The sequence below is a fragment of the Rubripirellula amarantea genome (genome assembly GCF_007859865.1).
Taxonomy (GTDB): Bacteria; Planctomycetota; Planctomycetia; order Pirellulales; family Pirellulaceae; genus Rubripirellula; species Rubripirellula amarantea.
This window is the reverse complement of record NZ_SJPI01000003.1, coordinates 1-57,671: the sequence shown is the minus strand read 5'-3', so window position 1 is coordinate 57,671 and position 57,671 is coordinate 1. Positions and strand designations below refer to the sequence as shown.

The 57,671-nt window shown below is 53.7% G+C and carries 12 protein-coding genes (1 of these 12 running past the window's edge); 3 read left to right on the top strand and 9 right to left on the bottom strand.

Going from position 1 to position 57,671, the window contains the following annotated elements; translation table 11 throughout:
- From Pla22_RS20265 to Pla22_RS20250, 4 genes are all read right to left on the bottom strand, one after another.
- Nucleotides 1-185: the 5' portion of a hypothetical protein gene (locus tag Pla22_RS20265; protein WP_146516655.1), read on the bottom strand. Its footprint begins 82 nt before the window's first position; only the first 185 of its 267 coding nucleotides appear in the window; its start codon is at nucleotides 183-185; the stop codon falls past the left edge of the window.
- Nucleotides 186-199: 14 nt separating this feature from the next.
- Nucleotides 200-2,080: a GntP family permease gene (locus Pla22_RS20260; protein ID WP_146516654.1), complete on the bottom strand. Its 1,881-nt coding sequence runs from the start codon at nucleotides 2,078-2,080 to the stop codon at nucleotides 200-202.
- A 48-nt stretch (nucleotides 2,081-2,128) separates the two neighbouring features.
- Nucleotides 2,129-2,437, bottom strand: coding sequence for a DUF952 domain-containing protein (locus Pla22_RS20255; protein WP_146516653.1), 309 nt, complete (start codon nucleotides 2,435-2,437; stop codon nucleotides 2,129-2,131).
- Nucleotides 2,438-2,537: 100 nt separating this feature from the next.
- Nucleotides 2,538-4,391 carry an alkaline phosphatase D family protein gene (locus Pla22_RS20250; protein WP_146516652.1) on the bottom strand — a complete coding sequence of 618 codons (1,854 nt, stop codon included), beginning with the start codon at nucleotides 4,389-4,391 and terminating at the stop codon, nucleotides 2,538-2,540.
- A gap of 562 nt (nucleotides 4,392-4,953) precedes the next feature.
- Between Pla22_RS20250 and Pla22_RS20245 the strand changes: the two genes are divergently transcribed.
- Together Pla22_RS20245 and Pla22_RS20240 are read left to right on the top strand one after the other, a co-directional pair.
- Nucleotides 4,954-22,830, top strand: coding sequence for a tandem-95 repeat protein (locus Pla22_RS20245; RefSeq protein ID WP_165440770.1), 17,877 nt, complete (start codon nucleotides 4,954-4,956; stop codon nucleotides 22,828-22,830).
- 112 nt (nucleotides 22,831-22,942) lie between these two features.
- Nucleotides 22,943-44,494 (top strand): tandem-95 repeat protein, encoded by a 21,552-nt coding sequence (locus Pla22_RS20240; RefSeq protein ID WP_146516650.1) that lies wholly within the window; start codon nucleotides 22,943-22,945, stop codon nucleotides 44,492-44,494.
- A gap of 117 nt (nucleotides 44,495-44,611) precedes the next feature.
- Here Pla22_RS20240 and Pla22_RS20235 read toward each other — a convergent pair whose 3' ends face one another.
- From Pla22_RS20235 to Pla22_RS20215, 5 genes are read right to left on the bottom strand one after another with little or no spacing between them, the layout of a single operon-like run.
- The gene (locus tag Pla22_RS20235) at nucleotides 44,612-46,780 is read right to left on the bottom strand and encodes an HlyD family efflux transporter periplasmic adaptor subunit (RefSeq protein WP_165440769.1); all 2,169 of its coding nucleotides are present in this window, start codon (nucleotides 46,778-46,780) and stop codon (nucleotides 44,612-44,614) included.
- Between the two features lie 2 nt (nucleotides 46,781-46,782).
- Entirely contained in the window at nucleotides 46,783-48,225 is a 1,443-nt protein-coding gene (locus tag Pla22_RS20230; protein WP_146516648.1) for an efflux RND transporter periplasmic adaptor subunit, read from the bottom strand.
- Nucleotides 48,226-48,262: 37 nt separating this feature from the next.
- The gene (locus Pla22_RS20225; protein WP_165440768.1) at nucleotides 48,263-49,144 is read right to left on the bottom strand and encodes an efflux RND transporter periplasmic adaptor subunit; all 882 of its coding nucleotides are present in this window, start codon (nucleotides 49,142-49,144) and stop codon (nucleotides 48,263-48,265) included.
- A 43-nt stretch (nucleotides 49,145-49,187) separates the two neighbouring features.
- Nucleotides 49,188-51,170 carry a preprotein translocase subunit SecA gene (locus Pla22_RS20220; RefSeq protein ID WP_146516646.1) on the bottom strand — a complete coding sequence of 661 codons (1,983 nt, stop codon included), beginning with the start codon at nucleotides 51,168-51,170 and terminating at the stop codon, nucleotides 49,188-49,190.
- Entirely contained in the window at nucleotides 51,167-53,179 is a 2,013-nt protein-coding gene (locus Pla22_RS20215; protein ID WP_242632204.1) for a TolC family protein, read from the bottom strand. Before Pla22_RS20215 ends, Pla22_RS20220 begins: the two co-directional genes overlap by 4 nt.
- 478 nt (nucleotides 53,180-53,657) lie before the next feature.
- Between Pla22_RS20215 and Pla22_RS20210 the strand changes: the two genes are divergently transcribed.
- Nucleotides 53,658-57,671 (top strand): DUF4347 domain-containing protein (locus tag Pla22_RS20210; RefSeq protein ID WP_165440767.1); only part of this gene is annotated, 4,014 nt, incomplete at its 3' end.

Below are 57,671 nucleotides of genomic sequence, written 5' to 3'. Positions count from 1 at the left end.
AAGACCATGAACTGAGTGAATTTCGGATTGCCCGCCCATTCCGGCCCGCTTTGAGCAAGGGCCGACAAGACCGCCATCACCAATGCACCGTTGATGAAAAGCATTAGTGATGTGATCGACGCTGAAACAGCGGCGGACAAGCAGCCAGCCGCTACGGTGCTCTTTTCGTCTGCACTTGCACGCATAAACTTGCCGTCACCTACAGTTTCGAGACGAGGGGCAAGACTTGACTGAAGACAACCACGGCGATCAGTCCCGTCAACGACAGGACGCCAAGCAACGGAGTCCAGCTTCGCAGCGATTCGCTTTCGGTCAATCCGCCCATCTTCGTGAACACCCAAAAACCGCTATCGTTCATCCAGCTTCCCATCAATGAACCGGTGCCAACGGCCGCGGCAACATAGACCATGTTGAAGTCGGGTTTCGCATCGCCAATGATCGCTGACATCATTCCCGCGCCAATAATCATGGCCACGGTGCTGCTTCCTTGAGCGATCTTCAGGACGGCTGCGATGGCCCAGGAGAGGACCAATAGCATGATGCCCGAGCCGCCTTGGCCTGAAAAGAAATCACGAATGAAGGTGCTGATGTCCGTGTCTTGCAACATTCCGCCGAACGCCCCGCCGGCTGCAGTGATCAGGATAATCACGCCGCCACTCATTAACGATTCTTCGACGTCTTCACCGAGGCTTCGCCACGAAAGAGCCCTCGACATCTTGAGCGTCAACATCGCGCAAATCGCGGCAAGCATCAACGCAAAGTTGGCGTTGCTCCAAAGTGAGAGTCGGTCCGACAGGGTTCGTTTGCTCGATGTCCATTCATGTTTAGCAATAAGATCCGGGTGAGCATCTTCAAGTAACGAGCGGTTCATCCGTCGTCGATCGACGGGTTTCATTCGAAGTTGGTTCGCCGAAAGTTTCGACTTTGAAAGCTTCGATAACGGCACTCCTAAAAACGCCTTTTCGTCGTAAATGTTGTTGCCCAGCAACGCAACATTCAGCAGTTCGATGGCTTCGTCGCGGCGTCCCTCGTCGGCGAGTGCCTCGTACAGCCGTGATCGTTCATCGGCTGTCAGGCGGTCGCTTGCCACGAGGCGTCCCAGCGGTGAGGCTGGTGGTGCTGATTCAATTGCACTGGCAAGTGCATCGAAGTCTTCGATGTCGCTAGCGACGATCTGAGCGCGGTCCTCTCGGTCTGCAAGCGTTGTCGCGAGCGTGCCGGCACCGATTAGAACCACCGGAATAAGGACTGGCAGTAACGAAACCCAAAGTGACGGCAATTGGTCTTCGAGTAGGGCTTTGTGTTTGTTTTCACCGGCTCCGAGCGGTCGCATCACCACCGGCATCTTACGGTCGATCACGATCGAGAAGACGAGGCCCACGATGGCGGCGGGGACCGCGACCATCGTGCCCACCAGCATCATCATGCCGATATCCACCCCAAGAATCGCAGCTACTAGCAATGGTCCGGGGGTCGGGGGAACGAGCGTGTGCGTGATCGCACCGCCAGTTGCGATCGCCATCAGATAGCGAAGGTAGTGCTTGTTCGTTCGACGGTACAAACTGCGTGCAAGTGGGACCAGCAAGTAAAACACGGTGTCAAAGAAAACCGGAATCGCCAGCACGAAGCCACTGAACATCAATCCCAGCGACGCTTTCTTTTCCCCGGTGACGTTCACCGCGGATCGCACGATACGGTCCGCTGCGCCACTGTCGAGCATGCACTTGCCAATGATCGCGGCCATCGCAATCACAATTCCGATCCCACCAGCCGAACTGCCAAAGGCGCTAACCACCGCGTTCATGCGTGTCCCGGCATCTTCGTCGTTCACCCAGCCAACGCCAAGGCTCACGATTAAAGCTGAAATAATCAACGCCAAGAAAGCGTTCAGCTTTAGGCCGATGATCATTCCCAGGACTGAAACAATGCCGACGACCAACAACACGACGGGAGTGATCGACATTCCCGATGACGCGGCAGCAATCGAATCAGACGCGTCCTGGCCTAACGATGTGTTATGCACGAACAAGAAAGCGGCAGCGAAAAAGAACAGCAGGCGAATGACGAGCGATAAACGCATCCAGGGCTCCAAGCGACGAGGCGAACAAAAATGCCGAGAGCCAAGAGTCTAGTTGATCTGCGCAGCGCTAACGACTGCGGACATAGGAATCTCACCGTAGACGTGCGGAAATAGTTCGCCGCCTCTTGATTCTTCCCACTTCAACGCATCGCCTAAGCGTTCGCCATCGACGGCAACCCTTATCAAGTCCGTTTGGTTAGCAAAATGAAGCTGCAAAGTTGACGCGTATTGATCAGCCGAAGACAGGTGAATGAACCCATCGGTAAGGTCAATGCCGCAGCCGCGAAACGCACCCTGCTTCTTCGCGGTTTCCCATTCTGTGCGGGGCAAAATCTTGTAGATGAAAGCTGGGTTCATGACAGTTCGAAGGTACGGAAAACGTAGGATGGGGATGCGAGAGAATTGGTAGCGGCGACTGGTCGCTACGAGTTCATCGCAAAGAGTTGATCGCGAAAACTTATTCTCGATCAAGCGAAATTGCCTCGGCATAGGCAAGTTCGCCACTTCGCCCATCGTAATATTGGAAGATGACTTGGGGATGGGGATAGGCAACAAGTCGCTTGCCGCCGAGTTTCTGTGGCATGTTGAAGACGTTGTTGACCTGGACGACGCAAAAATGTGGGTACAGGCGTTCAAGTCGAGGCAAGTCGGCAAGCACATAGCTGCTCCAGCGGATGTCGACCTCGCGAGGGCCAAACTTCCATTTCCCTGTCGCCGGGCGATCGCTTTCGTCAAGCTCGGGGACATGGTTGACGCTGTTGTGCGGTCCGCAGCAGAACTCCCAAATGTTGTCGGTGACCTTCACAGCGAAACTGTTGTGCAGGTCACCCGTCATGACAAAGACTTTCTTGCCCATTTGTGACCATGCGTCGATCAGTTTTTCCCGCTCGTCATAAAAGCCGGTCCAGGCCTCTTCCTTATTTGCCGCGTCGGCTTCAAACCCGCCGGCACCGCTGTGCGGGATCATGAAGGGGACCGATGAAATCACGAAGAAGAAGTCTGCGTCGCTGGCTTTCATGCTGCGCAGCAACCAATCACGCTGAGGCTTCCCTAGCATAGAAACGCCGGCTTTGGCTCGATCGCGGACGTCATGCATATCACGATCGCCTCGCGTATCGATGATAAAGAATTCGCAGTTCGCGACGCGATAACTGCCGTAACTACGACGACCAATAGAGTATGCCACGTTGTCGTCGTTGGACTTCGCTGGCATGTGCAATCGAATGTGATGAGCGTCTAGGACTTCGGCAATGTCGTAAACATACGAGTTGGCGTTGCCATCGTTGTTATCGAAGTTCATGTCGTTGAGGCCTGCCGCGGGCGTGCCCCAGTGGACGTGAAGATTAAGCATTTGATCCAGCGGAAGCTTTGTGAAGTCGGTTTGGGTGTCTTCTAAGACATCGCTACCCGCGACCATTTTGGCTTTGCCGAAATGGACAGGTTGATCGTGCGTCATCGGATTCGCCCAACCCAGGTAGTCAAACCAAGCTTGGGTTCCAATGTCGCGAAAAACCGTTCGGCGATGCCTCTTGCCGGCTTCACCCGCGCCCCAAATATCGTTCACCAGTTCATGGTCATCGAAGGTGAACAAGCTAGGGACGTGCCGATGCCATCGCGATAAAGCCTCGCCGCGATCGAGGTATAGCTTGTAGTTTTCCCACACCCCAACAATCGTGGGCGCGGTTTCGACGATGGTTGGTAGCTTTTCGATTCCCTGGACCAATCGCCAAGCCTCGGCCGGATAATCGCGAAGTTCTTCGTACAGCCAATCACCGTTCATGATGTGGAAATTGACCTTATCAGCCCAATTTTCGTTGAGGTGTTCGTAGGTCGTTGCTCGATGCCCGCCCCCGTGCAGGGGATTCTGGTTGGCACAGGAACCGATCTGAAAACGGAAGTTGAAAAGGCCATCGGGATTGAGAGTCGGATGCACCGATTCGCTTTGACTGGGAAGCGTACGAAAAGATCCAGGCAATCCATGGGGCCGATCGTTGACCTGAATTTGGTAGTAGTACTTCGTATCAGCGACTAGTCCCGACAGGGTCAACGAACCCGTGTTATCGTGCTCAATGGAAGTCCGTGCGGGGTCGCTGAGCCGGTTCAGGCGATTGGGGGCGGTACCGTACTGGACGAAAAATTCGCCCGGATCGGATGTTCGAGCCCAAATTCGAACGCTTTGATCGGTAGCCAAACCAAGCATTGGACCATGGGTGAGCCGGATGGGATCTCGCATCGGCGGTTGGCAAATCGCGGTCGAGCAGGTCAGCAAAGCGAACAGAACAGCGAAGGTTGTTTTTTGGGCGGGCAACATGCGGCCGGGGGTTTGGGGAGTTGGGCAAGGCCGTGCGAGTTTAACAGATCCCAACCCCCGCTTATCGGTGTGCAATTGTTCCTGGGAGCCGTAACCGGGGTTCTTGGGAAGTTGCCTGCAAATTAAGCTGTGACCTCTCTGCGGGGGAACTTTTCGGCACTCTAGCCGTCCAAAGGTCCACGCGCGGGTGCGGAATGTGCCGATCTTGATGCCCCTCTGTTGAGGGTGTTTTTGAGTGAGGTGCGAGGAAGTCGCCGGTATTGCCGGTACGATCGGCAGTGCTGGTCGCCAACGAACCACTCTGTGAAGGAACCCTAGTGTCAATCGTTTGCGGGAATTTGGCCCCTAACTATACTCGGCGACTGTGTTTCACCGGCCCGGGCTGCGCGCTCGGCTTTTGGAACGCGACTCCTCACCCATCGTCCTTATCCCCTTCGTTCGACTAATCAGCGGTCGGATTGAAGATCACTTACACAACCCTTCGCATGGAAAAATTCACGTCGGTTGACTTCCTGGTTTACCGGTCAGCGTTTTCCCCAGCATCCCAACTAAGGTTCGGTCTATGACCTCGCGTAAGCGAAATAATACCTCGGTATCAAACGACGCCGTCTCACAGGACGCCCTGGTTTCAAAACAGAGCATTCCCCCACAGACGCGCCGAACCGAGCGAGAGCGACGTGCTCAACGAAGCGTGAACAAACGCCGTCATTTGCTAGAGACGCTGGAGTCGCGTCAACTTCTTGCGGGGCCCCAGTTGATCGGGATCCAGCCCAACGAAGGTGACCTGATTGTCAATAACTCGGTTCGTGACGTAGCTCCTCGCGCGTTGACGTTCCGGTTTGACCAAGACCAGCAAATTGATGAAGCAACTCTTGGTGGGATTCGGATCACGCGCGCCGGCGACGATGGGTTGCTCGATACCGCAGACGACATCCGGATCGAACCGGGGTTGGTCTCCCTTGGTGATAATGTCACGAACGAAGTTGTGGTCCGTTTTGCGGAACCGCTGCAAAACGATTTGTACAAGGCTGAAGTCTTCGGTTTTGATGATGACGGTTTGGGTGTGACGGGACTTCGCAATCTTGATGGCGAATTCTTCCAGCCAAGCGTCGATGGCAAACGAATCGAAACAACGAAGTTCGAACTGCGTTTGGGAGCGCAGATTGAATCGGTTGTGCCCCAGCCTGTTATTCGAAACGAAGACGGGTCGCTAACTCAAAATCGCAATGAGATCGTCGTTTACTTCAACGAGGATCCGCTGTTTGTCGAGGACGAGGCTGCCGGTGGTGTGATCAGTATTGGTGGTCAGCAAATTACGATCGCTGCTGACTTCGTTGGCCGCTCGTTTGACGATGTTCAAGTGATCTTTACGGCGGCAGGAACCGCTGGCAACGCTACCGCAGCGTTCGACGAAGATGCGCGAACGTTGACGGTTACCTATCCGGTCGGCACGTCGTTCGCCGGAATCGCGTCGGCAATCAGTAACATTGATGATTTCGAAGCGACCGTGACCGGTGGCAGTGCAAGTGCAGTCTTCGTGGCACCTACCGATCCAAATGTTCGGTTTGAGATCACTGGTACCCCGAGCTTGCGTTCGGCTGAAAATCCACGCTTCTATCAATTGTTGCTCACGCAAGATACGGTTCGAACGACCGACGATGCGTTGTACTTTCCCGATAAGGTTGTGTACGACCCAGCCACGTTCACGGCGCGATTGTTCTTCGCCGATGATTTGAATGAACTTGGCACTGATGCCGACGGATTTGCTGGCGTTTCGGCTGCGGGCGGTACGTTCCGATTGCGGATCGGCACGGCGGTCGACGAACGAGTCGACTTGATCCTTCCACCAACGGACGTGGCGGTCAATCCAGTAGCGACGACTGATTTCGGCTACGAAGGGTTGAAGGTGTTCTTCATCGACCGAGGCGTGGGTGAATCCGCTTCGGGTCGTACGGTCAGTTTTGTCGACACCGGCGCCGCGGGACTTTCGGTCTCGTTGGACGCTTCGAACAATGTGGTCTTTAACTTCGGTGGTGATTCGCCGACGGTTAACGACTTGCAGGATATTGTCACTGCGACTCCAGCGGTCCGTGCAGTCATTCGAGTGCGTTGGGAATATGTCGGTCCAGGAATGGGCGGTGACTTGGTCGTGCGCGACAACGTCGTCGGTGCTGCTCCGTTGACGCTCTTTGCGGTAGGCGATTCGCTAAGTACCGCGCTTGACGTAGGTGCATTCCGTGAATCCGGCGGCATTCAAAGTCTGGTGTTTAGCGAAACGATTTCCGCGCTGCCGGTTCGCACCGACGTTGACTTGTATCGTTTCGAAGTTTCGCTTGACGACCGTGACCGTGTGGGCACGCTGACGGCGGAAACGTTTGCCGAACGACTCGATGACGCCAGTTTGCTCGACACGACGTTGACGTTGTTCCAAGAGGTCTCGGCATCAGGGACTTCTAACTTCGGTCGAGGAGTTCCTCTTGCGGTTCGCTTTGACGCGATCGCACCAGGCCAAGCGGGCAACAACGCACGAATCGACTTTGTGTTGACCAATCGCAGTAGCGGTGACAACGAAATTCGGATCCGTCAAGTATTTGATACTCAGGGCAACATCGTTCCCAACGTGATTCAGGTTGATCTGCCACGTGCGAGCGCTAGCGCATCGGTCACGGCAGGTGATCTTGTATCAGCGATCAACAGCAGTCCAATCGCGTCAACTATTTTCCGAGCTAGCATCTCAGCAGGACAGGCTTCCGACAGCATCTTGGAAACCGAACTGTCGCAACGTTCGGTGACTTTGTCCGGTGGTGGCGTCAGCCAACTCGCTCGCAACGATGATTACTTCAGCGAAGATTCCCGTCTGATCGCCAACTTGGCAAATGGCGTTTACTACGTTGGTATCACGGCGTCAGGCAACAATACGTATGACCCGTCCATCAGCGGAACTGGATTTGGCGGCGAATCGACTGGTGAATACGAACTGCATTTGAAGTTCGAGCCTCGAGTCGACGAAGCAAACGCGATTCGCGATTTGGATGACCCGCGAACCGGCGTTCCGGGCACGATCATTGACGGCGATGGCGATGGATCCGCTGGCGGGGTTCATGATTTCTGGTTCCAGACCCGTGCGCTCGACCGAGTCATGGAGTTCACTCAATCGGGGCAAGCGGTCACTCCTGGTCAAACGCTTCAAATCATCAGCGCCAGCGGCATATCGCGGACTTATGAATTCGTTCCGACTGGTGGCACGGCTATTCCTGGGAACATTGCTGTTGCCTACAACCCCGGTACCTCCGGCATCGCAACTCCGGCGGGATCATTGGCTCAATCGCTGCGAAATGCGATTCAGTCTCAACGCACCCAGACCGGCGTTTCCGCTTCGGTGGACGGTACGTCGCTGATGTTCTCGGGTGAACAGCGATTGGTGTTCTCGAACAACTTCCGAGCCGGTGCTGCACTGGGACGCACGATCTTTGTCGATAAGACAGCGTCGCCTAATGCAGACGGATCGTTAGAGTTGCCTTTCAATAACATCAGCAATTCTGCTGTCGCCAATGCCTTTAGCGCGGCCCTTCCTGGTGACATTGTCCGCATCGTGGGCAACGGCGGAGCCGACTTTGATATTACGACTGAAGACGACAACTTCAGCTACCAGATTGGTGTTTCAAATGTCGGCGGATCCACGCTCGAGGACGGCCGCCAAATGGAAGTGCCAGAAGGCGTGACGACGATGATCGACGCCGGTGCTGTGTTCAAGCTCCGTAACGCTCGGATCGGTGTTGGCAGTAGCACGGTTCAAACTAGTCGAAGCGGCGGAGCCTTGCAGGTTCTCGGTACGCCTCGCTTGGTACAGTTGTCGGCACAAGGCGATGTGGTTGACACGACGCTCTTGGGTGACGAAGACACCACGGGACTTGGTTACGAAGATGGAAGCGTCATCTTCACGAGTCTTCGCGATCGGAACGCCGATACACCGGCAGCCGGGAACGGTGCGCAGGCGGCGCCCGGAGATTGGGGCGGTATCGTGTTCCGCCGCGACCTCGATAGTGCCCAAGGTTTGTCGGACCTTGAAGACCAAGGGATCTTTTTGCAGTTGGTTAATCACGCGGAAATTCGCTACGGCGGAAGCAGCAATATCGTGATTGATTCGAACCAAGTGCAGATCAACCCGATCACGATCGATGGACTGCGGCCAACGATCTCGTACAGCGAAATTTACTTCTCGCAAGACGCTGCACTATCGGCGACTCCGGATAGTTTCAAAGAAGAAAGTTATCAATCGCCCGTCTTCCAGCGTGCCGGTGAGTTTACAGCCGATTACGATCGCGTCGGGCCGAATATCTATCGCAACTTGTTGCTCGACAACAGCATCAACGGCATGTTCATCCGTAGTGGCTCTGATGCTGAAGGTAATCCACGCACCCTGACCGTGGCGGGACGTTTTGACGATACCGATGTCGTTCACTACCTGGCCAGCAATCTTATTGTTGAAGGCACGCCCGGTGGCCCCATTGCCGATGGTGTGCGTCCATCGCTCGAGAATGTGTCAGCTCGACAAATCGGTGGCGGAGCCCTGGATGCTTCCACGTCGGCCGGCAATCCGAACTACGAATATCGAATGACTTTTGTGGATTCCAATGGCTTTGAGTCGTTGGCCACCAGCAATGCCGAAACATTCCAGTTCGAGATCATGGACAACAATTCGTCGCTTGAATTGTTTGGCTTGCCAGTTGTTGATTCCAACAGTGACTACCTATCACGCCGGCTATACCGTGCCGAAATACGTGATGCTTCGGGTAACCTCGTACCAGCGGGTAGTCGTCAATATGTCTTGGTCGCTGAGCTTGATGGCTCCACAACGACGTACTTGGATGACGGCGAGCAACTTTCCGGCGTATTGGATTTGACTCGCTCCGGTGTGCGTGGTCGTTTGGACGGCTCGCTTGTGATGGACCCGAACTTGGTCGTCAAGTTGCGAGGCTCACGTATTGAGATCGGTCCGGATGCTCAGCTTTTGGCTGAGGGTGTTCAACGCAATCCAATTATTTTGACTAGCTCACTGGATGACCGATTTGGTGCCGGTGGTACGTTCGATACTAACTTCGACAACGGCACCGCGGCCGGGGCTGCCGTACCAGATCGCGGTGACTGGGCGGGTATTTATGCGGCGCCGGGTGCAAATGTATCGCTGGACTACACCACGATCGCATTTGGTGGTGGATTGAGCTTGCTTGAAGGCAGTTCAACAGTTGGAATAGCTCCGCTCGAATTGCACAACGCAACCGCGCGTGTCACAAATTCGCGATTCGAGTTTAACGATTCCGGTCAAGGTGGCTCCGCTGATCCGACTTTAGGTGGATTGGAAGTCAACGCGCCTTCGATCATCTTTGTTCGCGATAGCCAGCCGATCGTCGTGGGCAATGAGTTCGTCGACAACCGTGGTTCGTTGATCAACATCAACAACGGGTCGTTGACCGCAGATTCCAATACTGACTTTGGTCGTCAGACCGGCAGCAGCGATCAGATCATCGGACTCAACGATAATCGCGGGCCTTTGATTCGGCGCAATGCGTACGATGTGGTTCCGGCTGATGATCCTGATGATCGTCAGGTCAGTGCCATCGAGATTGTCGGTGGTGGCGTGCTGACTCAGTCGCTTGTCTTTGACGATACCGACATCGTTCACGTTGTTAGCGAGTCGTTAGTTGTGGGTAACCAGTCCACTGGTGGCGGCTTGCGTTTGATCAGTCGTGGCGATGAAAGTTTGGTCGTGAAATTGACTGGATCAGGTAACGCGAACAGCCCGACTGACGGTACGGGTATCACGGCGACCGGTTCAGTTAGTAGCGACCCTAATCGCATCGGCGGTAGCGTTCAGATCATTGGTCGTCCCGGTGCACCCGTTGTATTGACTAGTATCGCCGACGATACCGTCGGTGCCGGTCGAAGCATCAATGGCGAACAGTTCACGGATACCAACGGTGACTCTTTTGGATCGCGACCAACGCCCAATGATTGGCGAAGTGTTTTGATCGACCAGTACAGCAACGACCGAAATGTCGACGTTGTGCTTGAACAAGAATTGCCAACGGCAATTGCCCCCGGCGCGAATGCTGAATTTGGAAAGGCGGAAGTGCTCGGCGAGTTGGCCCCAAATCAGTTCTCCAGTGACGACGTCCGCCGTCTTGGCTTCGAAGTTGAAGGTTTTCTGTCGAGTCCCACCGATGTTGATACTTACACATTCAAGGGAACGCCGGGAACTGAGGTTTGGATTGACGTCGATGGAACCTCATTCTCGCTCGATACCGTTATTGAAGTCTTGGATGCTAACGGCAATTTGCTGGCCCGAAGTGATAACTCCGCTGCCGAAGTGGCTGGCATCTCGGAAATTGCGATCTTCGATAGTTCCGTCGCTGGGATCGTAACACCCCTTGCTACAGGTGTGTTTGCGACGGCTACAGATGTAGGTTCGACAAATCCGTTAGACGCTGGGATTCACTTGCGTTTGCCCGGTGTCGTGACCGCAGGTGCACCCGCTTCGACTTACGGTTTCCGTATTCGCAGTGCATCGACTGATCCTAACGATTCCACTGGCGGTTTGACGTTTGGTGCGTACAAAGTTCAAGTCCGATTGCAACAGGAGCAAGAGTCGCCCGGTAGTGTGGTTCGCTATTCGGACATTCGCTACGCAAATAACGGAGTCCATGTTCGAGGATTGCCCGGCTCATCGCCGCTGTTGGGTGAAGCTCAAGAAAACGAATCGGTAGTGGCACCCACCATTCCCGATGACCCATTGTCATTCGAAACGGCTGAGGTCATCTCGGATACGTTGACTCAAAACGGGGCCTTCTACGCAAGTAACGATCAGATTGAACCACAGGGTTATTTCACTGATTCAGAGCAACCTTTTGCCCGTCCACAAAATCTTGGCAACCTAGCGTATAACAAGAACAACGTGATTAGCGTTGGTGGTTCTTTGCAGAACGATTTCTTCGGGGGCGCGTTCAATGACGCCAACGATATTGACTTCTATCAGGTCGATATCAATCCGAACGATTTTGGGTTGACGCAATTCCCTTCGGCAATCTTTGATATCGACTATGCCGATGGATACGCCAATCGACCTGACACCCGTTTGAGCATTTTCTATGATCCAGATGGCGAAGGTAATCCACAGCCCGCTCACTTGGTTTACATCGGTAGCGCGTCAAACGTGGCCGAAGATCAGCCTAGTCCTGGTGCTAGTAACGGCCTGATTGAACAGTTGTCGCGAGGTTCAATGACGACGAATGATCCTTTGATCGGTCCTGTCGCTGTACGAGAAGGCACCTACTACATCGCCGTAACAAGTGAGGGCGTTCTTCCCACTGAGTTGACTGAAGAGATTTTGCTGCGAGTAGAGCCGATCGATTCTCTCGCACGCATTGTTGAGGACCGAGTTGATAACAGTGTTCCTTTGACTGATGTTCAGATCCCTGAGTTGTTCCCAAATGCGGCCATTGCAGCAAGTCAATTTTCTGTCTCCGGACTGCAGGCAAATGAACGAGGTCATGGTGATCCGCGGCTGTTTGCCGAACCAGGGGCATTGATTCCAGAATTTGGCCTTCCGGGTGGGGATATTCCTAGCACGCTTGCTGGTGCACTGGATGTGCGGTCGCTTCCTTTCTCGTTGAGTTACGACGTCAATATTGGTACCCAGGCTGTCACTCAGTTTGGACAAACCGCCGTTCGCCAGAACAGCTCGAACGTGATTCCGCACGTTTCTATCCAAGGATCGCTGAGCTCGCTGTTGGATACAGCGGACGTTTACACCTTCGATATTACTGCGCCAAATACTCGTGTAGTCTTCGATATCGACGATGGATTTGATCCATCGATCGGGCCATACGATACCGACGTCGATACGGTGTTTCAGGGCAACATACTGCCAAGTGTTGATTTGTCGTTTGGGCTTATCAACCTGACGACCAATGTGATCACTACCATCACTGATTCAGCTCCCCAGGACGGCGCGTTCGGTAGCAATTCGGCGAGTGCGAGCGATCCGACATTCGGTGCACTGAGCCCAGATTCCCCCGACCCGTTCTTTGATCAATTGTTCAATCCCGGGCAGTATGCAGTGGTGGTCTACCCTGCTGGTTCGACGCTTGCACTTGATGACACCACTGGTGAGGTAGTCATCACGCCAAACGACGTCGCGGATGACGATGGATATTCGTTCGGCGATTACGAGTTGCACGTATCGATCACTGATGGTGATACTTCGCTGACGGGTCTCGTTAACGATTCGTTGTATTACAACCCCGCTACAGCAACAGCCGATGGCAACTTGGCCAGTAACCTGTTTGATCTTTCAAACTACTCTGCTGCCGACCTGCCAAACTTTTACTTCAACTATCAGTACTCCCCTGGAGCCGGAGACGCGGTCACTTACACGATTACGAGTTACTCCGATGCAACTCGCGCTACTGAAGTCAATCAAGTGGTTAGCAGCAGTGAGTTTGTTGGTGACGGTCAGTGGCGACAAGCTGTTGTTGATCTAGGTGGTTTTGCAGGCGAAGAGTTCATCGAAGTCTCGTTCCAGTACACCCGCGCTGGTGGAACGGGGCAAGGCTTGTTCTTGGACGACTTTATCATCGGTTTCGCCGAACGTGGCGAAGAAGTATTTAATGCCGACCCTGGCGATCACAGTTTCACAGGTGCTGGTACTGGCACCGGTGGGAAGTACCAATTGGAAGTTCGTCGCGGAACAGAATATGCGACTAACGTAGGTGGTACCAAATCGCTATTGCGCTCGTTCGATACGAATGCTCGTCATGACGAAGCAATCACAATATTGGCTCCATCAGGCCAGCAAGTGGCTGACGCTGCTGCTGGGCTTACCGATGGTTTGATTTTCGAAGTTAGCGATCAAACAGTAACTCAGAAGTTTCAATTTGTAGTTGATGGAGTTGGTGGAACACAGTTCGACGCAATTCCGGTTCGTATTTCTGCAACGGACACGTCCGCTCAGGTCGGCAACCGCATTCGAGCCGCGATCGGCTTGGCGGGACTCTTGGATGTCGAGGCGGCACCGAGCAGCGGAAACTCCTTGACCGGGTCGAGTGACAACCGCATTAACTTGTTCGGCGCGACTGGCGGTAGCTTTGCAGTGCTCAATCAGTTCAGCGACGATCCGGGAACCGGTGTTCCGCTCGCGACGAGCGGTGGTCAGGTCACATTGTCAGCAGTCGTGTTCCGCGGCACGGGTGATGAAAATTACTTGCGAACACAGGGCCAGGTAATCATTGAGCAGAACCGAGTCAGCGACGCTCGCGCAATCGGTATTTGGAATGAGGCCGGTGATCGCGATACCGATACGGAAGATCTTCGAATCGTCGGTGAGAATTTGATTGTGCCACAGGAGCCATTCTTTGGTTCAGTCGCAGAGCCGTACCTGCCCGACTACCGAGACGATTACTTCGGCAGCTTCTTCGGTGGATACAATCCATATTTGAACCTTCCTGAAGTTGGTAATCCCGCTCAGGGCGCGGTCCGTAACTTGCCAGAGGACAATGATTTTGTGCTCGGAGGTTTGGCGCCTGGAATCGTGATCCGTAACAACGTGGTGGATCAAGCTGGTTTTACTGGCGTGAAGGTTGACGGCGATCCGCGACCGATTGTGATCTCGTCCATTTTTGAAGGGATTGATGGCCTTCCAATTCCAGACGGATACACCTTTGCTATTGATGCTGGTGGCACACGTGTGGTGTTCGAGTTCGAGGATGTCGCTGACGTTGACTTGCCTTCGGGTGGTAGTGCCGGCGCGGCTGGGAACGGCTATCACGATGGGCACGTTCCTATTTTCTATCGTCACCCCGATGGAATGTCCCCGGCTGCCTATTACAACTCGACCGATGTTCCTACGGGCGATGACCCCCGTAATCAACCGTACAGCAGCATTGAGCTGATGACGGCAATCCACACGGCAATCCAAGGTAGTATCCTTGTCACCAATGGGTTGGTCGAATTGGTAGACACCGCGATTGGTCCGGATCCTTTCCAACGCAATCGAGCTTTGGAAGTTGAAGGTTATCTCGTTGATCGAGGCGGTGCCGGGACCGCGTTCGCGCAAGCCAATGCTGCGACTTTCCCCAATGCAGCGGTTTACGTTTACGGAGCATCGGCGATCTACGATAGTGGTCGCTTTCTCCGCCCAGCGACGGTTTCAACGCCGGGTGGATATGGCGGCTTGAATTTCTCGTTAGCTCCAATCTCAGATGCCGTTCAACCGGTTACGCAGATCGTCAATAACACGATTTATGGTTCGGATGGTGTTGAGGCTCAGTTTGCCGAAGCTGCCAACCGTGAAGGCGATGATTTGCTCGCCGGAGCGATCGACACCAAGATCGGGCGTTCACATACCGGGCCATACGTCGACACCGCAGATTTGGCGGCCGTGTCAAACGGCGTTGCAAATAGCGACGTAGACTTCTTCAAAGTCGAGTTGGTGGTTGGTGACAGGTTGATCGTCGACATCGACACCCCTAACAGTAATGTCGATTCGGTCTTGCAGTTGTTCAATGCCGACGGAGAACGCATCTTCATTGGTATTGATGATGACGGAAATCCAACCACGTTTGTTGAAGACGGGACAGCACCGGATCACCTTGAACCATTGTCGACGCCGTTTAGTGTCACTACGAATGCGGGTGGCCAAGCAGGCGGAAACGTTAGCGATTTCGTTGACGCAAACGATGCGGACCCATTCCTTGACTACACAGCACTAGAAACGGGGACTTATTACGTTGCGGTTTCGCAAAGCGGCAATCTGGACTTCAACCCGATCGAAATCGCGGGACGCACAGGCGGAAGTGACACTGCCGGCGACGGTGAGTACACGATTGGAATTCAGACCTACGCGCCGCGTTCGTTCGTAATGAGTTTGGACAATGGGTTCGAACTTAATGGTGCTGCAGCGGGACCGATCACCGACGGTGGAACCAAGGCGGCAGCCCTGATCGGGACCACGTTCACAGTGACCCAGATTCCGGATTTCCCCAATGGTGTTCCTGCTCAACCGGCGAACGCCGTACAAACCGTTGGCAACCAGATCACCTTTGAATTCACTGATTTGGCCGCTAACACGTTGATTTTGCCAAATGGTAACGTCAACGTTCCGCTGCTTGTTGACGGTACTAATGGCTATCGTGTGCCAAGCATCATGCGGGCAATCCAAGAAGCGGTTCGTGGTTTGCAAGATCCCATTGACGATATCGATATTCCGACGATCCCCAATCATGAGGATGGCAACGGACCGTTTGGAAGATCAGGGCCTATCAAACGCGCTACGGCAACTGCACTTGGAGGAATTTCTGGTGACAACTCCGGGATCATCAATTTGCAAGATCGCGGCGGTATGCCTCACTATACCAGCGGATTTCTAACAGACTTTGGCAATGGATTCGGTCACGATCGACACGAGGATCTGCCGGATCGTGAAGGTAACGTTATTCCGCAAGGAACACTCACCGATGGTGATGGCACCACGGAGCTCTATGTCTTGTGGGAGAACATCGCTGAGATTCACTTGAGTCAGGAAGCGATCAATGCCGGCTTAAAGCTAACACCTAACGAGCAAGATCCTCTCTATCCACTGATTCAGAACACCCCGCCGATTCCAGAGCTTGGATTTGCTCGTGATGCTGACCAATTGTTGATCGAGAATGGAATCTTAGCCACGACGGGTGCCAGCCCGACGATCATGAACAATGTCGTCGTTAACGCTCACCAAAGTATCGTTGCCGAAGAAACCAGTTACTACGGATTTGGTAAACGAGTCGTCAACACATTCGATGCGAATATCAAACCTTCGGAAGTGATCCTGGTAGGCAACGCGTATCAATATGACGAGCCGCGTAACACGCTTATCCGCTATGACGTTTCGTTCAACATTGAAATTGAAAATCCGTTCGACGTGGTTGACATTAGCACGTCGACCGACGATGTCACTGGCTCGACCAACATCGTCAGCGAAGCAAGTGACTTTAATTACCTGATTAACAACGATGACGTGTTGCTACGTAACCCTGCTGGCAATGATTTCCGCCCTGATATTGGGTCGATTATCATCGATGCTGGTATCAGTGAATTGATTAGCCGCGATTCGCTCAATTCGGCATTGCAATCAGTCGGGATCCGTTCAAGCAATGTTACGGCACCGGCTCGCGACGTCGATGGAGTACTTCGCGCTGACGAACCTAACGTTGCACCGCCCGGCGGTCTGGGACCGAATCCGTTCGTGGATCGTGGTGCGGTTGAATTGGCTGACTTCCTCGGCCCAGTAGCGACGTTTGATTCGCCGAAGGACAACGATGCCTCAGGTATCGACCGCGACCCAGCGGTTAGCTTCTTGGCGTTTGATGATGGCACATTCGCTGAATTCCGTATTCAGTTGCAGGATCTAGGCGATGCATCGGATCCATTTATCGGCAGCGGTATCGACGATACTACGGTTTCCGTGCCAGCGATTGATGGGCTTCGAAAGCGTGGCGCAAACGTGTTGCTATTCGAAGACGGTCGCCTGCTTGAAGAAGGAATTAACTACACCTTCAGTTACGACGAAACTCGTAACGTTATCACCCTGCGTCCGCTGGCTGGTATCTGGAGCAACGAAAGTGCCTACCACATCGAGTTGAACAACCAAGATCGTTCGGTTGTCTTGGTGCCAGAGTCAAGCCAAGTTAGCGATGGCGATCGAGTCGAAATCACCGACCTGAACGGCGGCACGTTTGTCTTCGAATTCGAAGCCGGTTACTCGCTGTTCGTGCCTGAGCCGATCACGCTGGTTGTTCCTCAAGTGGGGACTAATTCCGGTGGAGTTCGCGACGGGGACCTCTTCACGATCTACGATGGTGTTAACCCGCCGATCGTGTTTGAACTCAATAATGATGGCACAACGTTGCCAGGCACCATTCCCGTCTTGCTAACCACGCAACCGACTCCTGCTGATGCGGACGCATTGGAAACGTACCTCGCTCAGATTGCAGCGAACGTAGCCGCGGCGATTCAATCGCAGGTCGAGGCTGGAAATCTAGATGCCGACGTACGCGTGATCGACAACACGGTTGTGGTCGGCACCGAGCCGGGCGCAACAGCGGTGACATCGTCTGGTGGGTTGCAGCAATTGTCGCGTACGCTTGCTTTGAATTTGCCGGCCGTCGACATCGGTACCGTTGGCGGAATTGCTGACGGCGACACGTTCACCATCAGCAATGGTGAAGTGACCACGACCTTCGAATTCAATTACGCGGGAACGCTATCGAACGGAAGCAACGTCGAGATCCCGTTGACGGTCGGTGACACGCCTGCCCAAGCAGCAATCACGATTCGCGATACTGTGGCTCAGGCTCCTTTAGGCCTAACGCCTATGTTGTTTGCTTCGTCGCCAACGTCGGTGTTCCTGAACCTTCCTGAGGATGGAACCGCAGTCGTCAATCAAGGGCAACTGCAGGTCGTTGGACTCAGTCGCACACCGAACGATGGTGATACGCTTCGTGTGACACCAAACGACGGTGGACCCGAGTACGTTCTTGAACTCAATCGTACGGATGAACGAAATGCGAATGGTGACATCGAGCCTGATGAGCCACTTGAGCCGAACGTTGCCGTTGATTTGACTCGTGCTACTACCGCTACTGAACTTGCCGGTCGTATCGCTAATGCACTGCAAGGGCTGCCACCGGTCGGCGGACTTGTGCTAAGCGAGATTCGACCAATCCCAGGCGGCGGATTGTCGATCGGGGGCGAGGAAGGACTTGTTCTAGGAACAGCCGGAACGTCGATCGAAGTTCTTGGCGAACCATCGGTGACAGGATCAACCACCATCGAGGTGTTTGGACCGTTGTTGTTGACCTTGCCGTTGGTGGGAGAAACAGGAATCGCAACCGGTTCGGTGCTCGTTCTGCAAGATCAGCTCGGCCAAGACGTAGTGTTCGAGTTCCGAAATGATTCACAGCCCATCGCGACAAACGTTCCCGGTGCGATCCCTGTGAACTATCCAGCGTTCACCAATTCGGATGTTGTCCGCGACGCCCTTCGTGATGCCATCAATGCAGCAACGATTGGTATTGTTGCGGTCGACGCAGGACCGGGCCGCTTATCGCTTGGCCGAATCACTGACCAACGCGTCAGTTTGGCCGGTGGCACGTTCGGCGGTGTAGTCGCACCAGGGTTGCCGAACGCTTCTCTGCGTCGCGGTATCGTGACTGACGGTGAAGTGTTAACGATCGCACAAGGCACGATCTCGGTTAACTATGAATTCCAAGCTGCCAATGGTGGCGGAAGTGTCACACCGGGTAACATTCCCGTGAACTTCACGGCCGGAAGTACGGTGGCGGACATCGCAGTCGCTTTGGCTGCTGCGATCAATAACAACAAGAATGGGTTGTCAGTCAACGCCGTGGCGTCGGTTGATGATACCGGTGCCTTTACCGGTCAAGTGGAATTGAATGACCGTCCGGGAACGATCGTTACCGTCGCTGGTAACGGTAACTTGTTCATTCAAGGGGTGCCTGGTGGAGCGACACCAATTCGAATCTCACCATCGTTCAGTGCGACCGAAATCAAGGAAGCTTTGATCAATGCGATCGCAAGTCTTGACCAATCCGATCGACCTGCGAGTGAACGAATCACGGCGACCGATCGCGGTGGGTCATCGTTCTTCGTCACCGGTGCGACTTCGTTTAGCGGACCAGTGGAAAGCTACAGCCTTCCGGCGATTGCCGACTTGGCGGGCAATCCACTTCGGGCCAACCGAAGTGACAATACGACAGCGTTTACTTTGTTGCTTCCAACCGTTGGACTCGACTTCGGGGACTTGCCGGACCCGGTCGCCGGTGTCAACGGTCGCTACCCAACGCGACTTGCATCCGACGGTGCTCGCCACGTGGTCACCAATGATTTGAAATTGGGTCAGTACATCGACGTCAACGGTGACGGTGTATCCACCCCAGGCGCCGACGGCGATGACTTGAGTATCACGATCTCGAGCGTGGGTACGTTGTTCACCACACGTCTTGATGGAAGTGCGGCTGAGATCATCATTAACTCGGGTACCGTTGACCCGCGTCTTCGTGACGGTGATTTGATCACGATCAATACGGGCGTTTCGGAAGCGACGCTGGAATTTGACATTAACGGTCGCTTTGACGAAGACAATTTTGCGATTAGTCCTGCTGATCCAACATCGTCAGCGTCGATTGCAGCGGCAATCGTCGCAGCCATCGCGGAAAGTCCACTGGACCCCGCGAGAGTGAGTTCCACCAGTTCAACGGTTCGTGTAGATAGCGACGACGAAGATGGTGTCATATTCACAAGCACTACGAATCCCGATGGGATTCTTAACGCAGGTGTGGCGATGCCAATCGAGGTTGGCGTAACCGGTGCCGGAGTCTTGGAAGCATGGATCGACTTCAATGCGGATGGTGACTTCGACGATCCAGGTGAGCAGATCATTCCTGTTTCATCGGACCCCGCGCTTGCGGATCGTCGTAGTGAGTTGTGCCCAGTCAACTTGGCTGATGCACCATCGAACATCTTCTCGGACACGGGCAGTGTTTCCACTCGAAGCTTCTGCATCGTGGTACCACCGACGACAGCTGCACCGACGCAACCAGTCAATACTTACGCACGGTTCCGTGTCTCTCGCGAAGGGAACTTGAGCCCGACTGGCTTGGCACTTAGCGGAGAAGTGGAAGACTACCAAATCCGGTTGTTGCCAGGACTTCCGCCGACGTTGACCAATGCTCAAGCCAATCGCACGTTCACGACTCAAGAAGATCGTCAACTTCAAGCATTGGACGACACGGGTAATGCGACGACTTCGCCCAATGACAATGGCTTGCTAGCTGGAATTGTTGATTCGGACGGCGACAACGTCGAAATATTCGCTGAGGATACTGGCGAGCGAACGATTCTGACGGCGGCTGGTAATCCGGCTGGTGTGTTGGATCTATCCAGCGATGGACGCTTCACGTTCTTGCCAGAGGCTGACTTCAATGGGACGGTCACCTTTGCTGCTCGCGTCACCGACAAGAAACCGCTTGATCCATCGTCTGAATTGGTCAGCTCACGACCCGTTTCGGTCACTATCAACGTGACCCCAGTGAACGATCCGCCAATTGCGTTGGTGAACGACGTCATTGTCACTCGAACGATCAACGAAGACGAGATTCAGTACTTCGACATCGAAGACGGTGCGATCATCATCGACGGTCAGCCTGCGGACGGATTGATTGGCGACAAGTATGCCGCCGGTCCCGTCAACGAAGGCACCCAGCCGCTTGTGATTCGTTCGGTCACTAGCTCTCGCGGTACGAACCAATCGAGTTTGGGTGGGATCGTGAATATTCTCGATGGCGGCACACGCATCGAGTACATTCCACCGGCCGATTACAACGGAGCTGTTCCAGACACGTTCAACTATGTCGTCGCTGATATTCCAGCCGAAGGTGTGTTGGGCGAAGAAGCTGCGAAGTTGGGAACGGTTACGATTTCGATCAACCCGGTTAACGACGCTCCACGTCCTCGGGACGATAGCTTCCAAGGCCAAGAAGACGTTGTGTTGCTGATTCCTATCAACGGAACAGCGGCGGCACCTGGTATTCTAGACAACGACACTGCGGGACCTTTGGACGAAACACAGCCGCCAAACAACCAAACGATCTCGTTGGTAACGAATCAGTTCCCGATCACAACCAATCAAGGTGGAACGGTAACGATTCAGAATGGTCAGCTTCGCTATCAGCCTCCTGGCCTGTTCAGCGGCATTGATACGTTCGAATACCAGATCTCGGATAGTCTTGGCGAAGTGGGATCGGCCACCGTTTCGGTAAACCTGAGCGGTGTGAACAACAACCCTCGCTTTATCGGCATCAACGGTAACGCCAACGTCAACTCGATTACTCGTGATGAAAGTAAGAACCAAGCCGAACGTGATGATTTCAATCTAAGCACTTGGTTCAGTGATCCCGAGGGCGATGCGCTGACCTACAGCGTGGTATCGGACAATCCTTCGGTAGCCCAGGTGTCGTTGAACGATAGCTCGCTTCGATTGACATATCCTCCGTTTGCGTTTGGGCAAGCTTCGTTGACCGTGGTGGCAACCGATCCAAGTGGTGCTTCGGCTACCGTGGTCATTCCGGTTACCGTCACCAACACTCCGGATCCACCAGAGCTGATCAGTACGCTCAACCCGTTAACCGGATCCGAGGCTCTCGGTGAGGCTGCTGGTTTGGTGACTGCCGACCTTGGTGGTGTGTTCCGAGATCGCGACAACGAACCGTTGACGTACTCGGTGCTGGAACTCGATGGGGTTGTTAATCCTTCTGCGGCGGCCATTGCTGCTCATCCATTGGTCGATTCCATCACCTTTGATGGCAACCAATTGAGAATTGTGCTCAAGCCAAATCAGTCGGGAACGGCTCAGATCAGCATTGCGGCATCGGATGGATCATCGCAGGTTAGTGATTCGTTCCAATTGGTGATCACGCCAACGCCGGACGCACCGATCGCAAGAAACGACTCGTACTTTGTGCCAGTCGGTTCGAGCCTTCAGATCATCAACCCGGCAAGCGGATTGTTGAGGAATGACTCAGACGCTGACAACGATGCGATTCGAGTCGACCTTTCCACCGTGGCTGGCGGCGCGGTCCCTGGATTGGTTGAGATCAACGAAGACGGAACGTTCACGTATCAGAACGACACGGGTACGGTGGGCGAATCGTTCACCTTCACCTACCGATTGCTTGACGCGACCGGGACCCCTAGCAATACCGCGACGGTCACGTTCACGTTGAATCAATCGCGTTACCAGAACCCGATTGCGGACATGACCCAAGACGTCAATGCCGATGGAAAGATTTCGGCGATTGACGCGTTGCGGATCATCAACTTCCTCAATCGACGCTTGGTCAATGGTGGAACTAACTTCGTTCCGACCTCTGAAATCGGTGCACCGCCACCAGACTTCTATGACGTTGACGGTAACGGACGCGTCACTTCGCTTGACGCTCTTCGAGTGGTCAACCGATTGGCGGAGATCAATAACCGAGTTTTGAATCCGAGTGCCGAAGGTGAATTTGTCGCCTCAAGCATCACGGACTCGCCACTTGCAACGCTTGCTGCGACCTCGGTCACTTCTAGCTACGCATCCGCTGGTGTGGTTGGATTGCCAAGCCGGCAAGTTGAGCAAACTGAGGAGTCAGTTTCGCTTAGCGTCGACAATGTTCGCGACAGTTTGATGGCAAATGGATTTGAGATTTCATCAGCGACAAACGAAATCGCTGTCGAATCGTTCGAGGCGGACGAGCCAGCACCATCAAGCACCGAAGGTGTAGATGAGGCACTCACAAGCCTTTTCGATGACTTGGACGTTTCCGCAGCTATGCTCGGTGACGACTAATCTTTTGACAACTCAGCCAAGACGATCGGGTATGCTCGATCGTCTTGCCCCCGAATTATCCTCCTCCCATTTATTCCTTCCCGTGAATCCTACCCGTAAGGTTAGGTCGACCATGACCAAACGAAAAAACCTCCGACGCCGGAAGAACGATTTCTCGATGCGAAATTTGCACCACGAAGCGCTAGAAAAGCGTGAGTTGTTGGCTGCGGAATTCGGTCTCAATAGCGGACCGCGATTGATTTCGGTCGCTGCGAACTCTGGCGAGCAATTTCGTCTGCAGGACAACAATGTGTTGTCAGTGGCACCGTCGGAATTGACCTTCCGTTTTGACGGAGCCAAATCGCTTGACGAGTCGACGCTCGCTGGGATCCGTATCATTGGATCCGGGGGTGACGGAACGTTTGGGGAGACCAATGACGTCTTGATCAACCCAGGGTTCCTAGGGTTTGCCAGCGACGATAACGCGAGAATCGTGGTGGCTCGGTTCGCCGAAACTCTGCCTGATGATCAATACATGATTGAGGTTGCGGGATTCGACGATACCGATCCCAACAACTTGATCGTTGGATTGCGCAATGTTGATGGGGAGTTGTTCTGCCCGCCTGACCCGAGCGACCTAGATCGCCCGACTCAGGCAATCCTGATGAACGTTGAAGTCGGACCTCGCGTGACGGCGGTTGTTCCTCAGCCAATCGAAGGACTGGGATCGTCGCGAGAACAACTTGTTAATACGATCGACGTTTACTTCAACAATGATCCGCTATCGAATCGAAACGCGGGGACTATCAACAACAACAATAGTATGTTGCCGGTTGTTCAACCGAGGTTCTATCAACTCGTCTACACCGGCGGCACGATCGAACGAACCGACGATGCGGTAACGACACCTACCACGGTCAGCTACGATCCGGTCCTCAATCGTGCCAGACTGACTTTCCCTGGTGGTGGCTTATCCAATCTTGTTCCTGCCAGCGCTAACGGTGGCGGGACATTCCGGTTGCGTGTTGGTAGCGGCGAAGCGATTTCCAATGCGTTGCCTGGATCGTTTGATGCATCAGCCGATGCCGGCGATACTTTCTCGACGGCTCAGAGTCTCGGCGTCACGTTTGGAAACACGACTCAAAGTATCGTTGTTTCCGAGGGTTTGATCGAGGCCAAGAATGACATAGCTGCTCCATGGCCCGGTGCAGCCGATGCATCAGGTCTACGCGACTATCGGCGTGATGCTCCCACTGTCGGACGCGTCGATTCGACGACTGGCATCAACGTGTTCGAGTACAATTTTGCGAACTTGTACGGTGAAGACACGCAGGGTAACAATCTTGATAACGCAATCACCGATGCGCAGCGTCAGCGATTGCGTGAGGTGTTAGATCTTTACTCCGAGCGATTGGGCGTTGAGTTCGTCGAGACCGCCAATAGCGGTCTTCAAATTGTTACCGGTGACCTGCGAGCCATCGCGATTTCAGTCGATACCGGATCTGGAGTTCCATACAGTGCCTACCGTGTCAACGATCAGGATCCTACCAAGGGTGTGTTGGTCTTAGATGCGGGTGAAAATTGGTACGATGGATATGGCGTCAGCCCTGATACTCGTCCTAGTTGGTTCGTAGAAGCGCTTCGTGGCGTTGGATCGCTGCTTGGACTTGGGAACACCTTCGAGTTGCCTGCGGGCGATGCGACGGGCGGGTCTTCACCTGCTGAACCAACCTCGCAAGGATTTTTGCTCGGCGGAGCGAACCTTCCCGTTGAGCCGGACTTCTTGACACAAGGCAACATCATTGCCGGTCAAGCTTTGCATCGTCCGGAATCAAACGATGTCGACCTTTATGAGTTCACTGCGGTGAACGAGGGCAAGGTGACTGCGGAAGCGTTTGCCCAGCGACTCGAAGATTCGAGTCTGCTCGACACGTATCTGACGCTCTATAAGGTCGTTGATGCTGCTGCGGGACAATACGAATTGGTGGCGACCAATGACGATTTCTTCAGCGACGATTCGTTGATCGGTGTCGATCTTGTTGTCAATCGCGACGCCAACGGTAATCCCGTTCCGACGAAGTACGTGATCGGAGTCAGCGCTGCTGGTAACGAGGAGTACAACGCTAAGGTCGCCAACAGTGGTCTCGGCGGCGTAACGGAAGGTAAGTATGAATTGCGAGTGACGTTTGTGCCGCAAGTCGGCGATACGATTACCGACACGTCTGGATCCGCCCTCGATGGTGATGGCGACGGACGCGAAGGAGGCGATTTCAATTTTTGGTTCCGAGTTGCACGCGATGTGGCGACGCCTGCGGCCGACGAACCTCGGGTCATTTTCGTTGATAAGTTCGATGGCGATGACGTCAACGGTGACGGAACGATACTCAGTCCCTATCGGACCATCTCAACCGCCTTTAGCCCATCGGTTGCCAGACCCAACGATATCGTTCGCTTGCTGCCCAACGGTGGTAACGACGGTTTGATCCAGACCGATGACGACAACCTCGCTTACGAGATTGGACGAGGCGGAAGCGGCAATCGAGTTTTGGCCGATGGTGGCGATTTTGAAGTGCCCAAGGGTGTCACGGTCATGATCGACGCCGGTGCAATCCTTAAGTTGCGCTCGGCCAAAATTAGCGTCGGTAGCGAATCGGTAGATGAGGACCGATCACTTGCCGCCCTGCAAATTCTTGGTACGCCGACGATCCTCGATGCGAATGGAAATTCGACTGTCGAAGGTTTGGGAACGGTCTTCATCACCAGCTACGACGATGCAACCAAGGGATTTGACACCAACGGTTTGGCCGTATTGCCGCAGCCCGGTAATTGGGCTGGCATCGAGTTCCGGAACGACTTTGATTTGTCCGAGGGACGCGGCGTATGGGAACGTGAAGGGATCTTCTTAGACTATTCCTCGCACGCTGAAATTCGATACGGCGGTGGTTCCATTTCATCAAGCCAACCAGCGGTAAGCCCGTTGCAGATGTCTGAGAGTCGTCCGACGTTGATCTACAACACGATCATCGACAATGCGGACGCAGCGATCAGCGCGGATCCTAATAGTTTCCGCGAAACCAATTTTCATTCGCCGTTGTTCCAACGTGTGGCTGGATTCACTAGCGATTACGACCGAGTTGGACCTGAGATCTCTGGCAACCGATTGCTTCGTAATACGACCAACGGACTATTCGTCCGAGTGGTAACTCCAGCGGTCGGCCAGACGGAGCCGATGACGGTTGCCGGTCGCTTTGATGACCGTGACATTGTTCACGTGTTGAGCCAAGTTCTTGTGCTGCAGGGTCAGCCCGGCGGACCGTTGAAGTTAGCCGATCGTCCAGATGTCATGAATGTGACGTTCTCCAATGCCACCTCGACTGGCACTGGTCTGGTCGACGGGGATCTCTATGACTATCGCTTGACCTATGTGACATCTGAAGGACGTGAATCACTCGCTAGTTTGCCAACGACCATGCGTGCGGCGACAGCCAGTGGCGCGTTGCGACTGAACAACTTGCCGGCTGCTCCCGCTGAATACGCCGGACGACGGCTGTACCGACTCGACCCGGATACGGGTGAGTATGGATTCATTGCACAACTCGATCGCAGTTCAACGTTTTTCGTCGACCATGGCAACGCGGCCCGTGGAACATTGCCTGATGCGGCGGAAGCGTCGGATGGAATCGACCCGACAGATCCTTCTGATGATGACACACGCTATCTGCCGCGATTCGATGCGCGACTTTCGATTGATCCCGGTCTGATTATCAAATCTGAAAACGCTAGGATCGAAGCTGGTTTCGGTTCCGACTTCTATGCGGAAGGTGCCGACGGTGATCCAATCATTTTCACCAGTCGTCTCGATGATGATTTTGGTGCTGGTGGTACATTTGACACCAACAGCAACGCGACCCCGGCGACTCCGGGTAATTGGGGCGGGTTGGTCTTCCGTCAAGATGCGACGGCAAGCTTGGATTATGTCGAGGTTCGATACGGTGGTAGCACCACACCTATCGCTGGTGGATTCGCCAGTTCAAATGCAGTGGAAATCCTTCAAGCTGATGTGCGAATTGCACACTCGGTATTCCGAGACAACGCGGATGGTTTCCAAGGACAATCCGTCCGTGCGGGGCGTGGGTTCAACGGCCCAGCCACGATCTTCGTGCGTGGCAGCCAACCAATCATTGTCGACAATACGATCATCGACAACGAAGGCGCCGCGATCAGCATCAACCCGGATGCTTTGGACTTCACCGACAACTTAGATCACGGTCGTGCGACCGGTGTCTCTGATTTGTTCGTGAGCGATCGCGATAATCAAGGGCCTTTGATTTCAGACAATCGCATTGATCGCAACGGCATCAACGGATTGCTTGTTCGCAGTGAAGAATTGCAAACGGAAAGCGTTTGGGACGACACAGACATCGTTCACGTTGTCAACGGTCAAATCATCACGTCATCACACTACCAGCGTGGTGGTCTACGGTTGCGCAGTGATGCCAACCAAAGCTTGGTGGTCAAGTTTGGCCCCAACGGCGAACTGATCGGTACAGGCCAACCGTTAGATATCGACGATCGAATTGGTGGAACTCTGCAGGTTCTTGGTCAACCTGGATTCCCAGTGATTTTGACGTCGCTGGCAGATGACTCGGTAGGTGCCGGTTTCACATCCGAAGGCATTGCGCAAACGAACACGGATAACGTTGATGCAACTCCTGCAGCGGGCGATTGGCAAGGCATCACACTGCTGCCATACGTCAATGATCGCAATGTTGCGTACGTCCTTGAAAATGAACGAGCGATCCCCGCCGCGGTGACCGAAAATGCGATCGCTGATTCGGCGCAGGTGATCGGTTCGCTTGCTAGCGATGAGTATTCCGGTGACGAGAACGAGCGACTTGGCTTCCACGTTCGTGGAACGCTTGCTTCCGATACTGACCGCGATGTGTACAAGTTCGAGGCCGATGGTGGGACCGTGGTTTACATCGATATCGATGATACCTCTTACGGACTCGACACCATCGTCGAACTGATTGACGTCAATAACCAAGTTTTAGCTAGAAGTGACAATTCGTTTGCCGAGCGTACTGCGACATCGGGAAGTACGACGTTGCTCAATAACTTGTTGTCTCCGGGGGCGGTTCGACCATTGTTTGTCGTGAGAACCGGCAACGTGGAAACTGAGAACGGTCTTGATGCCGGAATGCGTGTCGTTCTCGATGGGACGGGAACGGACAACGATTACTACATACGCGTTCGTAGCAAGAACGCCTCATCCTCTGGCCAATACAGTTTGTCGATTCGCTTGCGTGAAGCAGACGAAGTCGCAGGCTCGACCGTTCAGTTGGCGGACATCCGTTACGCCACCGATGCGATCACTGTCAGCGGTGCTCCTCTTCACTCGCCGTTGACCGGTGAAGCTACTGAGGATTTGAATTATCTCGGCAACGGAACGGCCGTCGATGTGGACACGGCTGGATTGACCTTTAGCAATGCGAATGCAGCCCAATTGGGTAACTTGCTAACGACTGACCGTGCCTCGTTGAAGGTGTCTGGTAATATCGGCAACATTGCTCCGACAGCCGGGTTCGCAGCGTCCGACGACATCGACGTCTACCAAATCGACTTGTTTGCGCAGGACATCGAGCCAGATGTCTTTGACTTCGAAACTCGATTTGTGACGACGACGTTTGATGTCGACTACGCCGATGGATTGGGACGGGTAAATACCTCGCTCGCCGTTTTCGATTCGACCGGTCGTTTGATCCTTCATTCGCGAGATTCAAACATCGCCGATGATGTCGGCCGTCCTTTCGAAGGCGATGACACCACGAATTTGCAAGGTGGTTCCACGGGTGTTCTTGACGCTCACATCGGACCAGTAGAGCTTCCCGAAGGCACCTACTATGTGGCCGTCAGTAGTGCCATTGCGGTGCCTCAATCGTTAGACCAATTCTTCCTTGATACGCCGACGAATACTGATGTGCGAATCATGCCCATCAATTCAATTCGTCGGATCTCGGATGATGTGATTGGTGTATCGGCTGAGTATACCGCTGACGCACCAATCGTTTCGCCAATTTTCGATGCCAACTCAGTTGTTAACTATGGACTTGATGATGTCCGTTTGTTTGTCAACTTGAACGGTTCGATTTCAGGGAACAATGCAACCACACTGACCAGTTTCAATCCGTTTACCGGGGTTATGGAACGCTTGGTTGGTCAGTCGGGGCAACCCACCGATGACTTAGCGATTCGACGTGACGGTGAATTGCAAACGTTCTCAACGGGGCCGCAACCAGGAACGGGACCCAAGACGGGAGCCAACACGGGCAACTTCTTGCAGATCAGCCCCGCGGACGGAACGGCAACCAACATTGGTGATGACGGTGTCACTTTCCAACGCAACAATGCCGCAGGAGACGATTTGGAAGCGGATCCGGATGCAGAATTGCAAATCAGCGCGATTGCCTTCCCGATTAGCGATGGGGACTCTCCTCATGCTACGAACGTTAACACCGTAGCTGTTGCTGACACAGAACGCTTTATCGGCGTCGGCTACCGCGACAACAATGGTCGTGGTACCGAAATGGATCTTTCGCTTTACTCACGCAACCTGATTTATCAGTTTGTATCAAGCAGTGGCGAAATCACGAGTCGTGGTTCAACTGATACTGATGCGCACCGAACTTTCGATGGGACATCACCGTACTCGCCGAGCGATGGAGCGGCGACTGCCGACGTAGAGTTCGGCATCATCGACACTGGCAATATTTTCAATACCGGGGGCGATGGCGGTGACATTACGGGCATCGCGATTGTTCCAGATGCGGTCAATCCAAACGGTTTGGCCGGTAATGATTCTACAACGGTCTTGGCTGTGACTGATCGAGGTGGTGTTCACTTCTTTGATTACACCGATTCGGTCCCAGGCCCGGGAACCCCTTTCCTTCGTGCCAGCAACATCATCCGGACGACGTACTATGGGGTTGTCACACCGGATCCTCGTCACGTTGGTGCATCAGTCAACCCTATCACAGGTGGCGTTCAGTTTACGGGAATGACCTTAGGCCCGAGAACCTTGAACAACGGCGAGTATCGTCAAACCATGTTTGCAACCACCGCGGACGGATGGTTGTATGGTCTTGAGATCGATGGTGGTGAGTTGGTTCCCGCCAATGTCTTCTACAACGGTCGATCGGCGATTCCATTGACGTTCGAGGGAACAACCCCCATCGGCCGTGCACCTAATGGGTTGGCGTTTAGCTTGACTGAGCAGAACCCTTGGCATGTCACGAATGACCGTGATGACGAAGACGGTCACTTTGTCGAACAGCCCTATGATGGCTCACGCACCGATACGATTGGCGGTAACTCGCTTTACTTCGGTTTTGAAATCGATGGCAGCGCGGACAACAATACGGTGTCACGACCAGACGGTGATCCGTTGGGTGAACTGGCCGCTGGCGGTGCGCACGGGACGGTCATTTCAAACCCATTCAGCCTTGAAGGCTACAGTCCAGACGATAAGCCAACGCTCTACTTCACTTACTATCTTGAAGTCGAAGCCGGCGATGACTACACCGGACCAACAGACCTGCAGAACGACAGTTTCCGTGCCTATGCTGCCGGTGATGACGGTGTTTGGCAGTTGTTGGCGACGAACAATGAGTATCGCAGCGCTATCGCGCTTGACGAGTTCGACCAGTATCAAACGTCCGAGATTCCTGTTCAGGAATTGTTCGATTCCAGTCCTGGCGAGCAAATCAATTGGCGTCAAGCTCGCGTCGATATCTCGCCTTTCGCCGGTAGCGAAAACGTTCGCATTCGGTTTGACTTCTCAACCGCTGGTAATCTGCGCCACCAGTACGGTTCATTCGAGTTGGTTGCCACCGACGGTGACCAAATCACGGACCGCGAAACGCTTAATCTGATCGACAATGACTCGGGTTCGACCGTTAGCTTCACCACAATTGTTGGTAAAGATATTGTGATCCCGAATGGAACGGAGCTTGAGGACGGCGATGCGTTTATCCTCGACGGCCCCGGTGGACCCACCACGATCACGTTTGTTACTGGCCCAGCGACGAACCCCGGTGAAGTGCAATTCTCAGCAGCGGAATCTGCTAGCGTGATCGCTCAGAAAGTGATCCGCGCCATTCCGCAGGTAATGAGAGCGGTTTCCGATGGCGGACCTTTGATCAGCGTTTTGGCTGCAACGAATGTGGTTGCAGTGGGTGATTCGCCGATCGGTGAATCCAACCCTGTCCGAGTCACGCAAACGTCCGATCAGTTGATCGTGCCTGACGGAATTTTCCTATCGTCCGGCGATGGTTTCACGGTGACGGGTGCTGGCACAACGACAACGATCGTGTTTGTCGAAGCGGCCGATGCATTGGGGAATGCCAACGAGTTCATCTTCAGTCCTGCTGAATCCGCACTGCAGATTAGCAGTCGCTTGATTGATCGGTTCCCTGAAGCGTTGGATGCGATTCTTGAAACAGACGGTCGCATCACGTTCATGAATAGTCCCATTGGACTGACGGCCGTTGCCGCAACTGCGGTCAATAGCACGTCTAATCTGCAGGTCACGCAAAACCGCTTGGAATTGTTGATTCCTGATGGAGATGGCTATACCGATGGCAGCGTCATGACGATTAGCAATGCGACGGAAACTGTTAGCCTTGAATTTGTAATGAATCCTGTGCCCGAAGGACCGGGAACTGTTCACTTCTTTTCTGGCGTGACACAGTCGGAAATGGTGCAGCGAGTTCTCGCTGCATTGCCAGCAAGCTTTGATCCTTTGGTCAACTCGACGGACACGGGTTTGCTCGTCTTCGCGGACAATGCGACGCACAGCAGCATTGTTGATCAACCGATCCCTGTTCAGGCAGTTCAGATGCCCGATGGTACGACGCCGTTGATGAATGATACGCTGCGGATTTTCGGGGCACTCGGTACTACAACGATCAACTTCATCGAAGTTGCTGTCGCTACTACGGCTATTCCTGGCACCGTCTACTATCAGACCACCGATACTGCCGCTGAAATCGCAGCGAATCTCGACATTGCGATTCCGAACAACGAATATATCTCTACGGTCATCGGTGACACGGTAACCATTTATGATTCGACGGGGACTGCGACAACCGATCCAGATTCGGATATCGTCGACGGACCAACTCTCGGGTTCTATGTGCGGCTTCCGAACGATCGGGCTGACTTCGAAGACGATGACGAACTGCAGATCATTTCTCCGTACGGGAACGTCAACGTGACGTTCGAGGACCAAGACAACAGCACGGTTAGTCCACCCGTGGTTGGTTATGCTCCTGGTCCCAACAACCAAGCGAATTTCCATGAGTTGCTGCAGTCGGTCTTACCGTCCGGATTGCGGGCAATCGTCATCAACAACAACGTTTCCGGTCCTGTCGTTCAGATTCTTGGCGCCACAGCCATTCGTAGTCTCGATCCGGATTCGTTGATTGAAATCGGTGCGAACTCGTTCTCGCGAACCGTAACGAATATCGACGTCAAAGATGGTGTTGATCTTCGATCGGGCGAAAGTATCACCGTTTCCTTAGGTGGATTGTCGGAAACGATTGTGTTCCTTCAAGAAGGATCGACAGCGCCGCCAGTCGCGGGTGTTTCGATCTTCTACAACGATGCTGATTTAGGATCAGATCTGTATGCGGACATCCTGAACGCCTTACCGTTTGAGTTCCAAGCGTTCATTGATTTGGATGGCAATGGAATCAACATTGGCGCCCCAGGTGCAACGGTCACCGTCAATGATGGTGCTCCGCAATTCCTTCGATCATCGATTGATATTGATGAATCGGCGATCCCAATCTTGGTGCCTGCGGGCAGTGAATTGGACGACGGCGAACAGCTTCAGATCATCAGCAAGGATGACATTCTGGGGACTGCACCAATCACGATCACGTTTGTCGAGGGAATAGGCGGGCCGGTACCTGGCCAAGTGTTCTTCCAAGACGGTGATACCTCCGCGCAAATCGCCAGCAAGCTAAACGCGGCGCTGCCACCAAGCCTGCAAGGTTATCTCTTCTCCAGTCGCGAAGTGTATCTGTTGAACGCTTCGTCGGTGGCGACACTCAACCCGAATTCGGCAATCGTTTCTTACAACGTTCCTGCGGGTAACATTCCGATCCTCGTCGATTCCACGATGACTTCGGAAGAGATTGCACCGATCATGCAAGTTGCATTGGCGGAGGGTTTTGGACGTCTGGCGACGACGAATGGCGATAACTTTGCTTCAGCAGAAGACTATCAAATCTTTGGTGGCGATCGCATTCGCGTGTACAACGCAACGCCAGTTGATGTGGGATCCTACGGTGTTTCCGCTTATGTTTCGCCGTTCTTGACAGGATTGCCAACTGAGATATTTGGTGAAGCACGGCCCACGGCGATTGCGACCAACCAAGTTGATTCCCAAGGTGGCGCTGAAAACGACATTACTGGTGTTTACTTGACCGACATCATCATTGGTTTTGCTGAACGCGGTGAAATGGTGCTCAATGCTCCGAACAATCTTCGTGACTTCGTTCTGAACCCCGAAACGACTCCTGATACTCGGGCCGGTGCGGTTCAACCAGAGCGTCCTAACGAAACGCTCACGGGTGGTTACTCTCTCGAGATCCGCACCAGTGACGAATACGGTGTTTCGACTGACTTCCCGGGCGGCTTGGCAATCATCGGTGCTGCAGCTTTGGGTCGCTCCTTCGATACCAATGATCGTTTGAACGATGAAGCGGTAACCCTTATCGCGCAGGCAGGAATCTATCTGCTTGATGGTGATACGTTCGTTCTTGATAACGGAACGCGACAACTCACGTACGAGTTCGATAGTTCGCTCGAACCGGGCGTGACGAACGGTAACGTGCCCGTTTTCTTCGATCCGACGAACGATCAATCGTTCGACACCGCTGCAGCGATTCGCAACGCGATCAATTCAGCTCAATCGTACAACGCACTCGGTATTCGCGCCGCGACGGGTGACAGTTTGGAGGTCGGTGTCACGACATCCGATCGTGTTGAATTGTTTGGCGACGTGATCATGGTGAACCCAGGACGCGGACGCTTTATCAAGCTGGACTTGGTCGATGAAGAAACGTTCCAAGGACGCGAAACGTCGAAATTGATTCCGGTTGTCGATCACGATTCGCAAACGGTGACTTACACGACGTTCGGCGATCAGCCAGCTCGTGCCGCCGTGACTAACTTCATCGACGGAGCGAGTGACGTTATTGTTGCGGTTGGCAAAATTGGTGACCAAGTCACCACTGGTAATTCCGCCGACAATAAAGGCCCCGTACTGCTGGCCAACGCCCCTGCGGATGATATTGATTTTGTCCGGATTTACATGGGCGCCGGGCAAAGCGTTGATATAGACGTGGACTCAGCAGGATTCACTCGTGGAGCGGAGGTTCTCACTCAACCGCTAATCACGATTCTGGACGAAGACAGCTCGCTCAACGCTGCTGGTCAATTCATCAACGCTGTTGCGGCTTCAACGGTAACTGTTGCACCTGGCGAATCTCAAGCGGGCGCGTTCTTGCGATTCACCGCTCCGACAGATGGCTACTACGACATTGCGATTAGTTCTGCCGATGGCAGCTATGGTGAATACCAATTGACGGTTCGTCCGAATGCTGCGTTTTCGCCGGAAATTCCTGATCGCGATGTGTTGATGGTGGATTACCACTTCGGCACCGGCGACGTGAACCGTGTGGATGAACAAGGTCAGCTAATCATTTCAAGCAATTTGATCAGCAATGCTTCCGGTTTCGGTATTCGAGCCGAAAGTGGTCAACGTGGTTTAGGAGTTGCGTCCGGTGTAGGACTCGATGAGTTGCCAAGACCTGGCGTGGCAAACCTGCTGCGGAATGTGAACACGGATCAATTGATCCCTGGTACCGTGATCGTCAACAACCTGATTGTGGACGCAGCCAGTGGCGGCATCTTGTACTCGGGTGGGACGGCTAACAACGGACAATCTCCGGCTGCGGTTCCAATCGGTCGAATCGTGAACAACACGGTTGTTGGTAACCAAACCGGTTCGGGCATCATCGTTCAGTCCAACGCTAGCCCAACGATTCTAAATAACTTGATCTCTGGGTTTGACACAGGGCTCAACGTGGACGCGTCGAGCGAAGCAGCCGGAACTACGGTTGGCGGTAACGCTTATCACGCTAACGTGACGGCAAACTCAAACATTCCGCTCGACTCGACAGATATCACCATCGCCGGGGAAGTGTTCCAAGACCCAGCACGCGGAATCTACATTCCACGAGCGGGCAGTAACGTCATCGACAGCTCATTCTCGTCGCTTGATGATCGAACTGAGTTCGTCAACACCGTCAAGCAACCTGTTGGGCTGGCGTCTTCGCCAATTATTGCTCCGCTGTTTGATGCGTACGGACAACCTCGCTTCGACGATCCATTGATCAACCCAGCCGGTCCCGGTGGTGGAGTCGTGACGATCGACCGTGGTGCCATTGATCGAGCCGATCGAACGCAACCGGTAGCAGTCTTGACGACCCCCGAGGATGCAATCGGAATCTTCGTTGTCGGTGGTGATCAAGACACGGACGAGTCGTTCGTTCGGTTGACTTCAGGCACTGTCGAGTTCTTTGAAATTCAGTTACTCGATCCGGCTGGCACTGGCCCGGACAAGGACACGATCACACCTGAAAGTGTATTGTTGACCGAAAATGGTCGCCGGTTGGTTCCGGATGTGGATTTCGTGTTTGGTTATAGCGACAACAGCCGTACGATTCGCTTGACTCCATTGGCTGGCTTGTGGCTGCCCGATGCCGTTTACGAAATTACCCTCAACAATCAATCTCGTGTTGCGTACGAGTCACCGATTGGCGCGAATATCAATGACGGTGATCAGATTTCAATTACGGATTCGGATCAGAATCAGGTAACGTTTGAGTACGAAAGTGGATACTCGATTCAGGTTCCACAAACGACTTTGCTTACGATCACCAACGCCAACAACGGCTTTAACGATCGTGACGTGATAACGATTGGGGGACAATTAGGTCGCTCGGTTTCGTTCGAGATCAACAAGAACACGGTCGATGACACGGCGGCTGCTAACGTTGAAATAAATCTATCGAATGCGACGACGACGGGTGAGGTTCGCAATGCGATATTGGCAGCCTTGATGGGCACAGTCCCAGGCAATCCATCGACGAACATTGTCGACTTCTTAAACATTGTCCCGACGGCCGTTGGTCGTGAGCAAATCCAGCTAGGCACGCTCGCTGGTATGAATGCACCGAACGAGATCGCTGGTCTCACCGTTTCGGGTGACGCAGGTGGAATTGCCGATGAGCAAACCTTCACTTACACGCCTGCTGGTGGTACAGCGGTAACGTTCGAGTTCAACTCGCAAAATGGCTTGCGAGATTCCAACAATGTCGAGATTGCATTCACGCGACAAGACACGCCGGCAGAGATCGCCGCTAAGATCGACGCTGCAGTGAGTGTTGCAGGCATCGGCCTTGGTGGAGCAGCGGCTACGGATGCAGGTGTAGTGGTTCTCGGCGGCGAACTTGGTGACACGATTGATGTTTCGCAGAGTTTGTTGGTGCTTTCTGGATCGCCGGGGGTTACCGGTTCGCTGACGCTACAAATTCCAGCGGGTGAAACCGGTGCATCATTGAACGATGAAACGTTCTCGATCACTTCCAACGGCGTCACTATCCCATTCCGCTACACGACCAATTCGTTGCTGACCGCTCCTGAGCGATTGATTTTGCTTAGTGCAACTGATTTGACGACCGGTATCGCGACGAAGACTGCGGCGGTGATTGCAAGTGCGTTCTCGGGAGATTTGGCTCCGGTCGCTGTCGGTGACACTGTCACGCTCAATGAGCGAGCAGACTTGACCACTGTCGTTACTCCTGGATCAGCAGGTTTGATCGTATCGGGAGTCAACGGCGGAGCGATCCCTGTGAGTTTCTTGGCTACCAGCCCTGCAACATCTACTGCGGCGTCCTTGGTTGGCGCGATTCAAAGTGCGGTTAACGATGGATTGTTGAACGTCGAGACGTTTGCACCGGGTGGTGGAACGATTTTGATTTCAAACGTTGATAGCTTCCAAGGTTCAGTCGCTGGTGGTCCTTTGGCTGACATCGGAACCATCGCACCGGCGATCACTGACTTGGCTGGCAATCCAGTTCGCGAAACGCGGCCCAATAACGAAACTCGCTTCTCGATCATCATGCCAGACGTCATCTTTGACTTTGGTGATGCTCCAGCTGGCTATGCCACGTTGCTCGCAAACAACGGTGCCCGACACACGATCAGCGAAAACTCGCTACCACGTCTCGGTGCCGCCATCGATAGCGAGACTGATGGTCAGCCCACCAACCAGGACGATTCGTTGCTCGTCGTTTCCGCGACAAGCCCTGATTTGGTGAGTTCTGCTGACCCAGCAATCGGCGTATTTGAGATCGACACGATCAATTCTGGAACAACTGTCCAGATCACGATCGTGAATGTTCCTCAAGGTGGCGAAACCATCGACATTGTGGTTGGTGGACAATCGCGGACGTTCGAGCTGGTTGATCTCAACTCGAACCCAGCCGATGGAAACATTCCTGTTGTGTTCTCAATTGTTGACGATCCGAACTTGAGCCAAGCTGAAGATGACGCGATCAACATTGCGAGAATTACGCAACAGTTGACCAATGCAGTTTCCGCAGCGATACCGCAAAGCGGAGATGGGCTGGAAATCCGTCAAGGACTCGAAAGCCAAACGCCTGCGGAGGCTGCGGATTCGAATCTCTTGTCAATCACTTCGATTGACGATGAAGATGGGGTCGCTATCGGCGACATCTTCGATGCGACCGACAACACGACTTACAAGGTCTTCTTGCGAGGCGGTACGGACCCGGCAACGGCTACGATCGACGACGTGATTGGATTCTTGAACCCGCTCGACCGCGCTGGCACCAGTCTCGATATCAGCGTTGCCGGTAGTGGCTTGCTACAGGTTTGGATCGACTTCAACGGAGACGGCGTCTTTGATGAAACCGACAAGGAGCATCCGCCACAATTGACCGACTTGCCTGTGACGGGCAATGCGGAAACGGGTGAGTTCGTGACGATCAATGTTCCGGTTCCCGCTGATGCGAAACCAGGTTTGACCTGGATGCGTGTCCGAATCAGTGAATCGGGTGGATTGACCGCCAACGGCGTCGCCGTGGGTGGTGAGGTTGAGGATTATCAAGTCGAGATCATTCCGATCGGCTTGCCTGACCCAGTGGATGATGCCGGCTATACCGTGACTGAACGCGGTACGCTGGATACTTTGGCCGATGGACTTCCAACGGTCGCAAGCAATGATCCCAATCCCAACAGCGGACAGTTCCTCGATCAAGACAATCGTATTGGCTTCTTGACCGCGACATTCTTGCTTGGCGAAGAACCTGCTAACGGTACAGTCACACTTGACCCGGCGACGGGGCACTTTGTCTATGAACCTCAGGGTGGATTCTTTGGAACGGACACGTTCACCTATCGTGTCAGTACACGTGAGAACGAATCCGCCGCCAACATTCCTGCGGACCGATTCGCTACCGTCACGATTACTGTGACACCTGAGAACGACGTCCCAACGGGCGTTAGTACTACCAAAACGGCGCAAGAAGACTTGCCGCGAATTTTCGCTGCTGCTGAGCTTCTCGTCGGCGCTTCGGCGAACCTAACCCCTGATTATGTCAACGGATATCCGACGACGGGTGATGCTGCTTTGGATCAATTGATCCAAGACTTGATCAACGAGACGAATCAGAACACCACGCTTGCCGTTGGTGCAGTCGCGGGTTCCGCTGGCACTATCACGGCAGCGAACGCAGCCGATGATGGAGGCAACTTGGTCGTCTCTGAGACCGGTACTGGTCTCAACATTCAAGTCACCAGTGCTACCGCCGGTGACGTGATTACGATCGCCCATCGAGGCCAAACTCGAACATTCGAGTTGGTCGCTGTGGGGCAAGTCGCTGGTGCAGGAACTACCCCGATCAGTTTGGTTGACGGTGATACTCCTCAGACAATTGCTGACCGATTGAGGTCAGTGATCACAGGCGAATTCGCCGGGTCCACCGCAAGCCTTACCGCAACTGCGGTAAACGATACGGTTCAATTGCGTTACACCGCGACCGATGTCAACGTTACCGATAGCAGGCTCGATACCGACAACAACGATTTCATCGTGGTCACGGGCAACACATCGCCAAACGCAGGCATTACGCTCACTCAAACGCCGGTACCAAAGGCGGCTGTTGTTGACGCTGCAGCTGGTGATCGGGTCACTCTTATTGTCGGTGCGTCCAGCTTCGTGTTCGAATTTGTGACGCCCGGTGCAACGGCGGGTGCAGGCAATATCCCCGTTGTCATGTTGCCGTTCGCAGGTGGTGGTTCAGGTCAGCCTGAGCCAGATGCGATTCGCCAATCGGCCACTATCAATTTGGCCGAGGCAATCAAGACTACGCTGCGAAACGCAGGCGTGGAAGTGATCGCTGAATTGGCTGCCAACGGAACGCTACCGCAAGGCGGAACCCGTTACACGGTGGAACTGAAACCAGCGTCGATTACTGCCGGTAAGTCGCATGATACCGACCGTGGTTCGATTATTCCTGTATTCGATTCCTACGACGAGTTGATTGAAGTTCGATATCTTTCGGGACTTGATCTCAACCGAGATAACCCACCGCCATCGACACCGGACAAGACCGATGAGTTTTCGTTCCAAGTCGTCGATAACCGGGTTAGCATTCAATTGGTGGATCAGGAAGTTACCTTCGATACCACTTCACCAAACTTGAGTGCGGCTGCGGTGATCACGTTGGACGTGACTCCACAGAACGACGCACCTGTGTTGCGTCCTGACACCGTGGACGGCATCGAAGACACGCCACTGACGATCACACCTGCGACGTTGCTCGCCAATGACTCGCTAGCTCGAGACACGGCGGCGGATGAAAACGTTCCGGGAACGACCAACGATGGTGCTTTGTCACTGGTGTCCGTCACCATGGTCGATAATGCTCAAGGCTCGGTGGCACTTGTCGGCGGCAACGTCGTCTTTACGCCAGCAGCGAACGTCTTTGGCGAAGTGTTGTTCACTTACGCCGCTCGTGATCAAGGTATCAACGAAGGCTTGGACTTGACTCGCGTTACGTCGCCATTGACGACGAACAACGGTACGGTCACCGTGAACATTGCCGGAGTCAACGATCCGCCTACGGCAAATGATCGTGCGATCACGGAAGCGGAATCAAACAACGCTGGACCGGGCGCCGGGTACACATTCACCAGTAGCCGACTGATATTCGGTAACGGAACGGATGAAACGCCGAACGCTGCGGGAGACTTCCCTCCATCGTTACAGGCACCGTTCGACGAATCGAATCAAGTTCTGCGAGTATTCAGTTTTGAAACGGACGCAGGACGTGTTAGCGAAGATGATTTGCCGACCGGCGTGGGAACCGAAACCTTGCGTTTGCAAAGCAACGCTGGTTTGATTCTTAATCCAACATTCGATCTTGCTTTGGGTGGATACTTCGATTTCAACTTCGTTGACGGTGTGTTCACGACCGGACGTTACGTACCACCGGCGGATTACAACGACTCATTCCCGTCGCCTGTATTGGCTACCGAAAGCTTCTTGTACACGGTAGCTGATGACGGAACGCCGAACGCAGTTTCGCACACGGGTGACGGAAACGGAGCTACCGTTTCATTCACGATAACGCCTGCGAATGACGCTCCGACGTTTGACTTCACGGCGAATGCGCCCGTCGTCAACGGGCTGGCTAATTTGAATGTCCTTGAGGACGACAATGGCGTGCAGATCAGCAATTTTGCGATCAACATTCTTGGTGGTCCCACCACTGCCTTGGACGAATCTCGTGATCAGACGGTGACTTTCTCGTTCGATCCAGCCAAGAACTTGAATGTGACATCAAGCGGTCTATTCACTCAATTGCCAACGTTGTCAGACGATGGAACGCTGACGGTTTACCCCGCCGCGGATCGAATTGGATCGGCGACATTGGTGGTTACCGCCACCGATAGCGTTACCGGAAGTACCAATCGTTCAACGGATAGAACGTTCGTGATCAATGTGCGTCCGGTAAACGATGCCCCGCGATTCGCAAGCGACATTGGTCATCCACGATCGGATGCTCTTAATGCCGATGATGCGTACGCAGTGGCTGCGATCGACAGCAACAACGATTCGCAGATTGATGACGCAACCATCACGTACACGTTGAAGGAAGACAACACGGGTGCGCAAGGCGATACGAGCACGGACTACTTCATTCCGCTGCGTGCTGGAAACAACACCGGCTACAATCGCATTGGTCTGCTAGACGTGTTCAACGTGGGGCCTGCTAATGAGGCTGATGTAAATGCTGAAGGTGGAGCCCAAACGCTTGAGTTCCTACAGGCTGGCAACGATGCAGGAAACGGGTCGACCTCGCGACTGACCACCTTGGGTGGAATGTTGACTCCGGTGTTTGAAGGCGGAGTGCTGGTTGGTCTGAACTACCGGCCACCAACGGACCTGAACTTCAGTTTCGCAGGTGTTGACTCCTTCATGTACACCGTGCGTGATGACAGTCCTGGCAACGAAACGTTTGACTTGACGTCGGGCGCTTTGGTGCCTGATCGTCTGACATCTCAAAACCGTGTTCAGTTGATCCTCAATCCGGTCAACGACCGACCTGAGTTCGTAGCGCCGGAACAGTCGATTGAAGTCCAAGAAGACACTTCACTGATACAATTCGAAGGTTTCGCGACCAACATCAGCGCCGGACCTGCGAACACAGCTTTTGATGAAGTAGATGCCATCAGTGGCCAATTGGTCGAGTTCACGGTTACTCCGTTGGACTTCCCATTGGCAGAAGCGGGTGACTTCTTCTCGGTCTATCCAACAATCAACGAACAGAACGGATTGTTGAGTTTCCAACCGTCAGCAAATGTCTTTGGCACCTATCTCTTTGATGTGGTGCTGACGGACCGCGAGCGAGATAACTCTCAAATTGACGATCCGAATCGAGGCGACTTGGTCTCGTCGATTCCGATCACGTTGACGATCACCGTCAATCCGGTCAACGATCCTCCGATGGTAGATCCGAACGCAGATCCGTTGTCGTTTGAAATCTTGGAAGATGGCGTTGGCGAAGTTCTTGTCCGAGGTGATAGCACCGGTCGAGGATTGCTTGATGTGTTCTTGCCTGGTCCAGGCGTTGGCCGAACCGATGAGGCCGCCAATGTTACGCCTGGCGGAAACCAGACGGTGTCATTGGGAAGTCCTTTGCCAAGCTCAAGTGCTGAAGGCGGCACCGTTGTATTTGACAATTCGGGGGCTTCGCCGAAGTTCATCTATCGTCCACGTCCTAACTTTGTCGGTACCGATTCGTTTATCTACACCGTTATCGACAATGGGCAAACCGTTGAAGTGGGTGGGCAAGTTGTTGATGACCCACGGATTTCATCCAACACGGTGACCTTTGAGGTCTTGCCGGTAAATGATGCACCTATCTTCAGCGGCGCTGCGACCGTTGATAGTGCTGAAGATGATGGACTGGTTGTCGTTCAAAACTGGGTCACTAACGTCCAAGCAGGTCCAACGACCGCCGTCGACGAAATTGACGGTTTCCGCGCCACCCCGGCTCAAGGGTTGGAGTTCAAGTTCACCAACACGACCGACAACGAAGACTTGTTCGTGACCGCACCAAGGGCCGTACGAGATCCTGATACGGGAGTCTGGAGCCTTGAGTATCAGACTGCTCAAGATGCCAACGGCACTGCTGTTTACACCGTCGTCCTTGAGGATACCGGTCCACGCGATGCTGGAATTGGTGATCGTTTTGTTAGCTCGCCAGTGCGAACCTTCACGATCAATGTCGCTCCGGTGAATGACCCACCGACATTGACGATCTTGAACTCGACGATTTCGCTGACTGAAGATAACGGACCATTCTCCATTCTTCAGGTTGATCCGTTCAGTCCTGGTCCCGCGGATGAGCAGTCGCAAACGGTGTCCTTCGACATCGAGCCATTGCCAGCGGAATACGCAGTCTTGTTTACCGAACCGCCGACGATCAATGCTGACGGTGTATTGCGATTTACCCCTGCACCAAATCGTAACACTGATAACGTCAACGGCCCTGTGCCAGTCCGCGTTATCGCTCGCGATAGTGCCGGAGAAGTCGCCGACGCAGTGACATTCTCGATCGAAATTTCAGAAGTGAATGATTCGCCTCGAGCGAACTCGGATTCGTTCAGCTCTGATGAAGACAGTGTTCTGCAATTGTCTTCGGCAGATTTGTTGAGCAATGACGTCGATCCGGACTTGACGAGCAATGCATCCGAAGTGGTTCGTGTCGTGTTGCCGGTATTCTCGACGTCCGTAAGTGGCGCCGAAGTGCGATACGATAGTGCGACCGGTGCCATTACTTATGATCCGACCAACGCAGCAATTCTGCAGGCTTTGGCTCCGGGCGAAACCATTGTCGATACGTTCTCGTATTCGCTGATTGATGCCGCCGGCTTGAGAAGCAACTTGGTTACCGTTGGGATTGATATCGCGGGAATCAACGACGCACCACGTTTGGGACTCGACACCCCAACGCTCAATCCGGATGGTCCTACAATCATTCGTCCTCTCGACAATGACACGGACGTTGACGGCACCATTGATGCTGGATCGATCCAAATTACGTTGCAGCCTGCCTTCGGGTCTCTGGCTGTTCAAGCCGACGGGTCGATGATCTACACGCCGTTTGGAAGTTTCACCGAAGAGGACGTATTCCGTTACACCGTCGCCGACAACTTGGGATTGCGTAGCGAAGAGCAACTCGTCTCCATCGCTGCAAACGCTAGCCCGATTGCGTTGGATGATCGTCGCGGAACGTTCTTAGACGAATCGTTGATCATCGACGTTTCCGAAAATGACTACGACCCAGACGGGGATCTCAATCTTGCTTCGATCACGGTCGTGCAAACCCCACTGCGTGGCACGGCGGTTCCGCAAGCTGATGGAACGGTACAGTACCTGCCATCACCTGGATTCGTCGGGATTGATACCTTTGGATATCGAATCGCGGATCAAGACGGTCGCCTCAGTAATATTGCGACGGTCACCGTCCAGGTGGTTGCAAGTCGATTGCAGAACCCAGATCGCTTCAGTGACGTTAACGACGACGGATTCGTTACCGCGATTGACGCTTTGTTGATCGTCAACCGAATTTCACGTAGCGACGGACAAGAAATTCCTGTCCTTTCGACGGATCGCGGTCCTAACTTCTTTGACACCAGCGGCGACCAAACGATTACCGCCTTGGACGCGCTGCGAGTCGTCAACGAGCTTAGCCGCATCAACAACGGATCTGGAATCGAACGCGAGCAGGTCTTTGCACCTTTGACAACGTTGGATGCTCAGCAATTGTCGATCTCGACGGAAGAGGTTGATGCATTGTCGCAAGTGGCCGATGAGTTAGAGAGCAAGCTTGTGGATGCATCGCCAGCAACGGCGGGAGTGGACGATATCATCGCTCTGATTGCTTCGGATTCGAAGTCAGATGACGACGATGATACGTTTGCCACCATCGACGATGTGATCGCCAACTTGGTCTAGTTCGCCTTCGTTTCGATGCTGCAGTATCGCTGTGTTGCGCTGTCGCTGTGTTGCGTTGTCGCTGTTCAATCGCTTCAGGCTTTTGTTATGCAGAAGCCTGAAGCACGATGTGCGAGCTTACCTTCGTAGTTGAACTTTGTGCCATTGATCTCGGATCAGTTGAACCCAACGCGTAGCAATGGGGTCGGTCCGATAGCCAAGATGTACTTGTGCGGTAGACCCATCTGGCAACTGTTTCGCGGTTTCTGGATCGAGTCGAACGCGTGCTCGGAATGCCGGTTCGATCAATCGCATAGAATCCGCACCGCTTTGTTGGTCTTGGTCACTTGCTTTTCGAACCGGAAGCGGGCCTCCTTCGATTGATGCAAGAGCGGGCGATGGCAAGTGATCGGTGGCTTTTGGATCAATTCGATAGAGCTTTCCGCTACGTTGTACTTGGTCGGTTCCGCGAATGATCACTGACTTTCCGACCCATGAACCAGTTTGGTCGACAACACTTTGAGCGATTACGGCAATTACTTGCTTGTCTGTCTCATTCGCGACTAGTAGCACAACGTCACCCTCATGGATGAAGCTTCCAAGACGGTGATTAATACCTCGTGAAATCACGCGACCGGCGTGCGGAGCGGTAATCGTGAGAGATGCGACTTGATCTCGCAGTGGCTCTATTTGCCGCGAGAACGATTTTAACGTTTCTCGTAATAACTGAACTTCAGCGGCATCGTGTTTTTCTGTGGCTTGCCGCAGTCGAACTTCCACCTGTTGGGACTTGAGTTCCAAGTCTTTCAGCCGATTCCGCAGTTCGGGATTGCGAAGAACGAGTAGCTGCTCACCTTGATTGACAAATTGACCATCCGTAACGTGCAACTTCTCGACAAAGCCACTTCCCCGACTGCGAACAGTTGATTCCGGAAGGTACTGGACCACCGAGGGAACCGCGATCGACGTTGGTATGGGTAGCTTCACCAATGTGGCGATGAAGATGGCAAGCAAAGCGAAGCCGACGACAAGCGGGCGAATCGCAGAATACCATCCACCTCGAATAACTCTGACTAGACCTTGATAAAGAGAATTCAGTAAGGGAGCAGTCCAGAATGTGAGCCCAACGCAAGCGAGCGCAATGCCTGCGCCTTCGAACATTGTCGATGCAGCAATGAAGAGAGAAGCGCAAACCGCGACTCGCCATACTGCAGCAGCGATCCCGTAGCAGAGGACGAAGTACTTGCGCCAAGTCCCCAAGTCATGTTGTCGATCCGTGCGTCCGGTAAGACATCGGTGAAGCAAGTTTTTCAGCGCGTTCGTGGCTTCCGAATAGAGATTGGGAATGTCGATCGCATCAGCAAGAATATAGTAGCCGTCAAATCGCATCAGGATATTGGCGTTGAAGATTAACGTCGAGATTCCGGCGGTCACAATGACTTGGTACATCGATGTCTTTAGCACCAGCGAATCAGTATGCGACCATACGCACGTTGCTGCCGCGGTGATAAGCAATTCGACATACATGCCCGCCGCAGCGACGGATATTCGCGACCACTTCGAGTTCATTCGCCAACAACTGCTGACGTCCACATAGGCCAACGGCGCAAGCAACACCATGACCACACCGGCCTCTCGCACGCTGCCGCCTAGTCGATAGCAGGCGGCGGAATGTGCGAGTTCATGGATGGTCTTTAAAACGATCCACGCGAATAAGATGCCCCACCAATTCTCTGGAACTAGTAGTTGCGTTGCAGAGGCCGCTAGCTCGCTACGATTGGCCCACAGAATCCCCAAGGCGTATGCGATAAACGCAGAGCACAACAACGTGATCTTCAATGCGAATAGCGGGCTTAGGAATGCAGAGAACTTCGACAACGAGTGGTCGTTGCGAAAGATCGGGATCTTGATCCAAAAGGGATTGAACTTGCTCATCCTGGCGAGCCAAGTCTTGGGACGGCCTGACTGACGCAAACGCTCTCTCGAAGGTGGAGAATCACTAGCCAGATAGGCCAATTCGTTTGCGAGTAGCCAGTTAACGATTGTCATTGCTTCGTCAGCCGACGGTGCGTCTTGCCCCAATTTCGAGGCTGCTAATCCGCATGCCTGAGGCAAAGTCGTTTTGCCATCCAGAAATGACATGAACACGTATTCTTCGTATCCAACGCGAAAGAACCGATGCAGGGCAGGGATTTCGATCCGATAAACAAGCGTCTTGCGCTGGTGCACCGGCCAAAAGCACAAATCGTCTGCCAGACGGATCTTTTCAGTGGTCAGGTCAATCGTGTTGGGATTGCGGCTAGCCATTGCTACCAACCAATCACGCGAGCAAGTGAATAGTATGCGCGGTGGAAGAGGTTCCATCCGAGTGGGTGAGAGTTGCTTTCGATCTTCGCTTGTCCTCGCATACCGGGACGATACAAACCATCGGGATCCTTGACGCGTACTTCGGCGATGAAGACGTTTTCGTGATCTCGCAGTTCAGCTCGTGGGTTGATTCGTTCGATCGTTCCACGAAGTGTGCGATTGGGATAGGCGTGCAGATGAAACGTGCACTCCATACCAGACTGGACTTCAGCGATCTCTGATTCTGGTATCGCGATCTCGGCCATCATTTCGCCAAGTGGTGCGATCTCGAATAGAGTCTCACCACGTGTCATTGGCATGCCTTCGCTTCGTGTGTGGTCGCCGCTGATGATGATGCCATTGATCGGGCTGCGGATTTCCAGATTGCCTCGTTGATGTTCCAGCAGTTGGGTCTGATTTCGCAGGCGTTCCTGCTCAAGAACCGCGATTTGACTCCCTGCGAAGTCGTGCTCGGCAATCATTGCTTTGCGTTCTTGTTCAGCTCGACTTAGTTGGGCTTGGCTACCAGCGAGTTCAAAATCAATTTCGCGAGGATCGATTTCCGCCAGCAATCCTCTTGGTTCCACAAGATCACCGGGACGGACATGCACTCGTAGCAAGGGTCCATCCACAGGGACGGCAATGAATCGCCGTTCCACCGGTTGCAGTTCAACGGTCGCCGCGACGCGATACGTCGCCGGGATCAACATTAACGCACTGAACAGAACCGCAACGGCAAGCATGCCTATCCGACTTCGTTGCTTGGTAAACGCATGGATGTTTCGGACCCCTTGTTCGACGACGGAAGGCTGCAAACGAACAATGCGATGAATTGCACTCGCAAGCGGTCGCGAAACCACATTAAGGAAGGTCTCGCATTGAGTCTCGCTGGATTCCAGCACGATCAATGTGCCTCGATCGCGATCGAGATGATCCGACAATCGAATCGCGTTCAGATGCTTAGCGGGCAGATTTCGTACCAACTGTGCAACCGCCAATAGGGCGTGTCGGTCCATCGAATTGGTAGGTGGGAACCGAGTTTGCATATCGCGAGCAGCAATCTCTTCTCCCGCAGCGATGATAAACGGTTCGATCTCCTTGGCACTCGTTCTTTCAGTATCGCCAAGCTTCGCGATGGTACCACCGCTGCGACTTCGCCACAGCAACATCACTCGGTTGGCGGACAAATAGTCTTGGATGTGATCGACGGCGTTTTGGGATGCTTCCGCTGCGGTGTCACAGTGATCTAGGGTCGACAACAAAGCGACAACTGCGGCGAGAGTCTTTGTATGATGCTCTGGGACCGCATGCGTACTCTCCAACGAAGGCTCACTGGAAAGCACCACTGGCGTTTCCGTTGATAATGGCAGTGTGCCATGGTCGAGTAGGGACGAACGATCAAGCATGTAGGAAAAAGCCTAGCAGCCTATGGCGGTGCAGAAACTAGCGTTTGCTAGATGTAGAAGACGAAGAGCGCACCTGAGTGGTTTTGACTGTCTCACGAGTTTCTGGTGCAGGACTTTGGTCAAGATTCCAACGACAAGACACTCCACTTTGATATTCTTGTTTGGGATTGTCGATGCGCACTTTGACTCGATTGGAGTTGCTTTCCGGGCTTGCAATCGGAGAAACAAACTCGATGACGCCATTGCAGGTTTGTCCTTCGTATCCGATCGAAAGTCGGACTTTCTGACCTGCCTTTAAGCCGATCGCCTCGCGTCGCGGTACCGAAAAGACAGCTTTCAGCTTATCTATCTGCACAATGTGCATGATCACGGGGTCGGTAGGTGAAACGTATTCCCCCGCTTCTTTTTCGATCGCGATCACGATGCCCGCTACTGGCGCCAAGATCCGTCGCTGCTCGATTTGTTGTTTGACTCGCTCGTATTCAAGGTGGCGAAGTTCCGCTTCTTCACGAGTGCTTTGCAACCTTGCGGCCGCTTGTCGAAGCTCGATCTCTGATCTTGCCAGTTCTCGCTTTGTTGCGTTTCCGTGGTCACTGAGTGATTGGTAGCCTTCCAGAATCTGGCGACGCATTTCGACTTCCGCTTCAGCACTCTTCTGAGGACCTCGCGCCTTCATCGCTGCGTCGGCCACCATCAATGATGAACGAAGAACGGAATCATCAAGCTTGCCCAGAAACTGATCTTTGACAACGGAATCGCCCTCTTGGACATCCAGTTTTTCGATGACACCGATTTCCGATGCGGGAACGGCGATACGTCGATACGGCTCGGTGAATGTTTCGACCTGCTCGCCGAACGCTGTCACCGTTGTGAGACCGAGTGATAGCACCATCGCGAGCGTAAGAATAGTCATTCGCATTTTGGAGCCTTTCAAAGGAGGATTGTGCATGTAAGGTTTCGACCTAGAGCTGCCAGCAACTGTCTGGTTTGGACTTGTAGCGAGACAGCATTTGTTCCTGGTTATCGTCATTTTTTAGTAGATCGCGACGACGGTTGAACTCCGAGCGTTGTTGGTACCGTTGTACGCGTTGAAGATGTTTGTCCACCTCGAGCGACGATGTTTGACTTGGATCGGTACGAAGGATTGCGCGAGCAATCCAGGGAGCGGCTGACGCGGCGATAGCGTCTTCGGCAGAGACGTAAATGCGTGCGGAACCCGGGTCGCCACAGCGGGCCGACCGTCCGATCAATTGACGATCAACTCGTGCTAGCGAATGCATCTGGGAAACAATCACGTGCAATCCCCCAGCTTTGGCCACGAGGGGATGCAAGCGAATGTCCGTTCCTCGGCCGGCAAGATTAGTGGCGACTGTGACCGCTCCTGGTTTTCCTGCTGATGCGACTAGCGCTGCTTCCTCTTCGTCTTGAACTCCATTAAGCAGTTGAAAGTTCATTCCGCGAATGGCAAGCGCCTCAGCGATTTCGAGACTCTCGCTGATACTGAGCGTGCCAATCAGAACTGAGCGACCGCTGGTCACCATCGATTCGACTTCGTCAGCTATCAAGTGAACTTTTTCTTGTGTGGATCGGCAAACACAAGTGGCGAGCAGATCTCGACGAGATTGTTTTCTGAGAGGGACCGCTTCAACAGATAATCCATAGACGCTCGCAAACTCGTCCTCACACCCTTGGGCGGTCCCAGTCATGCCGGCGAGAAACGCGTACTGACGAAAGAATTTCTGACGGGTGATCCGAGCAATCGGTTTGGTTTCCGATCGAATCTGAAGCCCTTCGCGAGCTTCGATGGCTTGTTGCAGACCGTCCGACCAAGTTCGATCTTCAAAGATACGTCCCGTGGAAGCATCCACAATGCGAACTCGGTCAGCCGAGACAACGTAGTCGACATCGCGTCGGTAGCAGTGAGCCGACTTGATCGCGAGCTTGACGTACTCGTGCCACGGACGAACCAACGCAGGGTGTGTAAGGTAGGGACGTAACGTCGCTAAATCTTCGCGGTAGACACGCTCGAATCCCGTCGCCGTCAGTTCGACTCTACGATCTGGAAGCAATTTGAAGTCGTCATGAAGGACTAATGTGACAGCGATTCGTTGCGCGTGCTTATGAACATCAGCGTCGGGTGAAACGACATCCTGCGACGAACTAAGAAGTAGCGGCGAAACGGCGTCGTCGATAAGCACGTGATCAATTTCGTCAATGATGGCTGCCGACAAACCACGCTGAAGTCGCCTTGAGTTGACTTGATTGCCGTTGAGCCGTTCCAGCACTTCGTTGCCGAGTCTAGAGCGGTTTTCTTCGCCCACTGCGATCTGGTCACGTAGATAGTCGAAACCAAAAGTATGCGCCGATCCGTAGGTGATGTCGCAGCGATAAGCAGATTGCTTTTCTTGGATCGTGCTATGTTCCGATACAAGTCCGGTGCGCATACCGAGACGCTCAAAAATCGGCGTTAGCGTTTCGTAGTCGCGAGTTGCAAGGTAGTCGTTAGGAGTGGCAACATGCACGCCATGGCCACATAGTGCTTGCACATACGCTGGCAAGATACCAGAGAGAGTTTTGCCTTCACCGGTTTGCATTTCCGCCACGGCACCGTGTGCGATGATGATGCCCGCGCGTAGTTGCTCGTCAAAAAGACTAATGCCGAGGACTTGACGAACTGTTTCAATGACCGCGCCCGCAGCGATCATCAAGGTAGATTCGTCCTGCGGATTGTGAGCCGTTTGTAAGTGACGGCGTAACTGACGCGTTTGCAGCCTCAGCCGATCCTCCGATGCATCGTGCAGTGCTTTTGCGGCGGCGCGGCCTTGCCAGATGATGTTCTCAATAGAACCACAGTCCTGGACTTGGCGCGACTTCCGCCTCGCTGTGGATTGTCGGTCTTTACCATCCGAAAACAGAGCGATGGCGTCGGAAAATAGAGCGATCATGGGGACACGCTCCACGATGGCGGGCTGATATCAAGAATGGGTACGGAATTCGGATCATCGAGGCGTAGCAAGACACCCATCGACTTGCGAACTTGAACCCATGAAATCGCATACCCGACCTGTGCAGCCACCAGTGCTCGTTCTTCATCAGCGAGTCGCTGTTGGGCGTCGATAAGGTCCTCGATCAGCAGCACTGCGGATTCATTGGGGTCGGGCAATAGCTGCCATCGCTGTTCCAGGTAGGCAACTTCGCGAGCGGCGGCATCGGTCGCCAAGTTCTTAGCGACCATCTCGGCGTAAGCGGTTTGAGTCTCGCGGACTGCAATTTCTACGTCTGTGAACGCCTCCTCGGTGGTTTGCTGAAACTCATTGAGTGCTCGGCACATTTCCCATCGATTGCGATTAAGACGCGCTTGCGCAGCACGATTGCCAATTGGCATCTCGTAGAGCAATCCCGCAGCGTAGCTGGGGCGTCCGTCCGAGAATTGCCTGGTGAACGCACCGAAGGTATCTCGTTGACTATCAAGACCGGCGAGGTGCGAATGCAGGATCAGGTCAAGGCGTGGTAGGACTTGATTCTTCGCAGCGCCAACTCGCACGGAAATGGCTTGAATTTTGCGAATGGCCTCGGTGACATCGGTGCGATTGTCCAGGGCGGTGATGGTCGCATCGCGAGGTGACAGCGAAATCGCTTCGATCATCGGGATGTCTTGTGGGATCAGTTCCCAATTGGATCCGTGGGTAAGGTTGGGATCTCCCGTTAGTGTTCTCAATCTCGCCTGCAGGTTGCGGATTCGCGTTTCGATGCGGACAAGCTCAGACTGGCGACTTGCCACGGCGGCTTCAGCGCGAAGGATTTGACGCTGTTGCGAGTCAACGCCACTACGAGCTCGCAGTACGCTTCGCAGTTCAGTGGCGCGATCGTAAAGTCGCTTTCGTTGCAACCATTCGGCACGTGCCTGGTAAAGACCCCAATAGGCTCGAGTCACGTCAATCAGGTGCGTTTCAAGTTCGCCGCGTGCTTCGTTGGTCGCAAGTTTGACATCGAGTTGCGCTAGTACGATTCGAGTTTGGTTGACGGCTCGTCCTCGGTCACGCATCAAGGGCTGGGTAAAGTTAACTTCCAGCCGCGTGGTCCCCTGAGGGTTGGGAATTAGGAAAGTCGAGTTGTTGTCTTGAAATCCACCTCGTTGAACTAATTCTAATGCGCCACCAGAAAGAGCTTTCTTGCGAAGTCCAGCGCCGGAGGTGAAGGTTTCATCACGAAATCTCGCTGAGTTGTCACCGGTCGTCAATGCACTGCCGACGGGATCATTGGTGTCCGCAAACTTTCCTTCAATGAATGCCAACGAGTCAAAGGCGGCGTGCTCGATCACCAAGTCCTGCTGTCGAATATTGGGTTCGGCCAGCACGCCTTGGATAAGGGGTGATTGAACAAGGGCAGTTTGCGTTAGGCCTGCCACATCGACGGGAAGAGCTTCCGAGGCGAAACCAAGCGGTCCCGTAATTTCGGATTCCCACCACGATCCAAACGGCATGTTTGAAATCAGTTGCGTTTGCTGAGCGAACGAGTTTGTGGCTGGCTGAATCTCTTCTGCACGAATGCGGTACGGATCAAGCTGTGCGTGATGCGGCCCATGGGAAACCGGTGCGGGTACGTGAAACGGCGGGGTATGAAAGTGCGTGGTGGATTGCGGAACGTCGAGGTGTGAACGATCGGGCTGCGACACCGCAGACCGTAATGGCTTGGGTTCACTTTGCGGCCAAGCGTTCATGGTTGCATCTTCGATCATGCCGGGACTGTGCAGCGACATTTCCGCAGCAGGCTGGACGACGGCTCCCCGAGTATGAAAAGGGGCATGGCCGTCTTGAGCCAGAATCACGGGCGATGTTTCTCTCACCACGGGTTGCTGAGCGAACAGCATCACCGGAGTTTGCGCAACCGCAACCGACGCCACCAAGGTGATGGCGAATTTGCGAAGTTGATCGAGGGAGAGAAGCAGTTTCACGCGGGTGTGTCTGAAGGTTGTGATCGTTCCAATAGCGCAAACGTGCTGATCTCGCAGCACTAGCGCACAAGGTCAAAATCGGCACTGTCGTTCGAACTGCTCCATTGGGATTGATCAATTTCACTGCTTTGAGCGCCTAAAATTGGTGCTGACTCCCACAGTCAGAACCGCCTATCGCTAAATCTTGACCTAGTCGAAAAAGACTTCCGCCCTGCTGCTTACCTGTCCCGCAAAGTTTCCCTGGACGAATGGTGTCATTTCTCAGCGGGTGAAATGGAGTCGTCCGGTACCTTGGATCGCTTCGGACTGCTAGCTCATGTCACGTGGTTTGAAACAATGGTGGCAGCAATGCGCCATTACGGCAGACGAAGTGCGAACCCGGTTGGGGCAATCGTTACAACCGGACCAGACCACATTGCGGCGACATTCGCCGATGCTAAGTGATCTCGAGCCCCGTCTTCTCTTTAGCGCGACGCCCATGGCAGCGCCCGAGATGGCTGAGGGGGCAGATGTCGCAATGATTGCGCCCGCAGACATCGAGTCGTCCGAAGATAGTGAGGCGGAATCGACGTCGGAGTTGACCGCTAGCTCAAGCGTGGGGCTCGCCACCGAGATTGTGATTGTTGACTCGTCGATTCCTGATTTAGATCAGCTACTCGATGATTTGAGTCAGTCGGACCGAGATTTCGAAGTGTTCGTACTCGACGACTCACGTGACGGTGTGGATCAGATCACTGAAATACTAGAATCCCGGACGGATGTGGAATCCGTTCATGTTGTCTCGCACTCGCAAAACGGCGCGGTAAAGCTCGGCAGTGTTTGGCTTAGCGAAGCCAACCTCGATGGCTATGCTGGGCAATTGACGATGTGGCAAAGTGCACTGACCAGCGAGTCGGATTTATTGTTCTACGGATGCGACTTGGCGTCGGGGCCCGAAGGCCAGGCGCTGATCGAATCGCTCGCTGCCCTTACGGGTGCTGACGTAGCAGCATCGAACGACGATACCGGACACGCTGATCTTGGCGGGGATTGGGTTCTCGAATTTCAAGTGGGGACGATTGAATCGACCACTGCGTTTTCCGCGGAACTTCAAGACGGGTGGAACGCGATCCTGGCCACGCCCGCGTTCTCTGATCGCGATGAGTTCCTCGTTAACAGCGGTACCACCGGGACTCAAACGATTTCGGGAAGTAACCAAGCAATCGCGGCCGATGGGTCGGGCAACTATATCGTTGTCTGGACCGACAGTGTTTTCGATGGTGACGGTTACAGTGTCGTAGCACAACGATTTGACGCCAATGGGAATCGCATTGGAGATGAATTTCAGGTCAACACGAATACAACGTCAGACCAGTATGACGCTTCGGTGGCAATGAATGCTTCGGGGCAGTTCGTCATCGCGTTTTCGGATTCCGATGGCGGCGACGTTAATATTTCCATGCGTCGTTTCAACGCCGATGGGACAGCGATCGACGCTACCGATGTGCGAGTCAATGTCGACCATCTCGCTGGGGACCAACAAAAATCAACGGTTGCTATTAATGACGTAGGACAGGTGGTTGTTGCTTGGGAAAGCGTCGGGGCGTTGGAGGGAATTCAATTCAACGCGTTTGATCTGACAACGACAACATCGCTGGGAGAATTGTCAACGGGCAGCTACCAGATCACATCCGAAACGGATGCTGCGCAGCCGAACGTCAGCATCAATTCGACTGGTAGATTTGTAGTGGTATGGGAAGACAACGGTGCTTTGTGGTCTCGCCGTTACGATCACGGAAATTCATCGGCGTTGTCGGCCAAGCACAGCATGATTCCTATTAGTGACGGGGAAGACATCTCGGTATTTGTGCGAAGCGACAACAGCTACTTTGTTGTGTATCGCTCCAATGTCTCGTTCTTTGAAGGTATCTGGGCTAGAAATGCGAATGCTGATGGATCGTTAGGTTCTGTTGCGCTATTGGTTGGAGGTGGCAGTGCGATCGATCCCACTTTCTCGGTGGGGGCGTCCGGTGACTACGTCGTGACGTATCAGACTTCAGACGGAAACGGAACAGGCGTCCGCGCTGGCAAGTTCCTAGCCGACCACAGCGACAGCGGTTCGACTTTCCAGGTCAATCAGACCTCTTCGGGCGGTCAAGGTTCCGCGTCGGTCGTAGCACTCAACGGCAATGACTTTGCAATCGTGTGGACGGGCAATGGAAACCAAACTAATAACATCGATTCGGAAGGAGTCTTTGCACGTCAATACGGTACGACTGCGGCACACACGATCACCGTCACTACTACAAGTACGGTCAATGATGGAGACGTGTCATCCATAGACGCACTGCTGAACGATCGGGGATCCGATGGTGAAATTTCACTCGAGGAAGCAATCAGGGCAGCGAACAATACGACCAACGGATCCACACCCGATCGTATCAATTTCAATATCGCGGGTGGCGGACCTCATGTAATCAATCTTGATGACAATCTGCCCAACATTAGTGACGCGGTGATCATTGATGGGACCTCGGAGCCCGATTTCAATGGCACGCCCATGATCGTTCTTAACGGATCATTGGCCGGTGGTGGTAGCAATGGGTTTGTGCTCGCCAATGGTAGCAACGGGAGTACGATTCAGGGATTCGTGCTGCAAGCATTCGGAAAGAGCGGCATCCGCATCGACTCATCTGGCAACACGATTGTTGGGAACTACATCGGGACGGACGTAACGGGACATAACGCCGTTGGAAACAACGAAGACGGCATTTGGCTGAAGGATGGAGCGACCAACAACACTATCGGTGGCGTAGATGACGCCTCGAGAAACGTTATCTCCGGAAACGTTCGCAGCGGAATCCTGATTGAAGGTTCCGGGTCGACTGGCAACTTTGTGCTAGGCAACTACATCGGGGTCGACGTAGAAGGTGATGACATACTCAGTAATTCGCTCACTGGCGTACGCATCAACGGTGGAGCCAATTCAAACACGATCGGTGCCGTTGGCGCTGGTAACGTGATTTCGGGCAACCAAGTCGGTATTGTGATTTATGACTCTGGTACGGACGACAATGTCGTTGTTGCTAACTGGATTGGAACGGACAAGACCGAAACATCAACTTCCATTGGCAACTTTAGCCAAGGAATTCAGATTGGAAACGGCGCCGATAACAACACGATTGGTGGTTCCGCTGCAGGAGAAGGAAACGTTATCGCGGACAGCGGATCGGTTGGGATAGAAATCCTCGGATCGGGAACGTCCGGAAACGTCATCGTCGGAAACTATATCGGCACTGACTCTACAAATACAGCAAGCCTGGGCAATGCTGGCGAAGGCATCCTGATTAGGAATGGTGCCAGCAACAACACGATCGGCGGTCGACTAGCTGGCGAAGGGAATACGATCACCAATAGCGGTGGTTCCGGTATCTTGGTCCAGACCAATACATCGGTGGGAAACACTTTGGTTGGAAACTTAATCGGTGGCAATGGTGGCTTAGAAATCGCATTGCAAGATTCAAGTGTGAGCACTAATGATGCGAACGATAGCGATTCAGGTCCCAATGACTTGCTCAATTATCCCGTGCTGGCCTATGCCGCAGTGATGGGGTCTGACCTGAACGTGCAAGGAACACTCCACACCAATCCCTCGTCCACCTTCACGATTGATTTCTACGCTAGCAGTGTGGCAGACGGCAGTGGTCATGGTGATACTCAAATCTATCTTGGCTCGACCACTGTCACGACTGATTCATCCGGTAACGGATCGTTCGACATTACGCTCACTGGTGTCGGTGTCACAGTTGGGCAGTTCTTATCCGCAACTTCAACCAATGCTGCGGGAAGTACTTCAGAGTTATCACTGAATTTTACGTCGCATTCGTCCAATACAGCCCCAGTCGCATCTGCGGGATCAACCTACGTCATCAACGAAGGAGATTCACTGACGCTCGATGCAAGCGCGACAACGGACGTCGATGGTGATACCCTGACCTATGTCTGGGATCTCGATAATGATGGCAACTATGGCGAAGCCAATGAGCCGTCCGGTGTCGGTCCTACGGTGGCCTGGGCTGATCTGGTGAGCTTGGGAATCGCAAGCGAAGGGTCTCATACTATTTCGGTGCGCGTAAGCGACGGCGAAGGTGGAATCGACACCGCGACTGCAACATTCACGATCAACAATGTCTCGCCGACGATCACTTCAGCTTCAACAATAACTGTCGATGAAAATCAGACGACCGTCATGACGGTCACTGCAACGGATCCTGCAGATACTCTCAGCTATTCCATAACAGGGGGCGACGACGGAAGTTTATTCCAAATCGTCAGCGGCACGGGAGTCCTAACCTTTGTCGCTGCCCCGGACTATGACATTGCTGGAGATGATGACGGCGACAACGTCTACCTCGTTCAAGTCAGCGTGTCAGACGGTACAACCACCTCCACCATCGATATTTCGGTGACAGTGGCAAATGTCAATGAAGCTCCCCACACCATCACGCTCAAC

What these genes read in the sequence shown, in the direction of transcription:
- Pla22_RS20260 (WP_146516654.1), bottom strand. Translation starts at nt 2,080, where the DNA reads ATGCGTTTATCGCTCGTCATTCGCCTGCTGTTCTTTTTCGCTGCCGCT.
- Pla22_RS20255 (WP_146516653.1), bottom strand. Translation starts at nt 2,437, where the DNA reads ATGAACCCAGCTTTCATCTACAAGATTTTGCCCCGCACAGAATGGGAA.
- Pla22_RS20250 (WP_146516652.1), bottom strand. Translation starts at nt 4,391, where the DNA reads ATGTTGCCCGCCCAAAAAACAACCTTCGCTGTTCTGTTCGCTTTGCTG.
- Pla22_RS20245 (WP_165440770.1), top strand. Translation starts at nt 4,954, where the DNA reads ATGACCTCGCGTAAGCGAAATAATACCTCGGTATCAAACGACGCCGTC.
- Pla22_RS20240 (WP_146516650.1), top strand. Translation starts at nt 22,943, where the DNA reads ATGACCAAACGAAAAAACCTCCGACGCCGGAAGAACGATTTCTCGATG.
- Pla22_RS20235 (WP_165440769.1), bottom strand. Translation starts at nt 46,780, where the DNA reads ATGGCTAGCCGCAATCCCAACACGATTGACCTGACCACTGAAAAGATC.
- Pla22_RS20230 (WP_146516648.1), bottom strand. Translation starts at nt 48,225, where the DNA reads ATGCTTGATCGTTCGTCCCTACTCGACCATGGCACACTGCCATTATCA.
- Pla22_RS20225 (WP_165440768.1), bottom strand. Translation starts at nt 49,144, where the DNA reads ATGCGAATGACTATTCTTACGCTCGCGATGGTGCTATCACTCGGTCTC.
- Pla22_RS20220 (WP_146516646.1), bottom strand. Translation starts at nt 51,170, where the DNA reads ATGATCGCTCTATTTTCCGACGCCATCGCTCTGTTTTCGGATGGTAAA.